Below are 56438 nucleotides of genomic sequence, written 5' to 3' on the forward strand. Positions count from 1 at the left end.
TCTGGTCAATGGCGCGCGACCAGCCGGGTGAAGAAGGCTATGTTGGCCCGGAGAACAGTGGACTACCTGCCGCGAAGGCCCCTTTGTACGCTTTTAGCGACGTCTTTTCACCCTTCACGGTAACAAGCGGCGCCAATACCGGTGGCGGCGGAAGTAGCGGTGGCGGTAGCCAACCAACGCCAACACCAGAGCCGGAACCGACGCCGTCCAATACCCCGCCGGTGGCTAACGCAGGCGTCAGCCAGACCGTTCAGGGTACGCAAACCGTTAACCTGGACGGCTCCGGCTCAACCGACGCGGACGGCAACGCCCTGACCTACCAGTGGACGCAAACCGCAGGACCGAGCGCCACGCTCGCCAATGCGAATCAGGCGCGCGCCACTGTTACCCTGCCGTCGGCCTCCCGCGCCACCTACACTTTCCGTCTGACGGTAAGCGATGGCCAAAGCAGCGCGTATGCCGATACCTCAGTGACGGTGCTGGAAGCCGCGCAGCCAGTGAAACCGACCATTACCCTTGCTCCGACCTTCCAGACACAAAGCGGTAGCCCGGTTGTGATCACCGCGACCGCCACCGATCCTGACAGCACCAGTGCGCAGTTGAACTGGAACTGGACGCTTCCGTCAGGCATCGGCCAGGTCACGGGCCAGACCACCAACACCCTGACCATCACGGCTCCGTCGGTCACGGCTATCCAGTCGTATCCGTTGACGGTACGGGTGACTGACCAGAGCGGGCTTAGCGACACGGCGGCCACCGTGCTTCAGGTCAGTCCGGTGGCAGCACCTTCCGGTGGTGACTTCCAGTACGTCTATCCGCAAAACATCAGCCAGTACAAAGGCGGTACCCGCGTAAAAGCCAAAGATGGCGGCATTTACGAGTGTAAACCGTTCCCTTATGCAGGGTGGTGTAAAGGCGCAGCCTGGGCTTATGCCCCGGGTGAAGGCCTGAACTGGAAAGACGCCTGGATCAAACGTTAATTTGTCAGCCATAACGGCGTCATCGCAAGATGATGCCGTTATTTTCAGGCCGGAGGCAGACGATGAAAGCCTTATTCGCATTACCGCTTTTTGCCGTCAGTATGATGGCCCAGGCGACGTGCTGGGATGAAGCCGCGCGTTATTTTGACCTCGATCCCAGGCTGCTCACCGCGATTGCGCAAGTGGAATCGGGCATGAACCCTGAGGCGATTAACGTGAACACGAACGGCAGCTACGATGTCGGGCTGATGCAGATAAACAGTACGCATTTAGCGCGTCTGCGTAAACTTGGGGTGGATGAGATCGTACTGATGCGCGATCCCTGCGTTTCTGTGCTGGTCGGCGCATCCATTCTCTACGAGATGGTGCAGATGTATGGGTATAACTGGGAAGCCATTGGCGCTTATAATGCTGGCACCCGCGCCAGCCGCCACGACTTACGCATGCGCTATGCCAAAAAAGTGTGGCAACGTTACCAGCGGCTCAGGGGTTTTTAATGATCCGCGAGAAAGACACAAGCGACGTCGTTACTCTTTATTATTTGGCAGCATGTCAATGAAATAAACACGCGATGCGATTAAACCTTTATTCGCATCGCTTTGCTCATTGCGCACTCGCTACAATTCCTTATCTAGCCTGGCTCATCGAATGTTAGCAAGGTTTATCAGGCGTGAGCATAATCCGGCGCAGGTAAATTTACATCTTGCACGACGCCGCGATAATCCACTTTAATATGATCTTTACTAATCCCTACTACACGCGCATCCGGATAACCCTGCAATGTTTCACCCACATGATAAACCACCTGATCGGCACCTTGTTTAATTACGGTGGCAGACAAATCGGCGTCATCGCTAAATATAATACCGCTAATGTCTAAAGCGAGTTTTGGCGCGCTGGCCTGCGCAAGGGGAGCGGCTTCTGCCACGTTATACAGCGCCAGCGTGACTGGCGGGGTTCCCTGGACCACAGGAGCCTGTTGAGCAACGTTAATCGCTTCGCGGGTTTGCGACCAGTTTTGTAAACCCAATGCGGACTGGCCAATACCGGCCAGGGCAATCACGCCCAACAGCCCAGGGAAGATAAATTTTTTTACTGATGAATTAATCATAACTTTCACGCTTTCACTTTAAGAGACATACGAAGGCCAATTAATTTAATGAATGAATTAAGGCCGTTCATTGAGGTAAATGATTTTACCAATCAATTATCCGAATCTCTAGTTTCAGTTTGCCAGCGTGGCACGTCGCTTTATCTGTTTTTGCCTTATATTAAAACCACTTAGTTAAATTTCACTGATTAAGCAGAGAAGAATTCGTTATTTAATGAAATTTAAAGCGCGAGATAAAAACAACATTGCTCAGTCATTAATAACAAATAACGCCATTAATAACGGAGCAATTTACCGGATGATAAAAAGTGACAACACGATTTAATACCGTATTAACCGTGCGATGGCGTTAAGGCCTGAAGCACTTTTTCCATGGCTTCTTCGGTTAACGCGCTACGTTTGATTTTGTGGTTAGCAAGCGAGGTTCTCACCACACCGGCAATCACCACATGTTTGGGCTCCTGGCCCAGATCGCGCATTTCCAGCACCACTTTACCCACTACCCGGCACATCTCCTGATACAGCTCTTCGTCTTTGGTCTTATTGCTCATGTGTATCCACGTTAATTGGTCCAGCGCTAACAACGCCTCTGGAAAATGAGGGCCACCTGACGCCAGGCGGCCTGATTGCGATTAATTTTTCAGGGTGTAATCCAGGGTGATTTCCGCGTTCAGCACTTTAGAAACCGGACAGCCCGCTTTAGCTTTCTGGATAATCTCGTCGAATTCATTTTTATCGACGCCTGGCACGGAAACTTCACTGGTCAGCGCTACTTTGGTGATTTCGAACCCTTCACCGGCTTTATCCAGCGATACGACAGCTTTGGTATCAATGGATTGCGCCTTATGCCCCGCCTCGCCCAACATTAACGAAAGCGCCATTGAGAAACAAGACGCATGGGCCGCGCCAATAAGTTCTTCAGGGTTGGTGCCTTTTGCGCCTTCGAAACGGGTGTTAAAGCCGTAAGGCTGTTGGCTTAGCACTCCGCTCTCGGTAGAAACGGTGCCTTTACCGCTTTTGATGTCGCCTTCCCAGTGTGCCTGACCGCTTTTTTGAATCGTCATTATTACTCTCCTGTTTCGGGAACAAAGCTTAAGTATAGGAAAAAATAGTAAACCTGCCGGAGAGAGCGGGATGACGGCGCGGCGATTAAATGCGGAACAGTTTACATGATATCGTCAGTTTTTCTTCCGTATTTCAGGCGCTAAAGTAACTGCGTCCGAGTGAGGAGAAACATAATGATTGAACACTATCTGCAAAGCCTGAAACAGGCCTGGGCGAATGAACCCCGTCGCCAGACACCCTCGCCTTTTTATTTAACGCCCGAACAACGAATCCACATTCTGCGAGAATTGCTGTGCCCGGTGTCAAAGGTCAAATAATCCGCGACTAAGACGCATCTCGCGAGGTGCGTCTTTAAAACGTGCGTAAACCTCGTTATTTCGGCCTTCGCTCATGTTGATAATGGGCGATCGATCACACTCTGATTAACAAAATTTATTCAAACGCAACGCAGTGATAACAGCCACTTGTGAAACTGCCTGAAAATTTTATGAAACAGCGTTTTCATTTTCCTTCCTGTTGCGTTTGCCTTATACTACCGCCGTTTCTAACTTGAATGGTTTCAGCATATTGGACGGCCTTAAATCTTATAATGACTTTGCCTGCCTTTTCCCGGCTGAAACTTCAGCATACATTCCTCTGCACGCTTTTTTGATGTCACCTATTCTTATACGGTGCCACCAGCGCTTTAAGACACCTGTTTCCGCCCAGGGCACACAATGCCATGGGGTAAAAATCCCTTATCCTTCTCAACGTTAAGATTAAAACTGTCATGAAAAAGACCAAAATTGTTTGCACCATCGGCCCGAAAACCGAATCTGAAGAGATGCTCTCCAAAATGCTCGACGCGGGCATGAACGTAATGCGTCTTAACTTCTCTCACGGTGACTACGACGAGCATGGCCAGCGCATCCAGAACCTGCGCAACGTGATGGCTAAAAGCGGTAAGAAAGCAGCCATCCTGCTGGATACCAAAGGACCGGAAATCCGCACCATCAAACTGGAAGGCGGCAACGACGTTTCTCTGAAAGCGGGCCAGACCTTCACCTTCACTACCGACAAAACCATCGTGGGTAACAACGAAATCGTTGCGGTTACCTATGAAGGCTTCACCAGCGACCTGAGCGTCGGCAATACCGTGCTGGTAGACGATGGTCTGATCGGCATGGAAGTGACCGCCATTGAAGGCAACAAGGTTATCTGTAAAGTGCTGAACAACGGCGACCTGGGCGAAAACAAAGGCGTTAACCTGCCTGGCGTTTCCATCGCCCTGCCAGCGCTGGCGGAGAAAGATAAAAAAGACCTGATCTTCGGTTGCGAGCAAGGCGTTGATTTCGTTGCGGCGTCCTTTATCCGTAAGCGTTCCGACGTAGAAGAAATTCGTGCGCACCTGAAAGCTAACGGCGGCGAATCTATCCAGATCATCTCCAAAATCGAAAACCAGGAAGGCCTGAACAACTTCGACGAAATCCTCGAAGCCTCTGACGGTATCATGGTTGCCCGTGGCGACCTGGGCGTTGAAATCCCGGTTGAAGAAGTGATCTTCGCTCAGAAGATGATGATCGAAAAATGCGTGCGCGCCCGTAAAGTGGTGATCACCGCGACCCAGATGCTGGATTCCATGATTAAGAACCCGCGTCCGACCCGCGCAGAAGCCGGTGACGTAGCGAACGCTATCATCGACGGCACCGACGCCGTGATGCTGTCCGGTGAATCCGCAAAAGGGAAATACCCGCTGGAAGCCGTCACCATCATGGCAACCATCTGCGAGCGTACCGACCGCGTGATGCAAAGCCGTCTGGAAAACCACAACGGCAACCGCAAACTGCGCATCACTGAAGCCGTATGCCGTGGTGCGGTTGAAACCGCTGAGAACCTGGAAGCCAACCTGATTGTGGTTGCTACCCAGGGCGGTAAATCCGCTAAAGCGGTGCGTAAATACTTCCCGAACGCCACTATCCTGGCGCTGACCACTAACGAAGTGACTGCGCGCCAACTGGTGCTGAGCAAAGGCGTGGTACCGCAGCTGGTGAAAGAGATCGCCTCTACCGATGACTTCTACCGTCTGGGTAAAGAAGCGGCGCTGGAAAGCGGCCTCGCAAATAAAGGCGACGTGGTGATAATGGTATCCGGCGCGCTGGTTCCGAGCGGCACAACCAATACGGCTTCCGTTCACGTTCTTTAATTAAGAAACGTTAATTAATTCGCTAAAAAAGCACCCTCGGGTGCTTTTTTTATTTCTGCCGTTAGCCAAAGCAAATAAAAAATCAAATCGAAATTTGCTATTTAACAGAGGAAAAATCTAAGATGAATCCGATGAAAAAAGACTGTTTTAACACACTTTTTTTAACCAAATGGCTAAATTCGATGGTTCTTTGAGCGAACGATCAAAATTAAGTGGATTCTCATCAAAAAAATATTCTCAACATAAAAAACTTTGTGTAATACTTGTAACGCTACATGGAGATTAACTCAATCTAGAGGGTATTAATAATGAATCGTACTAAACTGGTACTGGGCGCGGTAATCCTGGGTTCTACTCTGCTGGCTGGTTGCTCCAGCAACGCTAAAATCGATCAGCTGTCTTCTGACGTTCAGACTCTGAACGCTAAAGTTGACCAGCTGAGCAACGACGTGAACGCAATGCGTTCCGACGTTCAGGCTGCTAAAGACGACGCAGCTCGCGCTAACCAGCGTCTGGACAACCAGGCTACTAAATACCGTAAGTAATAGTACCTGTGTTAAGAATGGCGCACATTGTGCGCCATTTTTTTTGCCCTTCGTTCAACCCCGCTTACTGCATCACCACGCCGTTTTGCCCGCTCACCAAGGAAATGTCCTGCTGAGGCTTCGCCGCGCCCTGTGGCTGTGCTTTGACGCTCTGAATTGGCGCTACCGGCGTCAGGCCTGAAGGCTGGCTCTGCATTCCGCTAACATCCACCGGATAACCCGCCCGCCGGGTGATGGCGTTATCTACCGCCATACTGTCGGTACGCCCATCGTCGATGAACTGCCCAAAGGCGGCGTTGATAGCAATAGGCAGCGTTTGCGGATTATCCCAGTCGTTTTTCGACAGCGGCTGGTGCACTTCGACATAGCGCTTGCCGTCCGGCTCGACACTGTATTTTACGGGCTCATCAATAATCTGCACCCGTGTACCCCACGCCGCCTGGCTGAACAGCGCTTTAATGTCCGGCGCGCGCATGCGGATACAGCCAGAACTGACCCGCATCCCGATGCTGCTGCGTACATTAGTGCCGTGGATCAAATACTCACCGCCGCCCTGTTCCAGACGCAGCGCAAAGCGCCCCAGCGGGTTATTCGGCCCGGCAGGTATCACCGCGGGCAGTTTAATACCCTGCGCCAGCGAGCGCGCCCGGATATTGGCCGTCGGCGTCCACGTCGGATTGGGGATTTTCTGGCTGATACGGGTCACCATGACCGGCGTTTCACGCCCTAACTGACCAATCCCCAGCGGATACACCTCTACCCGGTTTTGCCCTGGCGGGTAGTAGTACAACCGCAGCTCTGCCAGGTTAATCACAATCCCCTCGCGTGGCGTATCCGGCAGGATCATCTGCGACGGGATGATGAGCGGCGTACCCGGTTTCGGCAGATACGGGTCGACGGTATTATTGGCCTCAATCAGCGACAGCACGCCGGTTTCAAACTTCTCGGCGATATATTCGAGGCTTTTGCCGTCATTGGGCACCACATAAGTGTGATTTTCACCAATGATACGGCTGCCTGGCGGCGGCAGAAGATAATCCACGGCATACGCCGCCTGTGAGGCACCCAGGAGTATTGATAGTGTTATTGGAGTTAAAGAGACCGCGCGTTTCATATAATTATTTCCTGTGTTCACCGACAGAACGCCGGAAAGCTGAAAGAACACGAGGCGATAAATCGCCTCGCATAACAGGATGAAAGCAATCTCTTTGAGTTTAGCTAAGTTCTGCGGCCCTGGCGCGAATTGCGCGGATCATCGCTTCAAGACCTTGCGAGCGGGACGGGGTGAGGTGTTGGGTCAATGCCATTTGTTCAAACCAGGGGCGCACGTCGAAGGCGACAATGTCCTGGGCGGTCATCTGTTGATACAGCGCGAACACAACGGCGATCAGCCCTTTGACGATGGCAGCGTCGCTGTCGCCCTGTAATTCAATCACGCCATCGTCACGCTGGTTAAGCACAATCCACACCTGGCTTTGGCAGCCCTGGATTTTATTTTCTGCACGATGGGCCTCATCACTCAGGGCCGGCAGCCGCTGCCCCAGCTCAATGATATAGAGATATTTCTCTTCCCAGTTGGCGCAGCGATTGAAGTTGCGCAGTAGTTTTTCGCGTTCCGGCAAGGTTGCCATCAGAATCTCCCTGTTAGCCCAACAGACGGTGGATGCGGATTAGCCCCGCCACCAGCCTGTCGACCTCTTCTTCGGTGTTGTACATCGCCAGCGACGCGCGGCACATCGCCGGTACGCCGTAAAAATTCATCAGCGGCATGGCGCAGTGGTGACCGGTGCGTACCGCGATGCCGTAGTTATCCAGAAAGCTGCCGACGTCATAGGCGTGATGTTTACCCAGGTTGAAGGCAATCACCCCGAGGCGCGACGCGGGACCATACAGCGTTAAATCCGGCACCTTAGCGAGCTCGTTAAGGGCGTAGCGCATCAGCGTCTGCTCATACTCGCCAATGTTATCCAGGCCGATTTGCTCAACATACTGGATGGCCGCGCCCAGGCCGATGATCCCGGCGGTGTTGGGCGTACCGGCTTCGAAACGCCACGGGGCCGCTGTCCAGGTGGTGCCTTCGGTCAGGCTGACGGTAGCAATCATCGCCCCGCCGCCTTCCCACGGCGGCATCGCCTGCAAAATCTCTTCTTTGACGTACAGTACGCCAATGCCGGTCGGGCCATAGAGTTTATGCCCGGAAAAGACATAGAAATCGCAGTCCAGCGCCGTCACGTCAATAGTGTGGTGCATCACCGCCTGGGCACCGTCAATCAGCACTTTAACGCCTGACTGATGCGCCAGCTTAATCATTTCAGCTACCGGATTTTCGGTGCCCAGTACATTGGAGACGTGGGCGATCGCCAGCAGTTTGGTATTGCTGTCGATAAGCCCCGGCAGCAGTTCAAGCTTGAGCGTACCGTCCTGATTAAGCGGGATCACCCGCAGCTCTGCCCCGGTGCGTTTACACAGCATCTGCCACGGCACGATATTAGCGTGGTGCTCCATAGTGGAAATAATGATGTTATCCCCGGCGGATACCGCGCTCATGCCCCAACTGTTCGCCACCAGATTAATGCCCTCGGTGGTGCCACGTACAAACACGATCTCTTCCGGGGATTTTGCACCAATAAAGCGCGCCACCTGGCTGCGCACATTTTCCATCCGCTCGGTGGCTTCAGCACTCAGGGTATGGATGCCGCGATGGACCGCCGCGTAGCCGTGGCGATAGAGTTCCGACTGGGCATCGATCACCGCATTGGGTTTCTGGGCGCTGGCGGCGCTGTCGAGATAGGCCAGCGGTTGCCCGTTGACTTCGCGGGTCAGCACCGGAAAGTCGGCGCGGACCTGTTCAACGTTATAACTCATGCCTCACCTCCCAGGCGCGCCTCGATTCGGGCCAACACCTGCTGTTTTAACGCCGCATCGATTACCGACTCGGTCAGCTCGGCGGCAAAGGCGTAAATAATCATCTTCTGAGCCGATAGCTGGTCGATCCCCCGCGAACGCAGATAGAACATCTGTTCGTCGTCAATGCGCCCTACCGTGGCGCCGTGGCTGCATTTGACGTCGTCGGCGTAAATCTCCAGTTGCGGCTTGGTATCCACTTCTGACAAACGCCCCAACAATAGGTTGTTGTTGGTCATCTGTCCGTCAGTCTTCAGCGCATGTTTCGCCACTTTAATCAGCCCGTTAAACACCGCTTTACCGCGATCGCGCGCGATAACTTTATGCAACTGGCGGCTGTTGCAGTAGCCTTTGTTATGCTCCAGCCAGGTGCGGCTGTCACACACTTCGTTATTCACCGGCAGCGCCAGGCTGTTGAGACGCAGAGTAATATTTTCGCCGTTGAGCTGGGTACTGGTGTTGTGCCGCAGCACCGCGCCGCCCAGCAGGAAACTGCTGCTCAGCACCGATGCATCCTGCTCAAGCAGCAGATCGTTATGGGCGAAGTGATGGCATACCGGGTTTTCAAACGCCAGCTTATAGTGATGAAGTTGGCTATTGGCCCCGCCTTCGATGGTCAGACGCGAACCGGTGAAATGGCGCAGCGCGTCGAGGCTGACGTAGTGCTCATACACCGTAGCCTGTGCCCCGCTTTCCAGTACCAGATGGTGACGGTAGTGGGCAGTGCTGATTTCATCGCCATCACGCCCGCTGCTCAGGTGCATTAACAGCAGCGGTTTATCCGGTTGCTGGTTGCGCTTGACGCGAATATGGGTCACCGACTGCGCCAGGCTTTCAGTGAGATGCAAAAACACCTCCGGCTGAACGGCAGGGGGCAGGCTGTCGCGCTGGTCGTTGATGGTTATCTCGAATCCGCTCTTGCTCAGGTCATCGCTGAGCGATGCGTCATATTCGCCATCGATAAACACCAACCTGAACGCTTCCACAGGCAGCGCCAGGCGTGCAACATGCGCGGCATCCACTGGCTGGCGGGCCGGGGCAACAAAATTGCGCTCCAGCAGGCCATTAAGCGGGGTGTATTTCCAGTTCTCATGCTTACGGCCCGGCAAGCCTTCGCGCAGCAGGTGTTGCAGGTGCTCTTGCGCCTGGGGAGACCGCGTTTGGCCCTGCTCTTCAAACAGGCGGTGCCATTGTTGCAGTGCGTTAGCGCTGTTCGGTAAGCCAGCCATAGCCTTGCTCCTCCAGTTGTTTCACCAGGGTAAAATCGCCGGATTTCACGATGCGCCCCTGATAAAGCACGTGCACATAATCAGGCTTGATGTAATCGAGGATGCGCTGGTAGTGGGTAACGATAATAAAAGAGCGGTTGCCGTCGCGCAGGGCGTTGACGCCGTCCGCCACAATCTTCAGGGCGTCGATATCCAGCCCGGAGTCAGATTCATCCAGAATGCACAGATCCGGCTCCAGTACCGCCATTTGCAGGATGTCATTACGTTTTTTCTCACCCCCGGAGAAACCGACGTTAACCGAACGGGTCAGCAAATCTTCCGGCATCTTCAGCAGTTTGATTTTTTCTTCCATCAAATCCTGGAAGTCGAAGCGGTCAAGCTCTTCCTGGCCGCGATATTTACGTACCGCATTCAGGGCCGTTTGCAGGAAAAACTGATTGCTGACGCCGGGGATCTCTACCGGGTACTGAAACGCCATAAAAATGCCTTCCCCGGCGCGATCTTCCGGGTCTAACTCCAGCAGGTCCTTGCCCTTAAAATGCACCTCGCCGCCGGTCACTTCATAATCTTCGCGCCCGGCCAGGGTCGCCGACAGAGTACTTTTACCGGAACCGTTCGGCCCCATGATGGCGTGCACCTCTCCCGGACGCACCTCGAGCGATAAACCACGCAGGATCTGCTTATCTTCAACGCTGACTTCGAGATCTTTAATACTTAACATTTCGTATCCTTATGGCTTAACCGACGCTGTGCTCAAGGCTGATGGCTAATAATTTTTGGGCTTCCACCGCGAACTCCAGCGGCAGTTCGGAGAATACATCCTTACAGAAGCCGTTGACGATCATCGAAATGGCGTCGTCTTCGCTGATGCCGCGTTGCAGGCAGTAGAACAACTGGTCTTCGCCGATGCGCGAGGTGGTGGCTTCATGCTCCAACTGTGCCGAGTTATTGCGGCACTCCACGTACGGGAAAGTATGCGCCCCGCAGTCCGGGCCGATCAGCATCGAGTCGCACTGGGTGAAGTTACGCGCGTTGGTGGCGGTTGGCATGATTTTTACCAGCCCGCGATAGCTGTTCTGGCTGTGCCCCGCTGAAATCCCTTTCGAGATAATTGTCGATTTGGTGTTTTTACCGATGTGGATCATCTTGGTGCCGGTATCGGCCTGCTGATGCCCGCTGGTCAGCGCCACCGAGAAGAATTCGCCGATGGAGTTATCACCGCGCAGAATGCAGCTCGGGTACTTCCAGGTAATGGCAGAGCCGGTCTCGGACTGGGTCCAGGACATCTTGCTGTTCTCGCCCTCACACAGCGCGCGCTTGGTGACGAAGTTCAAAATCCCGCCGGTGTTGTTATCGCCAGGGAACCAGTTCTGCACCGTGGAATATTTCACTTCAGCGTCTTTATGGATAATCACTTCCACCACCGCCGCATGCAGCTGGTAGCTGTCGCGTACCGGGGCGGAGCAGCCTTCGATATAACTGACGTAGCTGCCTTCATCGGCAATCAGAATGGTGCGTTCGAACTGGCCGGTTTTTTCCGCGTTGATGCGGAAATAGGTCGACAGCTCCATCGGGCAGCGCACCCCTTTCGGGATGTAGATAAAAGTCCCATCAGACGCCACCGCCGCGTTGAGCGCCGCGAAGAAATTATCGTTAGACGGCACTACGGTGCCCAGGTACTGGCGAACCAGCTCGGGGAACTCATGAATTGCCTCACCGAAGGAACAAAAGATAATTCCCTGGTCGGCCAGCTTTTCACGATAGGTCGTGGCAACCGACACCGAGTCAAAAATGGCGTCTACCGCCACCTCTTTGCCTTCACGCACCGGCACGCCGAGCTGCTCGAAGGCTTTTTCCACTTCATCGGTTAAATAGCTGTTGCTGCCGGTCTGCTGCACCGCACCCGGCTGGGATTCACAGCTATCATCACAGTTGCCGCACGATGGCGCAGAGTAATAGCTGTAATCCTGATAGTTCAGCTTATCGTAATGGGCTTTGAGCCAGTGCGGCTCTTCCATCTCCAGCCACGCGTGATACGCGTTGAGACGGAATTCCAGCATCCAGTCGGGTTCATTACGGCGCGCAGAAATCGCCCGTACCACCTCTTCGTTGATGCCTTTCGCCAGCTCATCGGTCTGTAACCGGGTGAAGAAACCCTCTTTATAGTTGAGGTGCCCGGTCCAGGTTTTGACATCGTCAGTTGCTTCAATATTACGAGACATAGAGTTATTCCGCCTGGACCCCAAAGCTTTCGCCACAGCCACATTCGTTCTGGGCTTTCGGGTTATTGAATTTGAACAGTTGGTTTAATCCTTCACGTACATAATCGACTTCCGTGCCATCGATAAACGGCATTGCCGACAGCGGCACGTACAGCCGCGCCCCGTCCTGCTCAAACAGCAGATCGTCCTGGCGTGGCTCTTTCACGGTATCCAGCACATAGCCAAAGCCCGCGCAGCCGGTTTGTTTGATGCCGAGGCGTATGCCTGACATGCCTTCCTGCGCCGACGTCAGCTTGCGAACGTGTTCCGCCGCCGCAGGCGTCAGCGTCAGCCCCTGCCAGGCGAAATCTTTCGGATCGAAGTTATCAGTTTGCACATCCATCATTCACCTCATTGATTCAAAGCCCACAGGCCGATAGCCCTATGTTAGTGATAACAATTCTCAATACAACATTCTGGCAACATGGGTATTGGTGGAATGCTGCTTTTTTGGGCGTCTTTATTAAGGATAGACCCTCACAGAAGAGTTGCAGATGGCGAAGCGTGCGGTTTAGTTAATTGAAATCAAAGGTATTTTGCTAGTCAGAATGGGCATGTCGTGGCAGAAGAAAAAGATGTATAGATAATACCTATTTATGTGATTAGGTAAGAGGTTAGCAGGCGCAGAGAGACAGCTTTCCGGTGGTGCGTCACTCAGGCAAAAGTATGAGACCTGTATAATTATGTACATTTTCACTCATAAAAGAATAATTATTACCGCTACGCTTCACTCTGAGGAATAAAATTTATAGGCGACTGATTTTATTAATGAAAATATTTTTCACATTTTCCTGGAATATCGCTAATACTTATCTCCGGCCAACGTAAAACCTTTTAAACATTGTCGTAGAGGTGCAATAGATGCAGTTTGTGAGTGAAAGTAGCGTAATGTCTGAACAAAACTTTGATTTTCTTGCATTTAGTTTCGCCGGGATGCAATTACGCGGCAGGGATGTGAATCTGGATAATATTACTGGCCTGATGGAGCACGAAAGCAAAATCTGGTTTCAGAAACGGTATGATTTTTACCTTAATCAGTTCAGAAATGGGTTCGCAACTCACAACTAATTAAGCCTCAACCGGGTAGCGTTCGCTACCCGGCCTGCCTGGCGTTACTGCTCGCCGCTAACAGCGTTTCTCACCTTACAATGGCCTGACGGGCCTGTCTGGATCGTCTATATCCGGGACATCGGGATCGATGTCATCTTCCGGAAGCCGATCGGGATCTTCAATATCAGGAATATCCGGGTCTAAAGGATCGTAATCATCAGGCGGCAAACGTTCAGGGTCATCTGTAATCGGTCTGTCAGATGGAATCGGATCATAATCAGGTCGCTCAGACATATTACCTCCGGCTAATCGACAAGGCGTTACTGTTCGCTATTTCCTGTTTTCCCTGGTTCGTCTTCCTTCCAGATCAAACCATTTATCGGGATCTTTCGGTGGTTCTTTAATCATGCTTAAAACGAGGCATTTCATGGCCGGCTCCGCAGGATAAGCAGTACGTGCTGCGACTGAAGTATAGGCACGGCGCGGCATTCCGGCGAGCGGAGCGGGATCGGATTTGTCTCTATTCGGGCCAGTTTATTGACCCGAACAGGGGTATTACACCACCGACGTGGTTAGACGGGAGGTACAGCAGAGTTTGTTCTGTTCATCGAAAATATCGATTTGCCACACCTGATGGCGGCGGCCAACGTGTACCGCGCGGCAAACGCCGCGCACGATGCCTGCCCGGGCGGAACGCAGATGGTTGGCGTTGACTTCCAGCCCCACCACCCGCTGTTCGCCTTCGGTGCACAGATACCCTGCCACCGAACCGAGGGTTTCCGCCAGTACCACTGACGCACCGCCATGCAGCAGCCCAAACGGCTGGCGGGTGCGGCTGTCCACCGGCATGGTGGCTTCCAGCGAATCGTCGCCGATATGGCTGAAGGTAATATCCAACAGCCCCACCATATTGTCGTGCCCCATCGTGTTCAGGGCCTCCAGCGTCGCGCTGCGTTTCCAGATCATCCCAGTATCTCCAGCATTGCCTGTAAGGGGTGACGCACGCCGTTGCCTTCGATGCGCTTCACCTGGCTGCGGCACGAGTAGCCGGTCGCCAGGCAGCGATTGCGCGGCAGACGCTGCATCGCCTGATGCCACGACAGCTCGTAAATCCCCAGCGAGTTGGCGTGGTTGTTAATTTCGTGGCCGTAGGTGCCCGCCATGCCGCAACAACCGACGCTGACGTTTTCCAGCTTCGCGCCGAGATGGGCGAACAGCGCTGCCCACTGCCCGGTCGCGCCGGGCAGTGTGGTGACTTCGGTACAGTGGCCAAACAGATACCAGGATTCCCCGACCACCGGCTCCGCCACGTTATTTTCAAACACCCGCAGCAGCCATTCATGCACCAGCAGCACGTTGAAATCGCCGCGTTCTTCGCCGATTGCCTGGCGGTATTCGTCGCGATAGCACAGCACCAGCGCCGGATCGACGCCCACCATCGGCATGCCCAGTTGCGCTACGCGGTTAAGAAATTCGGAGGTTTTGCGCGCGGTACGGGCGAAGCGATCCAGGAAGCCTTTAATATGCTGCGCCTTGCCGTTAGGCGAGAACGGCAGCACCACCGGATTAAAGCCCAGCTTCTCAATCAGCCGGACAAAATCCGCCACCACCTGCGCATCGTAGTAGCTGGTGAACGGGTCCTGCACCACCAGTACGGTACGGTCGCGCTCGGCAAAGCTCAGCCCTTCGAGATCTTCCAGCGTCATGTTGGCGCTGCGGTGGCCCACCAACTGCTGTTGCAGCGTCGGCGTGGAAAGCAGCGGCAAATCGACCATGCCGATATGCTTCGCCGACAGGTCTTTCACCCACGGCTGGCTCATAAAGAAGTTAAAGACTTTCGGCGCGCGGGCCATCAGCGGCGCGTAGCTTTCCACGGTTGCCACAAAATGGTCACGCACCGGGCGCAGATAGCGGGTGTGGTACAGCTGTAAAAAGCGCGAGCGGAACTCCGGCACATCGATTTTAATCGGGCACTGGGTTGAACAGGCTTTACAGGCCAGGCAGCCGGACATCGCCTCTTTCACTTCATGTGAAAAGTCATACTCGCCTTTCTGCGCATGCCAGGTGTTACGGGTGCGCTCAATCAGGGTGCGCAGGCTGGCGCGTTTTTCCGGCAGGCTTTTTTCCAGCTTGATCGGGTCAACGCCGCGATCTTCCAGCAGCCGCAGCCATTCACGCACCAGCGTGGCGCGCCCTTTCGGGGAGTGGATGCGGTTGCTGGTGATTTTCATCGACGGGCACATCGGGCTTTTCACGTCGAAGTTAAAGCACAGGCCGTTGCCGTTGCACTCCATCGCCCCGCGCCAGGCGCTGCGTACCGCGATGGGAATTTGCCGGTCGAAGGTGCCGCGCTTGACGTCATCGACCTTTTTCATCGGCGCGTCAATGCCCGCAGGCGGGCAGATTTTGCCCGGATTAAGGCGGTTGTTCGGGTCAAAGACCGCTTTGATGACGCGCAGTTCGTGATACAACTCGTCGCCGAAAAATGCCGGGCTGTACTCGGCGCGGAAGCCTTTCCCGTGTTCACCCCACAGCAGGCCGCCGTATTTCGCGGTCAGCGCCACCACTTCGTCGGAGATGCGTTTCATCAGCACTTCCTGGTGCGGGTCGCACATGTCCAGCGCCGGGCGCACGTGCAGCACGCCCGCGTCCACATGCCCGAACATGCCGTAGCTCAGACCGTGGCTGTCCAGCAGGGCGCGAAACTCAACAATGTAATCCGCCAGGTTTTCCGGCGGTACACAGGTGTCTTCGGCAAACGGGATCGGCTTTGCCAGCCCCTTTGCGTTACCCAGCAGCCCCACCGCTTTTTTACGCATCGCGTAGATTCGTTCTACGCCCACTAAATCGGCGCACACCTGCCAGCCAATCACCCCGCCCTCGCCGCGCGCCATCAGTTCATCCAGACGCGCGCACAGCCCTGCCACCTGGCTTTCGATCAGGGCTTCATCTTCCCCGGCGAATTCAACCATGTTCAGGCCGAGCAGATCTTTATCCGGCACATCGGTGATCAGCTCTTTCACCGAATGCCAGACGATATCTTCCCGCGCCAGGTTAAGCACTTTGGAGTCGACTGTTTCTACCGACAGCGCTTGAGCCTGTACCATAAACGGCGCGTTACGCAGCGCGGAGTCGAACGAGTCATATTTGACGTTTACCAACTGGCGCACTTTGGGCAGCGGCGTGATATCCAACCGCGCCTCGGTAATAAACGCCAGGGTGCCTTCTGAACCGGTGAGAATGCGCGTCAGGTTGAAGCGGCTCATATCATCGCTATAGACGTTTTTCAGGTCATAGCCGGTCAGGAAGCGGTTGAGTTTCGGGAATTTGGCCAGGATCAGCGGGCGCTGTTCGCGGCAGCGCTCCACCACGGTTTTATAGATGCGGCCAATGGGCCCCGGCTCGCGGCCCATCTCTTCCGCCAGGGTAGAGGACATCTCATGGGTGTCGAGAATGTCGCCGCCCAGCAGCACCGCGCGCACGCCTAAAACGTGATCGGACGTTTTACCGTACACCAGCGACCCCTGGCCGGAGGCATCGGTATTGATCATGCCGCCCAGAGTGGCACGGTTACTGGTGGAGAGTTCCGGTGCGAAGAAATAGCCGTAGGGTTTGAGGTACTGGTTAAGCTGGTCTTTAATGACGCCCGCTTCCACCCGCACCCAGCCTTCTTGCGGGTTAATCTCCATGATGCGGTTCATATAGCGCGACATATCAACGATGATGCCGCTATTCAGCGCCTGGCCGTTGGTGCCGGTGCCGCCGCCGCGCGGGGTAAACACCAGCGACGCAAAACGCGCTTCATCCGCCAATCGGGCAATCAGCGCCACATCCGCCGTGGATCGCGGGAAGATCACCGCATCGGGCAAAAGCTGGTAAATACTGTTGTCAGTCGCCATCGTTAACCGATCGGCGTAGCTTGTGGCGGTATCGCCGGTAAACCCGTGTTGCTCCAGTGCCTGCAAAAAGTTGACGACCAGTTGAACCAGCCCTGGCGCCTGAGAAATTTGTGGGATCATTAGCCTTAAACCTGCCAGATCGAGAAGTTGTGAGTTGCGAGCCTGCTAAATCAAGCCTCGTTGTCATCATTGGAAGTTATCGTTTGCGTGATGACACCACGTTTGTATCACACTTTTTCGGACTCGCCCACGAGATTTAACGGCGGTTTTGGGCTCGTAAAACCGCCTGAAATCACTCATCATTTATCAGCATCAAATGAATGCAACTTTTCGCGCCGTCGGTTTGGCGCATCACATTGTGAAGGTCAATATGATTAATTCTCGTCAACCCATGGACGTGCCGCAAACGCTGCTGTCCGTGCTGTTTTTGTCGGTCATGATTATTGCCTGCCTGTGGATTGTTCAGCCGTTTATTCTGGGCTTCGCCTGGGCAGGAACGGTAGTGATCGCCACCTGGCCGGTGTTGATTCGTCTCCAGCGTATTCTTTGGGGCCGCCGCTCGCTGGCAGTGCTGGTGATGACCCTGCTGCTGATCCTGCTGTTTGTTATTCCCATCGCATTGCTGGTCAACAGCCTGGTGGACAACAGCGGTCCGCTGGTTGACTGGGTCTCAAAAGGCCAGACCGGAATGCCGGAACTTAACTGGCTGAACAGCATTCCCCTGATCGGTACAAAGCTGTATGCCGGCTGGCACAATCTGCTGGAGAGCGGCGGTAGCGCCATCATGGCGAAGGTACGGCCTTATATCGGCAGTACCACCACCTGGTTTATCGGCCAGGCGGCGCACGTCGGGCGGTTGGTGATGCACTGCGCGCTCATGCTGCTGTTCAGCGCCCTGCTGTACTGGCGCGGTGAACAGGTGGCGTATGGCATTCGCCATTTCGCGATTCGGCTGGCGGCAAAACGCGGCGATGCGGCGGTGCTGCTTGCGGGCCAGGCAATCCGCGCGGTGGCGCTGGGCGTCGTGGTCACGGCGCTGGTGCAGGCGGTGTTAGGCGGCATTGGCCTTGCGATCACCGGCGTTCCCTACGCCGCCGTATTAACGGTGGTGATGGTGCTGAGTTGCCTGGTGCAGTTGGGGCCGTTGGTGGTGCTGATCCCATCGATTATCTGGCTCTACTGGACCGGTGACACCACCTGGGGCACGGTGCTGCTGGTGTGGAGTTGCGTGGTGGGGCTGATGGATAACGTGATCCGCCCGATGTTGATTCGCATGGGCGCAGACTTGCCGATGATTTTGATTCTCTCCGGCGTGATCGGCGGGCTTATCGCGTTCGGCATGATCGGCCTGTTTATCGGCCCGGTGCTGCTGGCAGTTTCCTGGCGGCTGTTCTCGGTCTGGGTTCAGGAAGCGCCCGCGCCGCAGCAGTCCACCCGCGAAGCGATAAATTCGCTGGAACAGCAAACTGACCCTCTTGATAAATAACCCTGTCGGGCGAAGCCATTCGCCCGATACTTTAGTGAATCTAATCATTTCCCGCTGCGTTTTTACTGATAAATGCCTTTAGCCCTGATGCCGCTTAACATTCTGTGTCGCAAATAATTTACCTTTGGTTAACGATTGGGACGAATCTGATCGACGCTGGAAGTGGGTCTACCTACAATCAAATCACGGTTATGAATCAACGCGTTGATTTATAAGCATGGAAATCCCCTGAGTGAAACAATGAATTGCTGTGTGTAGTCTTTGCCCTTCTCCCACGAAGGGCTTTTTTTTGCGTAAAATTTGAGTATTCAGGGGTGTAATTAATTAAGGAATTCAACCGAAAACCCAGACGGCAGTAAAACGCAGGGACAAAAAAGGCGGCTGACTCAGCCGCCTGTGAGATTTTCCGGGGGTTATTTACGCAGTTCAGCCAGGCTGAGCCAGGTCTGCACCACCGTATCCGGGTTCAGGGACAGGCTATCGATCCCCTCTTCCATCAGCCAGGCAGCAAAGTCTTCATGGTCAGACGGGCCCTGACCGCAAATACCCACGTACTTGCCCTGTTTCTTCGCGGCGCGGATCGCCATAGACAGCAGCGCTTTCACCGCCTCGTTACGCTCGTCGAACAGTTCGGACACCACACCGGAATCGCGGTCCAGGCCGAGCGCCAACTGAGTCATATCGTTTGAGCCGATGGAGAAGCCGTCGAAGTACTCGAGGAACTGCTCCGCCAGCAGGGCGTTGGACGGGATCTCGCACATCATGATGACTTTCAGCCCGTTCTCGCCGCGCTTCAGTCCCTGACGTTCCAGCTCTTCCACCACCGCTTTAGCCTGGTCAACGGTACGCACGAACGGCACCATCACTTCCACGTTGGTCAGACCCATCTCGTTACGCACGCGCTTAACGGCTTCACACTCCAGCGCGAAACAGTCGCGGAAGCTGTCGGAGACATAACGTCCGGCACCGCGGAAGCCGAGCATCGGGTTCTCTTCGTGCGGCTCATAGCGTTCACCACCCACAAGGTTGGCGTATTCGTTGGATTTAAAGTCGGACATCCGCACGATCACGCGTTTCGGGTAGAATGCTGCGCCCAGCGTCGCGATACCTTCGGTCAAACGACCGATGTAAAACTCTACCGGCGAATCGTAACCCTTCATCATCTCCTTGATCTCTTTTTGCAGCGCAGGCTCCTGCTGGTCAAACTCCAGCAGCGCGCGCGGGTGCACACCGATCATGCGGTTGATGATAAATTCGAGACGCGCCAGGCCGACGCCTTCGTTTGGCAGGCAGGCGAAGTCAAACGCGCGGTCCGGGTTGCCAACGTTCATCATCACTTTCAGCGGCAGGTCCGGCATGGTGTCGACGCTGGAACTCTTCACGCTGAAGTCCAGCAGCTCGGCGTAAACGTAGCCGGTATCCCCTTCGGCGCAGGAAACAGTCACGTTCTGATCGTCTTTCATGCGCTCGGTAGCGTCACCGCAGCCAACGACCGCCGGGATGCCCAGTTCACGGGCGATAATCGCCGCGTGGCAGGTGCGCCCGCCACGGTTGGTCACAATGGCCGCCGCCTTTTTCATGATCGGTTCCCAGTCCGGGTCGGTCATGTCGGTGACCAGCACATCGCCAGGCTGGATACGGTTCATTTCGCTGATGTCGTGGATCACTTTCACTGCGCCAGAACCGATACGGTGGCCGATAGCGCGGCCCTCGGCAATGATATTGCCGTGGGCGTTCAAGGTATACCGTTCCATCACCTGGCCACGGGAACGCACGGTCTCCGGGCGCGCCTGGACGATAAACAGCTTGCCGGTGTGCCCGTCTTTGGCCCATTCGATATCCATCGGACGGCCATAGTGTTTCTCAATCAGCACCGCCTGTTTCGCCAGCTCCTGCACCTCGTCATTGGTGATACAGAAACGGTCGCGCTGCTCCTGCGGCACGTCTTCAATTTGAACCTGCTTGCCATGCTCCTGGGTCGCGGCATAGGTCATGCGGATTTTTTTCGAGCCCATGGTACGGCGCACAATCGCCGGGCGGCCCGCTTCCAGGGTCGGTTTGTGAACATAGAATTCATCCGGGTTCACCGCACCCTGCACCACCATTTCACCGAGGCCCCAGGCCCCGGTGATAAATACCACCTGGTCAAAGCCAGATTCAGTGTCGATAGAGAACAACACGCCTGACGCAGCCAGGTCGGAACGCACCATGCGCTGAACCCCCGCCGAGAGCGCCACGCCGCGATGGTCGTAACCCTGGTGCACGCGATAGGAAATGGCACGGTCGTTAAACAGCGAGGCGAAAACGTGCTTCACCGCCACCATCACCGCATCAATGCCCTGCACGTTCAGGAAGGTTTCCTGCTGACCGGCAAATGAGGCGTCCGGCATGTCTTCCGCCGTGGCGGAGGAGCGCACGGCGAAGGACGCGTCGGCGTCATCCGCGGAAAGCTGGTTATAAGCATCACAAATCGCCTGCTCAAGTTCAGGCTGGAAGGGGGTATCAATCACCCATTGACGGATCTGCGCGCCAGCTTTGGCCAGTTCGGATACATCATCGATGTCGGTTTTATCCAGCAGCTCATAAATGCGCTGATTGACGCCGCTTTGGTCGAGGAACTGATTAAACGCATCAGCGGTAGTAGCAAACCCGTTTGGCACGGAAACACCCACGCCGGACAGGTTGGTAATCATTTCACCCAGGGAGGCATTTTTGCCCCCAACTCTGTCTACATCATTCATGCCGAGTTGGTTATACCAAAGCACTAGCGGTGACGAGCCATTGTTGGACATCGAAACAATCCTTTTGTGATATTTGATAGGGGTAAATAAATATCTGACGACGCATTAAGCCTGGCATATTTAGCCGGTCGGGAAAAACGGTGAATCGTTCAAGCAAAATAAAAAATGTTCAATGCAATGTGCAAACGCTCAAAAATCTAACTTATTGATTAGAAACAGGTCATTAATATACCCATGGTTTAAAAGGAAATATCGAAAAATGAAATCCACTTTTCATAATAAATAAAAACACCATTTCATTTTAAAAAAATGAGAGGATCGCTATGTCTGACTGGCGAGATTTAAATTATCCTTTAAGGATATTCCCAATTTCATCAGGACGTTATTTATGGACAGCAGTGTCGATCGCCACGTTTTTTATATTTCAGACGGAACGGCAATTACCGCCGAAGTGCTGGGCCATGCGGTGATGTCGCAGTTCCCGGTGTCCATTAACAGCATCACCCTGCCGTTTGTCGAAAATGAAAGCCGTGCTAAAGCGGTGAAAGAGCAGATCGACGCGATATATCAGCAAACCGGCGTGCGTCCGCTGGTGTTTTATTCGATTGTGATGCCGGATATTCGCGCCATTATTTTGCAAAGCGAAGGCTTTTGCCAGGATATTGTCCAGGCGCTGGTGGCCCCATTGCAGCAGGAAATGAAGCTCGACCCAACGCCGATCGCCCACCGAACACACGGGCTCAACGCCGCTAACCTGAATAAATACGATGCGCGTATCGCGGCAATTGATTACACCCTCGCCCATGACGATGGCATTTCGATGCGCAACCTCGATCAGGCGCAGGTGATTCTGCTGGGCGTATCGCGCTGCGGCAAAACCCCTACCAGCCTTTATCTGGCGATGCAGTTCGGCATCCGCGCCGCCAACTACCCCTTTATTGCCGACGATATGGATAACCTGAATCTTCCCGTGGCGTTAAAGCCGCTCCAGCACAAGCTGTTTGGCCTGACGATTAACCCGGAACGCCTGGCCGCCATTCGCGAGGAGCGCCGCGAAAATAGCCGCTACGCCTCGATGCGCCAGTGCCGAATGGAGGTCGCGGAAGTGGAAGCGTTGTACCGTAAGCATCAGATCCCGTATCTCAACAGTACTAACTATTCCGTGGAAGAGCTGGCGACAAAACTGTTGGATATCATGGGGCTCAATCGCCGCATGTACTAACTTACTAGTACAACTGTGCGTTTTTCTGTGTTAGGGTGTCGCGCATTGTGGTCCATCGCAGCCGCTTATCTTGAAATCACTCAGGATTGGTTTATTGTGATGCCCATCACTTCCCGGTACTGAAGCCGTTGAAGCACAAAATTTTGAGACACCCATGAATAAAACTGACGAACTCCGCACGGCGCGGATCGATTCGCTGGTGACGCCAGCCGAACTCGCTCAGCGCTACCCTGTATCTGCCGGCGTCGCTGAACACGTTACTGCCGCACGCCGTCGCATTGAGAAAATTTTAAACGGCGATGATAAGCGCCTGTTGGTGATTATTGGCCCCTGCTCAATCCACGATGTTGATGCCGCTATGGATTACGCGGCGCGATTGCAGGAACTGCGTGAAAAATACCACGCGCGGCTGGAAATCGTGATGCGGACTTATTTCGAAAAGCCGCGCACCGTGGTGGGCTGGAAGGGCCTGATTTCTGACCCCGATCTCAACGGCAGCTATCGCGTTAATCACGGTATTGAGCAGGCGCGCCGCCTGCTGCTGCGCGTGAACGAGCTGGGCGTCCCTACCGCTACCGAGTTTCTTGATATGGTGATCGGCCAGTTTATTGCCGATGTAATCAGTTGGGGCGCAATTGGCGCACGCACTACCGAAAGCCAGATCCACCGTGAAATGGCCTCGGCGCTCTCCTGCCCGGTCGGTTTCAAAAACGGCACCGATGGCAATACCCGCATCGCGGTGGATGCCATTCGCGCTGCCCGCGCCAGCCATATGTTCCTGTCGCCGGATAAACATGGCCAGATGACCATCTACCAGACCAGCGGTAACCCTTACGGTCATATCATTATGCGCGGCGGGAAACAGCCTAACTATCACGCCGACGATCTGAATGCCGCCTGCGACGCGCTGCGCCAGTTCGACCTGCCGGAGCATCTGGTGGTGGACTTCAGCCACGGCAACTGCCAGAAGCAGCACCGCCGCCAACTGGACGTCTGCGAAGAGATTTGTGCTCAAATCCGCGGAGGTTCACGCGCCATCGCTGGCGTGATGGTGGAAAGTTTTATCGAGGAAGGCAACCAGCCGATAACAACCGGTAAGCCGCTGGTTTACGGCCAGTCGATTACTGACCCGTGCCTGGGCTGGGACGACAGTGAAACCCTGCTGGCGATGCTTAACGACGCGGTGGAAAGCCGCTTCTGATGACGTTAAATGCCCTCGCCCGAGGGCATTTTTTAACCCGTATTTTCGGCAAGAACTTGATTTGTTCGCCATTTCCTCATAAATAGCCCTTGCCGCTCCGCTGCTGATTACTGATAATGATTCTTATTGTTACTTTTTTGTCATTTTTAAACAGCATGATGCAGATTGATAAAGCCCCTGGCTTCGGCGAGTCGCCGAAAAACGCCGCTGACAACACCACTGCGCCACGTCAGATCGACAGCAAAACCCTGCTAGGATCGGACGGGCGCATCGTGATCGTGCATGATGGCCAACACTATCTGTTGCGACAAACTCAGGCCGGAAAACTCCTTCTGACCAAATAACACGCAATGCACGCCATTCAGGTTATCCCAGGCAGGTGCTAAAAGAAGATACCCTGCGCTGTAGGCGTTTCTGCACCCGCGATTAGCTGGAGCAGCTCACCTCCAGCCGTTTCCCCCAGTCTGGGGGGCGACGGCTGTACTCGTCATTGCGATCGGCGAACGGCTGGCGCAGCGCGTCACTCAGGCGCTGCATTTCGCTGGCGTCACCCTGCTCTGCGGCGTCGATTGCGCGCTGCGCCAGGTAGTTGCGCAACACAATCGCCGGGTTGACCGCTTTCATCGCTGCCTGACGCACGTCATCAGCCACCGCTTCCTGGTGCAGGCGTTCACGATAGCGGCCAAACCAGCTATCAAACGCGGCGCGATCGATAAATTCATCGCGCAACGGCGAGGCGGCGGAAAGCTGTTCAGTGTCACTCAACATGCGGAAGGTGCGGGTGAAATCGCTGCCTTCACGCTGCATCAGATCCAGTAGCGCGTTCAACAGTTCATTATCACCGCGCTGCTGGGTCATCAGCCCCAGTTTCGCGCGCATCAGCGCCCCGTACTCGCGCAGCAGTACCTCCTGATAATTGTCCAGCAGCGCGTTTAACCGTTCGGCGCTGACGAACGGCGCGAAAGTTTGCGCAAGCCGTTGCAGGTTCCACAGGCCAACGGCCGGTTGGTTATCGAAGGCGTAGCGCCCCTGGTAATCGGAATGATTGCAGATAAAGCGCGGCTGCCAGTCATCCATAAAGCCATACGGACCGTAATCGATGGTCAGGCCGAGGATCGACATGTTGTCAGTGTTCATGACGCCGTGGCTAAAGCCTACCGCCTGCCAGCGCGCAATCAGCGACGCGGTGCGGGTTATTACCTGTTCGAGGAACAGCGCCAACCGATCAGGCTCGTCAACCAGTTCCGGGAAATGATGTTGAATGACGTACTCCGCCAGTTGCTGCACCCGTTCCGGCTCGCGGCGGTAATAGAAATGTTCGAAATGACCAAAGCGCACGTGGCTTTCGGCGATGCGCATCAGCATAGCGCCGCGTTCGGCGGTTTCCCGGTAGACCGGCGTATCACTGGTGACGATGCTTAACGCACGGGTGGTGGGGATACCGAGATAGTGCATGGCTTCACTGGCCAGGCACTCGCGCAGCGTGGAGCGGATCACCGCCCGCCCATCGCCCATACGGGAATACGGCGTCAGACCCGCGCCTTTAAGATGCCAGTCGACGCGCCGCCCATCGCTAAGCTGCTGCTCGCCGAGCAAAATGCCGCGCCCGTCGCCCAGTTGCCCCGCCCAGACGCCGAACTGGTGGCCGCTGTAAACCTGCGCCAGTGGCGACATGCCGGGCAGCAGGGTTTCTCCGCCCCACACGCCTGCACTGCCCTGGTAATCGAACAGGGTGTCGGGCAGTTCCAGCGATTGCGCCAGCGGCGGGTTATGCCAGAACAGGCGCGCATTGGTGAGTGGCGTCGGTGAGAGTTCGCTGTAAAAACCGGGCAACTCGTCACGCCAGGTAGTAATAAATTTTGGATTTTTCATCAGACCTCCTGCTACCAGTGTAGTGCCTGACGAAAAGTTTAAACACGGGTTAACCTGAGGGTTATTGGTGATTGCGCAACAGAAACAGCAGTGCCTGAGGCTCCATCACTGGCCACAGATTGCCCTGCATGGCGTGGAAGCGCAGCGCAATCGCTTTCTGGCGCGCGCTATCGGTGTCGATGCCGGCAATTATCATGGTGTGACAAAACGGCGACACCTGATCGACGATCGCTTTCATAAATGGCTCAAAGGATCGCTCGCCAATGCGTTTATGAATAAAAAACCTATCCATGATGATGCGTTTGAAAAGGCGGTCGAATATAGAACGGGTGGTCGCCGCGCCTGCGCCAAAATTTGCCAGTACCAGAGCATAGCGGCGAGAAAACGCCAGTAAAGAAAGATTATCTTTCCCGTCATTTAACGCGGGATAATTCTCACTGATAGTGAATTCTAGAAAAGGAAGCTGCGCCAGTCGCGCTGTCAGTTTTTCATTGCTCAAAATAGCCGCGACGTGAACGTGATTTATATTTATCCATGCACATAGTCCATGGTTTATAAAATGGCTGCGGAATTGTTCCAGCAGTGAGAGTTTCTCATAAAATAGTATTAACTGTTCATCGTCACTAATGCGAGGAATAACCAGATCGGTTGGAATACGGATATCGCCCTCGCGCGATGAAAAGTTAGCTATTATCTCTACCCCCAGTAACGCGCCGTTGACCTTCCTGATCGGCTGGAATAGCAGGGTTGACTGATAATCTTTATCGAGTGAAATAATCATTTTACCTGTCCCATTAACTGGGTATTAAACGGCATCCCTCCGCTCGCAGGGTTATGCTGAATACGCCTGCGCGTATTCGGATAAAAGAAACATGTTGGCTGTGTTCGTTGTTGCATTCAGTGTACTTTCAGGCACCCGTGTAACTAAGATAGCCTGGTAATCAAAATAGAGTTAACGTTGCGTAAATATATTTAATTTAACGTTACGGCGTATACATAACTATAACTACCATTATTTGTATCTTGATAATAGATGGCGGCAAACTCACCCGTTTGCGATATGGATTAATCTGATTTGTCTGCTAACCACCATAAAATAAGCGTTAATGCTTATTTCCTGCTTCACGACTAGATGCGTCTGGCTTGCCAGAATTTCTTATTCCAGTACACATTATCCAGCGATGATTTAATCACGCCCTGGCTGGTGGAAGCATGGATAAATTGATTGTCTGTATCATAGATGCCGACATGTAAGCCATTTTCACCGGAGCCGGTTTTGAAGAACACCAGATCGCCTGGCAACAGTTCGTCTTTATCGATGCGGGTGCCCACTTCGGCCTGCTCACTGGTTTGGCGGGGTAAACGTAGTGCAAAACGGTCGCGGAAGGTGACTAAGACAAAGGCGGAGCAATCCACACCGTGGCGGTTCATTCCGCCATAGCGGTATGGGGTACCGTGCCATGTACGGAGCTGATCGTTAAGTTCGGCAATCACGGTAATGGAATCCGAAAGCCGCGCGTTTGGCGGCGGTGCAGAGTGATGCCCACAGCCCGCCAGTAGTAATGTTGCGATTACAATGATCCACATCCGCATTTTTCAGGCACATCCTCTAGCCTTTATTCCCGGAAGGTAATTTAGCGTGAGCCGCCAGCCGTGGCAAGACGCGTTCCGCTAACTCAGGGGCAGATCAGCATGGTATGCCCGTCAATCTCTAAGCGACGGAAATCAATACCATAAACGCGATTAAGGTGCCCAGGCGTCATGACATCGCCGCTCACGCCCTGGGCAATCATTTTTCCATTTTGCAGCAACCAGACGCGATGGGCGCGTCGCAGGGTGTGATTCAGGTCGTGACTGCTCATGACTACGCTGACGCCCTGCTCGCACAGCTGCTGCAATAATTTATCCAGCGCCGCCTGCTGCGCCACGTCCAGGCTGTTCATGGGTTCGTCCAGCAGCAATAGTGCACCATGCGGGTTAGTGCGCGGGTGAATTTGTAATATCACGGCCGCCAGGCGTACGCGCTGCCACTCACCGCCGGAGAGCTGGTTGACGGGCCGGGTAAGCTTACTGGTCAGCCACAGGGCATCGGTGATCTCGTTGAGCAACGCGTCGTCGGTCGCACCGTGGCGGTGGAGCGCCAGATAGTGCCACACCGGCATGGCGAAAGGCGGCGTTTGCTGCTGGGTAAGCCAGGCGCGGTGTCTCGCCAGCGCCTCGCCCTGCCACTGGTTTAGCGGCGTTCCCAGAAAAGAGATGGCCCCGGCAGGCTGGCGCATCCCTGCCAGCCCGGCGAGCAGCGTGCTTTTTCCGGCACCGTTCGGGCCGACCAGGTGTAGCCATTCCCCTTTACGGATTTCAGCGGTAACCGGGCCAATTCTGCCCGGCTCCTGCACCGCCTCCAGCGACATCAGTACGGTCATTACTTCGCCAGCGCCAGTTTGATCGCTTCCATCACAATAGGATCTTCCGGCGTCATATCCGGCGAAAAACGCTGGACAACCTGGCCGTCACGTCCCACCAGGAATTTTTCAAAATTCCACAGGATATCGTCCGGGTATAGCGGCGCGCGGCCTTTGCTCGCCATGCGCTCATAAAAGCCGCTGGCTTCCGGGGCAACGGCGGTCGGTGCGGCGTCGATCAGTTTCTGGTACAGCGGATGACGGTTTTCGCCGTTAACGTCGATTTTGCTGAACATCGGGAAGGTCACGCCGTAAGTGGTGCTACAGAACGTTTTGATCTCCTCTTCGCTGCCAGGCTCCTGGCCGAGGAACTGATTACAAGGGAAACCGAGCACCGAGAAGCCCTGGTCGCGCCAGGCCTTGTGGATGTTCTCCAGTTGCTCGTATTGCGTCGTCAGGCCGCATTTAGAGGCGACGTTGACGATCAGCAGCACGTTACCGCGCCATGGCTCGAGTGTGGTGGACACGCCGTCAATGGTAATCACGTCAGTGTTTAAAATGTCGTTATGCATAGCAACCTCATTATAATGGTGTGATGTTTTTTACCGGGCTTTTAATAATAGCCAGATAAATACCGGTGCGCCGAGAGAAGCGGTAACGACGCCGATGGGCAGCTCCGCCGACGACAGCGCCAGCCGCGCGATAACGTCCGCCAGTAACAGCACCGCCGCCCCGGCAGCCATGCAGGCGGGCAACAACACCCGGTAATCCGTCAGGCCGCAAAGCCGCAGCACATGCGGGATAACCAGACCGATAAAACCAATCGACCCCGCCAGCGCGACGCTGATCCCCACCAGCCAACCGGTGGCGAGAACCAACAGGTTGCGCCACAGCCAGACCGGCAGACCCAACTGCCGGGCAGACATTTCCCCCAGCGCCAACACGTTGAGCGGATGCGACTGGCGGCAAACCCATACCATCACCGGGATCAGCGCCAGCATCAGCCAGCCCTGACGCCAGTCAACGCCGCCGAAACCGCCCATCATCCAGTACATCAACTGGCGTAAATCGAGGCTGGTGCTGAAATAAACCGCCCAGGTCATCAGGGCGCTACAGATGATGCCCAGCGCCACGCCCGCCAGTAGCAACCGGCTGTTGGACAGATGGCGTCTGGCGAAGCGCAGCAGGATAAGCGTGATCAACAGTGCGCCCGCGATAGCGCACAGGCTTAGCACCCAACCTGGCAGTACGCCCTGCCCCAATAAAATCGCGGCGATAAGCCCGACACCCGCGCCATTCGAAACGCCGAGCAGGCCCGGTTCCGCCAGCGGGTTTTCAAACAATGCCTGAAGGATAGCGCCGCACAGCGCCAGCGACCCCCCCACCGCCATTACCGCCAGGGTGCGCGGCAGGCGAATTTGCCACACGAACAGTTGACCCGTTGGTGAAAACCAGTCGCCGGGGCCGATCCACATGTCGCCTGCGCACAGGCTTATCAGCGCTCCCGCCAGCAGCAGCAGCGTCAGCGTGGTTAACCAGGTCCGTTCCCGTCGGCGTTGTGCCTGTATCAATGAATGCATAAATGAAATGAATGGCTTACAGAGAGGGTTGATTCTACGGTGACCTGACGGGCAGGCAAAGAAAAAAGGCCGCGCAATGCGGCCTTTTTAATTACGTCAGATTACTCTTCTTTCGGCGAGGCGTTTTCAACCCGGCTTTTCAACTTTTGACCGGGTCTGAAGGTCACCACACGACGAGCCGTAATGGGAATATCCTCACCAGTTTTTGGGTTACGCCCGGGACGCTGGTTTTTATCGCGCAGATCGAAATTCCCGAACCCGGAAAGTTTAACCTGTTCGCCATTTTCCAGAGCACGACGGATCTCTTCGAAAAACAGTTCAACCAGTTCTTTGGCATCCCGTTTGCTAAGTCCAAGCTTATCAAACAGATATTCTGACATTTCAGCTTTAGTAAGCGCCATAGGTTCAATCCCTCAATGATGCCTGGAATCGCTCTTTTAGTGCCTCTACGCATCTGGCAACGGTAGCGGCAATCTCCTCTTCTTCGAGTGTACGGCTGGTATCCTGAAGGATCAGGCTGATGGCAAGGCTCTTAAAGCCCTGTTCAACACCCTTGCCACGGTACACGTCAAATAAGTTTACGCCAACTATCTGATTTGCGCCAACTTTCTTACATTCGGCTAAAATTTCCGCTGCGGGAACGTTTTCTGCCACCACAACTGCGATGTCACGGCGGTTCGCCGGGAAGCGTGAAATTTCCTGAGCTTGCGGCACTACACGGTCAGAAACCTTGTCCCACAGCAGCTCAAACACCAGCGTACGACCATTGAGATCGAACTTACGTTCCAGTTCCGGGTGAATAACGCCAATGAAACCAATGCGTTCGTTCTTTAAATATATAGCAGCACTTTGGCCAGGATGCAGTGCCGGGTTGGCTTCTGCTTTAAATTCAATTTCAGAAAGTTTACCGGTAAGTTCCAGAACGGATTCCAAATCGCCTTTAATGTCGTAGAAATCGACGCCGGTTTTCGCCTGATCCCAGTGCTCTTCCACGCGGTTGCCGCAGATCGCGCCTGCCAGCATCACATCCTGACGAATGCCCAGCGGAGCCTGGGTATCCGGCACAAAACGCAGACCGGTTTCGAAGATACGTACGCGGCTTTGTTGGCGGTTCTGGTTGTACACCACGGTGCCCAGCAGACCGGTCCACAGCGACAGGCGCATTGCCGACATATCGCTGGCGATCGGGTTCGGCAGGATCAGCGCTTCTTCGCCCGGATGCACTCTCTGTTGCAGTTTCGGGTCAACGAAGCTGTAGGTGATCACTTCCTGATAGCCTTTGTCGTTAAGCAGGGTTTTTACGCGCTTGAGAGACAGGTTGGCCTCACGGTGGTGACCCATCACCAGACCCGCCTGCACCGGCTCGTCAGGGATGTTGTCGTAGCCGTAAATACGCGCCACTTCTTCCACCAGGTCCTCTTCGATTTCCATATCGAAACGCCAGCTCGGCGCAACCGCTTTCCACTGGCCCTCGCCTTCGGTCACATCGCAGCCCAGGCGGCGCAGGATATCGCTTACCTGCTCATTAGGGATGTGATGACCAATCAGGCGGTCCAGCTTACTGCGGCGCAGCGTGATGGTGGCGCGCGCCGGCAGGTGAGATGCGTTGGTGACATCAATCACCGGGCCCGCTTCGCCGCCGCAGATATCAATCAGCAGACGGGTTGCGCGCTCGATGGCTTTGTGTTGCAACGCCGGATCAACGCCACGCTCATAGCGGTGGGATGCATCGGTGTGCAAGCCGTGACGGCGCGCGCGGCCGGTAATCGACAGCGGACTAAAGAATGCGCATTCCAGCAGCACGTTCTGGGTTTCGTCGTTAACGCCGGAGTGCTCGCCGCCAAAGATGCCGCCCATCGCCAGCGCTTTGTGATGATCGGCAATCACTACCGTGTCTTCATCGAGCGTCGCTTCGCTGCCGTCCAGCAGCACCAGGGTTTCGCCCGGCTTCGCCATACGCACCACGATGCCGCCTTCAATGCGATCTTTATCGAACGCATGCATCGGCTGACCCAGTTCGAGCAGCACGTAGTTGGTGACGTCCACTACCGCATCAATGGAACGGATGCCGCAGCGGCGCAGTTTCTCTTTCATCCATAGCGGGGTCGGCGCTTTAACGTTGATACCTTTGACCACGCGGCCCAGGTAGCGCGGGCACGCCTGCGGCGCGTCAACGGTAATCGGCAGCGTATCGTTGATGGTTGCGGCGACTGGCGCGATTTCCGGCTCATTAAGCGGCGCTTTGTTGAGTACCGCCACGTCGCGGGCGACGCCGATAATCCCCAGGCAGTCGGCGCGGTTAGGCGTGACGCTGATTTCGATGGTGTTATCGTCAAGCTTCAGGTAGGCGCGGATATCGGTGCCAATCGGCGCATCCGCAGGCAGTTCGATAATGCCACTGTGATCGTCGGAAATGCCCAGCTCGGAGAATGAGCACAGCATGCCCTCTGACGGCTCACCGCGCAGTTTTGCCGCTTTGATTTTGAAATCGCCCGGCAGCACTGCGCCCACGGTTGCTACGGCCACTTTCAGGCCCTGACGGCAGTTTGGCGCACCGCAGACGATATCCAGCAGGCGCTCGCCGCCCACGTTGACTTTCGTCACGCGCAGTTTGTCGGCGTTAGGGTGCTGGTCGCATTCCACCACTTCACCCACCACTACGCCGTTAAACGCGCCGGCAACCGCCTCTACGCCGTCTACTTCGAGGCCAGCCATAGTGATTTGCCCGGACAGCGCGTCGCTATCAATGGCGGGATTTACCCATTCACGTAACCAGAGTTCACTGAATTTCATTGGATAGTCCTGCCCTTATTTAAACTGTTTGAGGAAACGTAAATCGTTTTCGAAGAAGGCGCGCAAATCGGTGACGCCGTAACGCAACATGGTCAGACGCTCCATGCCCATACCGAAGGCGAAGCCAGAATAGACTTCCGGGTCGATGCCGACGTTACGCAGTACGTTCGGGTGCACCATGCCGCAGCCCAGCACTTCCAGCCACTTACCGTTTTTACCCATCACATCCACTTCAGCGGACGGTTCGGTAAACGGGAAATAGGATGGACGGAAGCGGATCTGCAAATCTTCTTCGAAGAAGTTTTCCAGGAAATTGTGCAGCGTACCCTTCAGGTTGGTGAAGCTGATATTTTTATCAACGATCAGGCCTTCCATCTGATGGAACATCGGGGTGTGGGTCTGGTCGTAATCGTTACGGTAGACGCGGCCCGGCGCGATGATGCGGATAGGCGGCTGCTGGTTTTCCATGGTGCGGATCTGCACGCCGGAGGTCTGGGTACGCAGCAGACGGGTGGCGTCAAACCAGAAAGTATCGTGATCGGCGCGCGCCGGGTGGTGGCCCGGAATATTCAGCGCGTCGAAATTATGGTAATCGTCTTCGATTTCCGGGCCCGTTGCCACGGTAAAGCCCAGTTCGCCGAAGAAACTTTCAATACGATCGATAGTGCGGGTCACCGGATGCAGGCCGCCATTCTCAATGCGACGGCCCGGCAGAGAAACATCAATGGTTTCTTCGGCGAGGCGGGCATTTAGCGCGGCACTTTCGAGATCGGATTTACGGGCGTTCAGCGCTTGCTGGACCTGCTCTTTGGCTTCGTTAATCACCGCGCCTGCTGCCGGACGCTCTTCTGGCGGCAGTTCACGCAGGGTGGTCATTTGAAGGGTCAGGTGCCCTTTCTTGCCCAGATATTCGACGCGTACGTTATCTAACGCGGCAACATCAGAGGCCTGGTCTATAGCTGCCTTTGCACTGGCAACCAGCTCTGCGAGATGTGGCATGGTTTTCCTCATAATAGTGGCGCATACGCCTGAGTAGTGATTGTTCTGTCGACCAAAAAAAAAGCCTCCACGATGGAGGCTTTTGGCGTTTATTTTCCGTTTCTTTCTTACGCGCAAGCCCCCTGAGATCAGGTGCTAAAGTAAAAAAAGAAGCGGAAAATAGCAGCGTTCATGCTTGCAGTTACCTTATTTCTTGAAGCTAATTCGTCTATTGAAAGGCTATCAGGTTGAAATGTCAATAAAACGAAGGCCAGAAAGCAAAAGAGGGAGCAAGCTCCCTCCTTCAAACTGGCTTATGCCAGAGCTGCTTTCGCTTTTTCAACCAGGGCAGAGAATGCCACTTTGTCGAATACGGCGATGTCAGCCAGAATCTTACGGTCGATTTCAACAGAGGCTTTTTTCAGGCCGTTGATGAATTTGCTGTAAGAGATACCGTTCTGACGTGCTGCTGCGTTGATACGCGCAATCCACAGTTGACGGAACTGACGCTTACGTTGACGACGGTCACGGTAAGCATACTGACCAGCTTTGATAACAGCCTGGAAGGCAACGCGGTATACGCGTGAACGCGCACCGTAGTAGCCTTTAGCTTGTTTCAAAATTTTCTTGTGACGTGCGCGTGCAATTACACCACGTTTTACGCGAGCCATAGTGCTCTCCTGTTTCTATTCTGTAAAAAAGTTAAAAGATAAACGGCTTATGCGTACGGCAGGCACGCGATGACCAGACCCAGATCGCCTTTGGAAACCATGGCTTTCGGGCGCAGGTGACGTTTACGCTTGGTAGCTTTTTTGGTCAGAATATGACGCAGGTTAGCGTGCTTGTGCTTAAAACCACCTTTACCGGTTTTTTTGAAGCGCTTAGCAGCACCGCGTACGGTCTTAATTTTTGGCATTTTAATAACTTCCACTTCGCATTGTTGATTAAACGAAACGTAGGGCGAACAAAATCTGTGAAGCCCTAAGGCTCCACAGACGTTGCTACTTGAAGGCCTTACTGTTTCTTCTTAGGAGCGAGCACCATAATCATCTGGCGGCCTTCGATCTTCGTTGGGAAGGATTCGACTACGGCCAGTTCATTCAGATCTTCTTTCACGCGATTAAGCACTTCCATACCGATCTGTTGGTGGGCCATCTCACGACCGCGGAAACGCAGCGTGATTTTGGCCTTATCGCCTTCTTCGAGAAAGCGAATCAGGCTGCGGAGTTTTACCTGATAGTCGCCTTCGTCAGTACCAGGACGGAATTTAATTTCCTTAACCTGGATAACTTTCTGCTTTTTCTTCTGTTCCTTAGAAGATTTACTCTTTTCATAAAGGAACTTGCCGTAGTCCATAATACGACAAACTGGCGGTTCGGCGTTAGGGCTGATTTCAACTAAATCTACTCCAGCTTCTTCAGCTTTTTCGATCGCTTCTCTCAGACTCACAATACCCAGTGGCTCACCTTCCAGACCGGTTAAGCGAACTTCCTGGGCGCGAATCTCGCCATTGATACGATTCGGACGTGCCGTTTGAACTCGTTTTCCGCCTTTAATACCTTATTCCTCCAGTTGTTGAAGACTGCGGCTGCGAATCTCGTGTTGCAGCTTCTCAATCACTTCACTTACGTCCAGGCTTCCCAGGTCTTTCCCGCGGCGAGTGCGAACGGCAACTTTGCCTGCTTCCACTTCTTTATCACCACAGACCAACATATACGGGACACGACGTAAAGTGTGCTCGCGGATTTTAAAGCCAATCTTCTCGTTTCTCAAGTCCGCTTTTACTCGAATGCCCGCATTTTGTAGTTTACGGGTCAATTCGTTAACGTATTCGGACTGCGAATCGGTGATATTCATCACCACCACCTGCACCGGAGCCAGCCATGTCGGGAAGAAACCGGCGAACTCTTCAGTCAGAATACCGATGAAGCGTTCCATGGAACCCAGAATCGCACGGTGGATCATCACCGGCACCTGACGGTCGTTGTTTTCAGCAACATACGACGCGCCAAGACGCTGTGGCAGCGAGAAGTCTAGCTGAACTGTACCACATTGCCAGGCGCGGTCGAGGCAATCGTACAGCGTAAACTCGATTTTCGGGCCGTAAAACGCGCCTTCGCCGAGCTGATATTCAAACGGAATACCGTTTTCTTCCAGCGCTACCGCCAGGTCCGCCTCAGCGCGATCCCACATCTCATCGCTACCGATACGTTTTTCTGGACGCGTCGACAATTTAACCACAATTTTCTCGAAACCGAAGGTGCTGTACATGTCGTAAACCAGGCGAATACAGCCGTTGACTTCGTCACGCACCTGCTCTTCAGTACAGAAAATGTGGGCATCGTCCTGGGTAAAGCCGCGTACGCGCATCAGTCCATGCAGCGCGCCTGATGGCTCGTTACGGTGGCAGCTACCGAACTCCGCCATACGCAGCGGCAGATCGCGGTAGGATTTCAGGCCCTGGTTGAAGATTTGAATGTGGCCCGGGCAGTTCATCGGCTTGATGCAGTATTCACGGTTCTCGGAAGAGGTGGTGAACATTGCATCCTTGTAGTTTTCCCAGTGGCCCGTTTTTTCCCACAGGACACGATCCATCATGAACGGACCTTTTACTTCCTGGTACTGGTACTCTTTCAGTTTGGAACGAACAAACACTTCCAGTTCACGGAAGATAGTCCAGCCGTCGTTGTGCCAGAACACCATGCCCGGCGCTTCTTCCTGCATGTGATACAGGTCGAGCTGCTTGCCGATTTTACGGTGATCGCGCTTCGCGGCTTCTTCTAAACGCTGCAAATAGGCGTTCAGGGCTTTTTTATCTGCCCAGGCGGTGCCGTAGATACGCTGCAACATCTTGTTGTTGCTGTCGCCGCGCCAGTAGGCCCCTGCCGTTTTCATTAATTTGAAATGATGGCAGAAACGCATGTTCGGCACGTGCGGGCCACGGCACATATCTACATATTCTTCATGATGATACAAGCCAGGCTTATCATCATGGGCAATGTTTTCGTCAAGAATGGAAACCTTGTAGCTTTCGCCTCGGTTCACAAAGGTTTCACGGGCTTCATGCCAGCTGACCTTTTTCTTGATGACGTCGTAATTTTTCTCTGCCAGCGCGTGCATACGTTTTTCGAGGGCGTCGAGATCTTCCTGGGTCAGGGTGTTTTCCAGATCAACGTCATAGTAGAAGCCATTATCCACCACCGGACCGATTGCCATTTTGGTATTCGGCCAGAGTTGCTTAATGGCATGACCCAGTAAGTGCGCGCAGGAGTGGCGGATAATCTCCAGTCCTTCGTCATCCTTTGCGGTGATAATAGCCAGTTGCGAATCCTGTTCAATCAGGTCGCTGGCATCGACTAATTCACCATTAACGCGGCCTGCGATACAGGCTTTTGCGAGACCCGGACCAATGTCCAGGGCAACATCCATGGGGCTTACAGCGTGGTCATAATGGCGTTGACTGCCATCAGGAAGAGTAATAACGGGCATTTTTTGTCCTTATTCGCAGTGGTGACCCACACGAAAGATCACATACGAAACAGTAATATTTAATCATTATCAACAGGTTATGGGCTGATTCCCGCTGCACTCTGCGAAATATGGTCCTTACGGCGTACGAAACGCTGCAAACACCTCGGCCCGCCAGTTGATAACACCGCTTGCAATATTACACATCATCTGCAAGGGGTTAAAGGCTCTATCGATTCAAGCCGCAAGAATAAGCCATAACCACGACGGTTAATCACAAAAAAACGGCGTCGGTCAGGACTATTTTGACCAGATTGAATACGGGAAGGGGGAAAGAAAACAGGCCGGCGCAAACCGGCCTGGATAATCACATTTTATAGCCCAGCGTGACAGAAGTGCGGGTATCGGTGTGATCGGGTGCGGTTGACGGCGGATTGGAGTTCCAGGTGACGTTGTAAGCCACTTTTAATCCAAAGTGTTCGTTAATCGCAACGTTCAGTGCGGTTTCAGAGTTCACGGTGGTATCGTCCGCGCCGAACACGGAAACACCCTGGGTGAATTTCGCGTTGTCGGTGAACTGCCATGCATACGCGCCAGAGGCATAGCCCAGCGCCTGAGTTTTGTCAGTGCCATCGGTGTATTCGTCGTAACGCACACCCGGACCGAATTCAAAACGCAGGCTGTGTACCGGCCCGTTCAGGAACTGGCGACCATAACCGGCGGTGACCACATCACGCTCGTGATAACCGTTGTAACGGTCCGTCAACCAGCTGCCCTGACCAAACAAATAGTCGGCGTCGGTCATGTTATAACGGCTACGACCACCGAGCGCGTATTTCTCAGAAGAACGCTCGTCGTTGGAAGAGTTGTTGCTGGCATTCCCCCACAAAGACCACGCGGTGGTGCTGCCGTACCAGGTCAGCGCGCTATCGGCGGTCAGAGAGGAGCTGGTGGTATTACCAGACTGCGCCAGATAACCACCGTTGAGATAGCCTTCGAAAGGCTTTTTCGCACTGGAAGGATCATCCATGACAGTAAAAACGGAATCATCAGCGGTTGCAAAATGACTGAACAACGCGCTCCCCGCCAGCATAACCACTGCGGGTACTGTCTTTAAAAGCTTCATTTAATTTTTAAGGTCCGCACAACAAAAAAAGAGACCATCACGGTCCCGGAAACTCTCCACGGGATCAACGAACCGGTCCGCTGGAAAGGTAACAAATTATAAAAAGCCACGAATGACATAGCAATGAGTTCCTGAATCATTTTTTGTATAAGAGAGATCTGAAAATCGCTTTTAATTCATAAGGATAAAGTGTCAGCCTTCAGTGCTATTCATATTAAAAATCATAGTGTTAATTGACACTTCCTCACGCCATGAGTGCTACGCTTAGGTCAGCCCATTCAAAAGGAGGTCATATGGTTCCGGTATTTACCCTGACGCTCGCCCCGTCGCTGGACAGCGCGACGGTCACGCCGCAAATCTACCCTGAAGGGAAATTACGCTGCACCACCCCGGTATTTGAACCTGGCGGCGGCGGAATTAATGTCGCCCGCGCAATCAGCCATTTAGGCGGCAACGCCACGGCATTATTCCCTGCCGGCGGTGCGACCGGCGAGCATCTCACTGCCCTGCTTGAGGAAGAAAACGTCAACGTCGATACCATCCCGTCACAGGACTGGACGCGCCAGAATCTGCACGTGCACGTCGAAGCCAGCGGTGAGCAATACCGGTTTGTGATGCCCGGCGCGCATTTGTCTCAGGATGAATTCCGCCAGCTTGAGGAAAAAGTGCTGGCGCTGGAATCCGGTTCGCTGCTGGTAATCAGCGGCAGCCTTCCGCCGGGCGTCGATCTCGCTGACTTTACGCAGTTGATAAAGCGCGCCCAGCAAAACGGCCTGCGCTGCATCATCGACAGCTCCGGCGAAGCGCTGGCCGCTGCGCTGGATATCGGCGGCATTGAACTGGTGAAACCCAACCAAAAAGAGCTGGCAGCGCTGGTCGGGCGGGATTTAACGCAACCTGATGATGTGCGCCAGGCGGCGCAAGAGCTGGTGCGCAGCGGTAAAGCCAGGCGTGTGGTGGTGTCTCTCGGCCCGCAGGGCGCACTGGGTGTGGATGAAACGGATTACGTCCAGGTGGTGCCGCCGCCGGTTAAAAGCCAGAGTACCGTGGGCGCGGGCGACAGCATGGTCGGCGCAATGACGCTCAAGCTGGCTCAACAGGCGTCGTTGCTGGATATGGTGCGCTACGGCGTTGCTGCCGGGAGTGCCGCCACGCTGAATCAGGGAACCCGGCTCTGTTCCCATGAGAATACCGAAAAGATTTATCAGTATTTGCAAGGTTAGTCTCAGCACGGTCATTTTTTGCGCAGTCACATAGCGCATCGGCTATGCTGAATTCTTCAGCTATTACAAAGAGGTGACTAATGGCTAGCGGAGATATAAAGCGTTACGTTGTCACGTTCCGTTTTCATGAGGAAAACCTGACGGACATCAATGAGCTCAATAATCACCTGACCCGTGGCGGTTTTACGCTCACCATGAGCGATGACGACGGCAAAGTCCATGAGCTTGGCATCAATACCTTTGGCCTGATCACCGCGCAAGATGAGCAGGACGTCAGAGAGTTGGCGGAAGGATTAGGCGAATCGGCCCTTGGCCAGAAACCGGAAGTGGATATCACCACCTGGGAAGCCTGGCTGGCGGATGATTCCTGATATAAAGGCAGGTTGTCGCGTCGGGATGTGCGCCAGTTCCTGTTTTTAACCGGTAGTAATGCGCTAAGGTAATGAAATATCAGGCAACCTGGGGAGAGACATTATGTGGCAAGCCATCAGTCGTCTGTTAGCAGAGCAGTTCGGCGAGCAGGAACTCACGCAGCGCACTGAATTACCCGGCGGAGAAATCCACGCCGCGTGGCGGGTGCGCTACGGTACACATAACGTGTTCGTTAAGTGTGACGATCGCGAGCTATTGCCGATTTTCACCGCAGAGGCTGACCAACTCGCCCTGCTTGCCCGTAGTCAAACCGTCCGCGTACCTGACGTGTGGGGTGTCGGCAGCGACAGGGATTACAGCTTTGTTTTGCTGGAATACCTCGAAACCCGCCCGCTAGACGCGCATAATGCCTTCCTGCTGGGCCAGCAGTTGGCGCGTCTCCACCAGTGGAGCGACCAACCGCAGTTCGGCCTTGATTTTGACAACGACCTGTCCACGACGCCACAACCTAACGCCTGGCAGCGCAAATGGTCGACGTTTTTCGCCGAGCAGCGCATTGGCTGGCAGTTGGAGCTGGCGGCGGAGAAAGGACTGGAGTTTGGCGATATCGATCTGATTGTCGACGTGGTAGCCGCACAGTTAGCCTCCCACCAGCCTCAGCCGTCGTTATTACACGGAGACTTGTGGTCCGGGAACTGCGCGCTGGGGCCGGACGGGCCTTATATCTTCGACCCGGCCTGCTACTGGGGCGACCGCGAATGCGATCTGGCGATGCTGCCGCTGCACCCTGACCAGCCGCCGCAAATTTACGATGGCTACCAGTCTGTTTCCCCCTTACCCGCAGGCTTTCTCCAGCGCCAGCCGCTGTACCAGCTCTATACCTTGTTAAACCGCGCCATTTTGTTTGGCGGTAATCATCTGGTGGCGGCGCAAAAAGCGCTGGAAAGGATACTGGCGGCTTAACGACAACGCTCCCGGCCGGGAGCGTTTTTTTACATAAAGCCCAACAGCTTAAAGAAGAAATACCCGGCAATAATCACAATGACCGGCAGGATATACAGCGGGAATATCTGAAGAAAAATAGTATGGCGAGGCACAACGATGCGATCTTCTAGCTGCGCTTTGGTCAGGCCGTCAGCCCCTTTCGCCTGTTCCAGAATCAACTGGTCCTGAATGCCCTCGCGCAGGAAACGCGCCTGGCGGCTCATCCGCGCGCCGGACGCCTGTAGCGCCAGCCCGACGAAAATGAATATAAAAATAATCCAGAACGTGACATTCGCCTGATGCGGGAAGTCAGGCAGCGGCGAGTTGTACCAGAAAAAATTCAGGAACGGCGTATTAAAGCGCATCATATCAATCATGATATGGGCGAAATCCAGCATCACGGCATTGATGCCCGGCTGCTTTTCGCTGTGCTCATACATAAATTTCAGTACTGAAATCAGCGTTGAAATAACGGCGGGTATAAAAATAATCCACCCGGCAAGGCGTTTTATAACAGCAATGCGTCCAGCTTGTTGGTACGTCATTCTTTCCCCTTTTAAGACGCTACATTCTCGAAACAAGTCTACCTGCTCAACAGATTCTCCGCCTGAAGTTTACTGCGAAATTCACAAAGCGGTAGCGATAAGCTGATTTTCAGGCTATTGATAACACGACATGTTAACCACAGGAGTGATTACCGATGCCTGATTCGCGCCCGATCCTCGCCGCGATTTTCGATATGGATGGCCTGCTGATTGATTCAGAACCGCTATGGGATAAAGCGGAACTGGAGATCATGGCGACACTTGGCGTGGACGTTTCCCGCCGCCATGAACTGCCTGATACATTAGGTTTACGCATCGACCTGGTGGTAGATCTCTGGTTTATCCACCAGCCCTGGAATGGCCCTTCAAAGGCGGAAGTGACCGATCGCATCATCACCCGGGCGATTACCCTGATTGAAGAGCAACGCCCTGCACTGCCTGGCGTACCCGAGGCGGTGGCGCTATGCAAAGCGCAGGGGCTAAAAGTGGGCCTGGCGTCGGCATCTCCGCTGCGAATGCTGGAAAGCGTGCTGTCGATGCTTGGCTTGCGTGACCAGTTTGACGCGGTCTCATCGGCGGAAAATTTACCGTATAGTAAACCGCACCCGCAGGTTTATCTGGACGCCGCCGCCAAACTGGGCGTCGATCCGCTGTGCTGCGTCACCCTGGAAGACTCCGTTAACGGGATGATTGCCACCAAAGCCGCGCGGATGCGTTCAATTGTGGTGCCCGCTCCAGAAAATCGTGCCGACCCGCGCTGGGTCCTCGCTGACGGTAAACTCGACTCACTGGAACAGCTCACCCTCACCCATCTTCTGGGGTAACTACCCACCATGAAGACGGCTCAGGCCGTCTTTTTAATACCCCCATCATATTTTTGAAACATTGTTTTACTTTAACTTGGTTATTTTATTTTCCCTGCCTATGATTCTGTTGCCAGGCGTGCGGGCGCATGTCGATTACATCCAATGGATAATGAGGTCGTTATGATTCTTGATGCATTTAACCTTGCGGGTAAAGTCGCGATTGTGACGGGTTGTGACACCGGGCTGGGTCAGGGAATGACGCTAGGGCTTGCCCAGGCGGGCTGCGATATCGTTGGCGTCAACCGCAAAATCCCGCACGATACCGAGCAAAAAGTCACGGCGCTGGGACGGCGTTTTACCGCCATTCAGGCTGACTTAAGCCGTCAGGATGATATCAATGCCATTGTAGAGACCGCTGTAGAACGCATGGGCCGGGTGGATATTCTGGTCAACAACGCCGGTACTATCCGCCGGGAAGACGCGCTGAATTTCACCGAGCAAGACTGGGACGACGTCATGAACCTGAATCTTAAATCGGTCTTCTTTTTATCGCAGGCCGTGGCCCGGCAGTTTATCGCCCAGGGCGACGGCGGAAAAATCATTAATATCGCCTCGATGCTCTCCTTCCAGGGCGGCATCCGCGTTCCCTCTTATACCGCCTCGAAAAGCGGCGTGTTAGGGTTAACCCGGCTGCTGGCCAATGAGTGGGCGCCGCACAACATCAATGTCAACGCCATCGCACCGGGTTATATGGCGACCAACAATACCCAACAGCTGCGAGAAGACGCTGCCCGCAACCAGGAAATCCTCGATCGCATCCCCGCCGCGCGCTGGGGCGAACCGGCAGATTTGCAGGGCCCGGCGGTATTTTTAGCCTCCGACGCCTCGGCCTATATCAATGGCTACACTATCGCTGTGGATGGGGGCTGGCTGGCACGCTAACGCGATGAAAATTCAGTGACAAAGAGTTACACCGTCACCGCTTCCGTCTACTGTATAAAAACCCTATACTGGATGAATTGACAGTCAGCTTTTTTCTGGGTTTTTAACATGACGGCGGAAGGCCACCTTTTTTTCTCCATTGCGTGTGCGGTGTTTGCCAAAAACGCCGAACTCACCCCTGTGCTGGCGCAGGGGGACTGGTGGCATATTGTTCCGTCGGCAATTTTGACCTGTCTGCTGCCGGATATCGATCACCCCAAGTCGCTGCTCGGCCAGCGGCTAAAGTGGATTTCTAAACCCGTCGCCCGAGCCTTTGGCCACCGGGGCTTTACCCACAGCCTGCTGGCGGTGTTTATCGCCCTGACGCTGTTCTATCTCAAAGTGCCTGATAGCTGGATTATTCCGGCGGACGCCATTCAGGGTATGGTGTTGGGTTATCTGAGCCATATTCTTGCGGATATGTTGACCCCGGCGGGCGTTCCGCTGCTGTGGCCCTGTCGCTGGCGTTTCCGTCTGCCGATCCTGATGCCGCAAAAAGGCAACCAGCTTGAGCGGGTGCTGTGCATGGCGTTCTTTGTTTATGCCGTGTGGATGCCCCAGGGCCTGCCAGAGAATAGCGCTATCCGCTGGTCATCCCAGATGATCAATTCACTGCAAAACCAGTTCGATCGCTTTATTCATCACCAGACCGAGCGTTAAACCAGCAGAAAACCACTTTTGGATATAATCAATTCCATTTGATTATAAGAACCCCCCGCGTCTTCTGTTACCCTTTGCGCCATAAAGACGGGCCACTTCGAGCCTGTCAGTGAAACAGGAGAACGGGGATGAATTTTCCATTAATAGCGAACATTGTGGTGTTCGTTATCCTCTTGCTGTTGCTGGCGCAAACTCGCCACCGGCAGTGGAGTCTGGCAAAAAAAGTATTAGTGGGTCTGGTAATCGGCGTGGTCTTCGGCTGCGTTCTGCATGCGATTTACGGCGCAGATAGCCCAGTCCTGAAAACCTCTATCCAGTGGTTTAACGTGGTCGGCAACGGTTATGTACAACTGTTGCAAATGATTGTGATGCCGCTGGTGTTCGCCTCGATTCTGAGTGCGGTCGCCCGCCTGCATAACGCCTCCCAGCTCGGTAAAATCAGTCTGTTGACTATCGGCACGCTGCTGTTCACCACGCTTATCGCGGCGCTGGTGGGGGTGCTGGTGACCAACCTGTTCGGCCTGACCGCAGAAGGACTGGTGCAGGGCACGGCGGAAACCGCCCGTCTGAGCGCCATTGAAACTAACTACGCCGGTAAAGTGGCCGATCTGAGCGTGCCGCAACTGCTGCTGTCGTTTATTCCGAAAAACCCGTTTGCCGATCTCACCGGCGCGAACCCGACCTCCATTATCAGCGTGGTCATTTTCGCGGCCTTCCTCGGCGTGGCGGCACTGAAACTGCTGAAAGACGATGCGCCGAAAGGCGAGCGCGTGCTGACCGCTATCGATACCCTGCAAAGCTGGGTGATGAAGCTGGTTCGCCTGGTAATGCAGTTAACCCCTTACGGCGTAATGGCGCTGATGACCAAAGTGGTTGCCAGCTCCAACCTACAGGACATCGTCAAGCTGGGCAGCTTCGTGGTCGCCTCATACCTGGGTCTGGGCATCATGTTTGTGGTGCACGGTCTGCTGCTGGCAGTGAACGGCGTGAGCCCGCTGAAGTACTTCCGCAAAGTCTGGCCGGTGCTGACCTTCGCCTTCACCAGCCGTTCCAGCGCCGCATCTATTCCGCTGAACGTCGAAGCGCAAACCCGTCGTCTCGGCGTGCCGGAATCTATCGCCAGCTTCGCGGCCTCCTTTGGCGCGACTATCGGCCAGAACGGTTGTGCGGGTCTCTACCCGGCGATGCTGGCGGTAATGGTGGCGCCGACCGTGGGTATTAACCCGCTGGACCCGATGTGGATTGCCACTCTGGTAGGCATTGTAACCGTAAGCTCCGCTGGCGTAGCGGGTGTGGGCGGCGGCGCAACCTTCGCCGCGCTGATCGTGCTGCCCGCAATGGGCCTGCCGGTGACCCTGGTGGCGCTGCTGATTTCCGTTGAGCCGCTGATCGACATGGGCCGTACCGCGCTGAACGTGAGCGGTTCCATGACTGCCGGTACGCTGACCAGCCAGTGGCTGAAGCAAACTGATAAAGCGATCCTGAACAGCGACGAAGAAGCCGAACTCGCGCACCGTTAATCGCCCTTCAAAAGCAAAAAAACCGCATTTCTCAATGCGGTTTTTTTTTATTTCAGAAATAGCCAGAAGCTAAACGAGATCTTGCTTAATCTGTGACGCCCAGCGCTGCGCAGACTCCGGTATCGTGAAGGTCGGGGAGCGCAAAAAGCCGTCATTCACCAGCACGAAGGCGACATATTTTCCCCGCAGCATCCAGACGTCTTTGAATCCCTCCATGCGTACCGCGTGTTCCGGCGGCGCAGGTTCAATGCGTGGCGTATACGTGATAACACGACGATTTTGTTGGCGTAAAGGTTTCATCAGCAGCAATCAATATCAAACAATCAGATTCGTGCCTCTATGATAACGGATCTCACGCCTCCCTGCAGCCCGACCTCTGGCCCTAAAAAGCAGCGCGTCGGCATTGTTCTATAGTTAGAAGGGTTTTTACCTAACAACGACCCAATTTTCAGCAATGAAATCAGGAGACGAGTTAAATGTCGCATAACGATAAGCCCTCACACCAGGCGCCGATCCACGACGCCAGTGAATCACAACCCGGAATGGATTCTTTGGCTCCCGAAGACGGTTCGCATCGCCCGGCCCCGCACCCCAGCGCACCCGGCGAATACCCTACCGCTCCCGGCAGCCTGAAAGCCCCGGACACCTCGAATGAAAAACTCAGCGCGCTCGATAATTTCCGTAAAGGCAGCGAAGATTTCCCGCTCACCACCAATCAGGGTGTGCGTATTGCCAACGATCAAAACTCGCTGCGCGCCGGCACGCGTGGCCCGACGCTGCTAGAAGACTTTATCCTGCGCGAAAAGATCACCCACTTCGACCATGAGCGTATACCGGAGCGTATCGTCCACGCGCGCGGCTCGGCGGCTCACGGCTATTTCCAGCCCTATAAGAGCCTGAAAGATCTCACCAAAGCCGATTTTCTGAGCGACCCGGAGAAAATCACCCCGGTGTTTGTGCGCTTCTCAACCGTGCAAGGCGGCGCAGGCTCGGGGGATACGGTGCGTGATATCCGTGGTTTCGCCACCAAGTTTTACACCGAAGAAGGCATTTTCGATCTGGTGGGCAATAACACGCCGGTGTTCTTTATTCAGGACGCCCACAAATTCCCGGACTTTGTGCATGCGGTCAAACCCGAGCCGCACTGGGCTATTCCGCAGGGTGCCAGTGCCCACGACACCTTCTGGGACTACGTTTCCCTGCAACCAGAAACCCTGCATAACGTGATCTGGGCGATGTCGGATCGCGGTATCCCGCGCAGCTATCGCACCATGGAAGGCTTCGGTATCCATACCTTCCGGCTGATCAACGCCGAAGACAAAGCCACCTTTGTACGCTTCCACTGGAAGCCGGTCGCCGGTAAAGCCTCGCTGGTGTGGGATGAGTCGCAGAAGCTGATTGGCCGTGACGGCGATTTCCACCGCCGCGAGCTGTGGGAAGCGATTGAAGCGGGCGATTTCCCGGAATATGAGCTGGGCCTGCAATTGATCCCGGAAGAAGACGAATTTAAATTCGATTTCGACCTGCTCGATCCGACCAAACTCATTCCCGAAGAGCTGGTGCCGGTGCAACTGGTGGGCAAGATGGTGCTCAACCGCAACCCGGACAACTTCTTCGCCGAGAACGAACAGGCGGCGTTCCATCCGGGGCATATCGTCCCCGGTCTGGACTTCACTAACGACCCGCTGTTGCAGGGGCGTCTGTTCTCCTACACCGATACCCAAATCAGCCGCCTCGGCGGGCCAAACTTCCACGAAATTCCGATTAACCGCCCGGTTTGCCCGTACCACAACTTCCAGCGCGACGGCATGCACCGCATGGATATCGACACCAACCCGGCGAACTACGAGCCGAACTCCATCAACGACAATTGGCCGCGCGAGACGCCTCCCGGTCCGAAACGCGGGGGATTTGAATCCTGGCAGGAGCGCGTCGAGGGCCATAAAATCCGCGAGCGCAGCCCGTCGTTCGGCGAATATTATTCCCATCCGCGCCTGTTCTGGCAAAGCCAGACGCCGGTTGAACAGCAGCATATTATCGATGCCTTCAGCTTCGAACTGGGCAAGGTCGCCCGCGCCTACATTCGCGAACGGGTGGTGGACCAGCTTTGCCATATCGATGTCTCACTCGCCAGCGCGGTGGCGGAGAACCTGGGGATCACCCTCACCGACGAGCAGATCCACACCGCCCCGCCGAAAGACGTCAACGGCCTGAAGAAAGACGCGGCGCTCAGCCTGTACGCGGTGCCGAGTGGCAGCGTGAAAGGCCGCGTGGTGGCGATCCTGCTTAACGACCGGGTGCGCGCTGCGGACTTACTGGCGATCATGCAGGGCCTGAAGCGCCAGGGTGTGCACAGCAAACTGCTCTATTCGCGCATGGGTGAAGTCACGGCGGATGACGGTTCGCAAATCACCGTAATGGGCACCTTCGAGGGCGTGCCGTCGCTGACGGTCGACGCGGTCATCGTCCCCGGTGGCGCGGTCAGCGGCCTGCTCGATCGCGGCGATGTACGCTACTACCTGCTCGAAGCGTATAAACACCTGAAGCCGATTACGCTGTTGGGTGATGCCCGCCAGTTTAAATCGGTGTTGGGGGTGGATGCCCAGGGCGAAGAAGGAATTATTGAAGGCGATGATGCGCAGGGCTATGCGGTGGAGACGCTGCTGACGCTGTTACAGAAGCATCGGGTGTGGTCTCGGACCAACAAAATCCCGGCTATTCCGGCATAAATACGGCGCCACGGCGTGAGCGCCGTGGCGTTTATTGCTGGTGTAGAGACATAAAAAAACCTGCCGAAGCAGGTTTTTTTATGCGGGACGCAAAACTTACTGTTTCGCTTTCGGTGCCTGTGGATCGGTATCGTATTCGGCACAGGTCTGGTAGCCAGAGTTGATCACGTGGCCGGTGTCATCCAGCGCCACAAAGTAGGTTTCCGCTTTGCCGTCGCGCTGACCCAGAATGTAGGTCTGGCAAGTACCGCGAGCGTGGATCATGCTCACTTCAGAAGATGGCTGGCCGGCAAGCTGGCGAACCTGTTCACGGCTCATGCCTTTCTTGACGTCTTTTACAACGGGCTGAGTAATTTGGTCTTTGGTACGGTCATACGCCGTACAACCTGCCAGCATTGTCATGACAGCCGCCGCACCCAGTAATCCTGCAAACTTGTTATTCATTATGTCTTCCTCTTGTTTCTGCGTGTGAAGTAAGCCTGGAAGAGAAATTAACCTTTTTCAAGTCGTTAGAGCGTAACGGCATTTTTTAGGACGATTCTCCTTTAGCGGCAAATCGCCTTAATTTGCGCCACTCGGGCGAGGAAACCGCCGCGCGCCTTGTTGTTTCCGGCACATCAGGTTAGTTTTAAGGATTAAACTTTACCGATATGAATTCAAATCAGACAGGCTGTGATCGGAGGGGTAAATGGCTCTACAACAAGACATTATTCAGGCACTCGGCGTAAAACCGCACATTGACGTTCAGCAGGAAATTCGCCGCAGCGTGGATTTCCTTAAAGCGTATCTACAGGCGCATCCGTTTATCAAATCCCTGGTATTGGGCATCAGCGGCGGTCAGGACTCCACCCTGGCCGGGAAGCTCAGCCAGCTTGCCATTACCGAACTGCGCGACGAAACCGGCGATGCCAGCTATCAGTTTATCGCCGTCCGTCTGCCTTACGGCGTACAGTTCGACGAGCAGGATTGCCAGGACGCGTTGGCGTTTATCCAGCCGGATCAAGTATTAACCGTGAACATTAAAGCGGCCGTGTTGGCCAGCGAACAGGCGTTGCGCGATGCGGGCATTGAGCTAAGCGACTTTGTACGCGGTAACGAAAAAGCACGCGAGCGTATGAAAGCGCAGTACAGCATCGCCGGGATGAGCAAAGGTGTGGTTATTGGCACCGACCATGCGGCGGAAGCAGTGACCGGCTTCTTCACCAAATACGGCGACGGCGGCACCGACATTAACCCGCTGTTCCGCCTCAATAAACGCCAGGGCAAACTGCTGTTGCGCGAACTGGGTTGCCCGGAGCATCTCTATACCAAACTGCCAACGGCGGATCTGGAAGACGATCGCCCTTCTCTGCCGGATGAAGTGGCATTGGGCGTCACCTACGAAAACATTGATGACTATCTGGAAGGTAAAACCCTCGATGAGAGCATCAGCAAAACCATCGAAGGCTGGTATCTTAAAACCGAGCACAAGCGTCGCCCGCCGATTACCGTGTTTGACGACTTCTGGAAAAAATAACGCCAGCCATGGTGCGTAAGGTTCACCTTTTATCAGGCGGCGCTGCCGCCTTTTTCACGGATTGACTATGCAAACCCCCGTAGCACGCGCCACGCTGATTGGCCTGATCGCGATTTTACTCTGGAGCACTTCCGTCGGCCTGTTTCGCAGCATCGCCGAACATTTCGGTGCGGTGGGCGGTCCTGCCCTGATTTACACCCTCAGCGCCTGCTGTTTGTGGCTGGCCCAGGGACGCCCGCGCCTCGAAGGTTTACCGCTGCGCTATATGCTGGTCGGTGGTGGGCTGTTTGTGGCGTATGAAATGTGCCTGGCGCTGTCTATCGGTTTTGCCCATAACCGCAGCCAGTCGCTGGAACTGGGGATGATTAACTACCTGTGGCCGAGCTTAACGGTGCTGTTCGCGCTGTGGTTGAATAACCAGCGCAGCACCTGGCTTATCTGGCCCGGCCTGCTGTTAGCCATCGGCGGCGTGGCGCAGGTGATGAAGGGCAACGGCGACTGGTCGCCAGTGATGATGTGGCGCAACATTCTCGATAACCCGCTGGCCTATAGTCTGGCGTTTGCGGCGGCGATCACCTGGGCGCTGTACTGCAATCTTACCCGCCGCTGGAGCAATGGGAAAAGCGGCGTCACGCTGTTTTTCTGCGCCACCGCGCTGGCGCTGTGGGTCCACTATGCGTTGTCCAGCGAAGGGCCGATCGCCTTTACCCTTTCCGGTACTCTGCAACTCTGTTTTATGGGGCTGTCTACCGCCGTGGCCTATTCGGCCTGGAACCACGGAATTTCTCATGGAAACATGACGTTGCTGGCTACTGCGTCGTACTTCACGCCAGTCTCTTCCGCGCTGCTGGCCAGCCTCTGGCTGGGCCTGACGCCGGGTATCAGTTTCTGGCAAGGGGTGGCGATGGTGGTGGCCGGATCGCTGCTTTGTTGGCTCGCCACGCGGCGCTAAGGTAAATTGCTGCTTTTTCAACCCATAATCCCTTGTTATACTGGACAGGCAACCAGTATCAGGAGTTATATGTGGTCCGACGCAGCATGAGCCCGCGCCTCGACTTTGAAGCCGAAGCGATTTATCAGTATCCCGAACATTTACGCCCGTCGCTGGCTGAATTGCCCCGCGCGCCTGGCGTGTATATTTTTCATGGCGAAAGCGAGACCCTGCCGCTGTATATCGGCAAAAGCATCAACCTGCGCGCCAGGGTGATGTCGCATCTGCGTACCCCCGGCGAAGCGGCGATGCTGCGCCAGGCGCGGCACATCACTTTTACCCGCACGGCGGGCGAACTGGGAGCGCTGTTGCTCGAAGCGCAGATGATCAAAGCTCAGCAACCGCTGTTTAATAAGCGGCTGCGGCGCAATCGTCAGCTCTGTTCCCTGCTGCTCAGCGGTTCCCGCCCTGACGTGGTGTACGCCAAAGAAGTTGATTTTTCCCATACCCCGCACCTGTATGGTCTGTTCGCCAATCGCCGGGCAGCGCTGGAAAAGCTAAAAAGCATCGCCGATGAGCAGCGGCTGTGTCACGGTCTGCTGGGGCTGGAAAAGCTCAGCGCAGGGCGCGCCTGTTTCCGCGCGGCGCTGAAACGCTGCGCCGGTGCCTGCTGCGGGCTGGAACCAGTGGACGATCATAATGCCCGCCTGCTGGAATCGCTGTCCCACCTCCAGGTGGTATGCTGGCCGTGGCGCGGGCCGGTGGCAGTGAAAGAGCAAACTGATGAGATGATCCAGTATCTGATTATCGATAATTGGGTGTGGCTGGGTACGGTGGATAATCTTGACGATGCGGCACGCTTAACCCGGGCATCGCCGGGCTTCGACCACGACGGCTACAAGATTTTGTGCCGTCCGCTGATCCGCGCCGAACATGACATTATCGATCTGTTAGATCATAAATAGGTAATTTCGCTGAACAGTAAGCGCCCTTCCGCTTTTAATAACCGTAGCGTGTGGGGTCCGGCTTCCCACCACGCGCCCTGATCGCTGGTAAGCAGCTTATCGCCCAGTTGCCACGCGCCGCTCAGCACGTAAATAATGCCGCCGCGCGGCGCAAACGTCGTGAAGGTGCGATCGGCAACGCGCACCTGGGCACGGCAGCGATCGCGGTGGGTAATAATATTGAAGTCCATCGACATACGTCCGTCGCTCAGCTCGGCGCGGACCGACTGCTCGCCAGAAAAACTGAACGGTTGGTAATGCTTCAGGGTATGGCGAAAGGCATTGCCGCCATCTAAAGTCAGCTCGCCGCCTTCCAGCAGCGTGACGGTGCGTTCCACCTGAGGGATTTGGCTAAATTCGCCGTTAGCGGAGAGTGAAGCGATACTGGCGCGCCAGTTAAAATCCCGGGTCGCGGGCGGAAAGCAGCAAATTTCCCGGGTTTCCCCTGCGCCGTTTCGCCAGAGATTGACCTGCATTTTCTGTAAATCGAAATACTCCATCATCACTCCTGAGCGAGCTAAAAGACCGAACGTCACGCACGCAAAAAAATGTCACCCCCTTGTTATCGGCAATAAACGCGCGGGCTTCAGGCCTGCACGTTCACGTTATAAGGATATTGGGGTAACGTTCTGATTAGACGTGTGAAGTTATCACTACGCGCGGTCGGAAGGAAGAGGATCGAAGGGAAGTCGTGACGGGAAAAGTAAAACCGCCGGTACTGTCCAGAGCAACGCAATTGCGCTATGGACAACACCGGCGGTCTTGTGTGGATTGGCTACGTTATTATTCAGCAGCCTCTGGCATCTTACCCGCTTTGGCCGGACGTTCTGTCAGACGCTTCTCAAAATTGGCATTAAACTGTTTTTTCTGTTCCGGCGTCAGGATGTTGTAGATTTTGTTCTGGGTTTCCATACGCGACAGCATCATCTCTTTATGCTGTTCCGCCATCTTGTTCACCGCCTCTTCCGCTTTGGCGCGGTCAAAGGTGTCGGAGGCAATCAGCGAATGCATGGCGCGGCGGTCGTCAAGCGACGGGCGTTTCATTTTATCGCGCTGCGCTTTCATGATTTCGCGGATTTGCTGTTTCTGCGCATCAGTCAGGTTGAGATCTTTAAACATCATGTCATGGTGCGGACCACGGACGCCTTTATGGTGCGGCTGTAGGGTGGTTGCATCCGGCGCGGTAGCAGTGGTTGCGGTTTCTGCCGCATGCGCCAGATTCGCTGCGCCCAGCGCCAGAGTGGTAGCCATTACAATCGCAGTTAATTTACGCATATCACTATCCTTTATTTCAGTTTATTTTTCGGCACGTTTGCCGTGTTGACGAGAATAAGTGTACGTGTTGCAACGTCAAGTATTCAGAGTCTGGGTAAAGCATTGAAAGTGTAAAAAACAATAATCGATCAATTATGGAGGAAATATGAAAAAAACAAGGAAAGTGGCAAGAAAATAATACAACTCTATGATAAAGCAGTAAATGTGCAGAGAGTATACGTATTGCCCGCCGATAAATAAAGCGCTTACCAGGATAAATCTGGATAAATTGATGAGCCGTTGATAATTATAAAATGCTTAAGGCTGAACCGGTGCGCAGCAGGTATTCGCACCGGCAGAAATAATCCCGTCAGGTTATTTCTTTGAGCATTAACCCGGCCCGCAGGCCGAGCGCCACGTTGGGATTCGGGAACAGGACATATTCGGTGTCGTTTTCCACTTTGTATACCGTCGCGCCATCCTCCGCCAGCACGGTGCCTTGCGCAAAGGCGGTAAAGTTCTGGGTCTGGGCTGACATATGCAGCACAAACGCCTCGCTTTTCCGGGTGATCTGCTGGGCTACTTCATAGCGCAGCGGCTCGGCGTTGAGGTGTTCGGTCGGTTCACCCGCCAGTAACGCCCGCAAGGCGGCTTTGGTAACATCAAACTGGGTAAGATCGTTTTGCCCAAACGGCTGCGCTTTGCCCAACTCCAGCGTGCAGCTTTGCGCGTCAAAATGATCGCTGCTGAAATGGGTGAAGGTCCCGCCGGGGGTGCGATGAAAAACCAGCGCCTGCAATCCGGCGTCGGCCATCCAGTCTAAAAAATGTTTATCGTAAGGCGTTTTACGGGCCGGAAAAACGCCGAAGCGCGGGTGGTATGAACTGCGGATGGCGGTATGCATATCCAGATGCCAGGCGGGTCCGGCGCAGGTCAGAAAGCGCTCCACGCAGTGCTCAAGCACGCAGGCGCGGCGGGTTTCGCCGCTTTCCGGGAAATGCTGCCAGCGGCCGCTGAACATGCGGTTCATATCGTCCGTGAGATAGCGCTTACCCGCGCGTAAGGCTGCCGGATTACCTAAAATCACCAGCAGCGGGCGCGCAAGGGCGATATCGCCGTGATGCAACTCTTCCATCAGGGCATCGAGCATTTCCACCGGGGCGGTTTCATTGCCGTGAATGCCCGCCGACAGCACCAGCGCCGGTAACGTTGCCTGAAGCGGCACCAGCTCTACGACCCCTTCGTCCCACCACCTCCAGCGAAAGCGAGCCGTTTCTCCACCCCGCCTGGCAGGCGTTTCCCCTGCCAGCGTAAACGCCAAAAACTCCTGCATAACTTCACCTTAACGCTGGAACGGATACACCGGCCCCAGCTTTAATATCTGCGTTAATTCATCGAGCGCCTCGCGCCCTTCGCGTAACAGTTGCGGATCGATAAGGTCGCTCTGGGTTAACCGGTCGCGATAATGTTTGTCGACCCACTGGTTAAGGGTAGTAAAAAGCGCGTCATTCAGCATTACGCCGGGGTTGACCGCTGCCCGCTCTGCGTCGGTGAGCACGACCCGCAGACGCAGGCAAGCCGGGCCGCCGCCGTTGGCCATACTTTCCCGCAGGTCGAAAACCTTGAGTTCGTTGATGGGGTTATCTGGCGATCCCACCAGTTCGGTCAGATAGTGCCAGACGCCCGCATGCTCGCGGGACTCCTGGGGCAGCACCAGCAGCATATCGCCCTGCTCGCGGCTGAGCAGTTGGCTGTTGAACAGATAGGTTTCCACCGCGTCCGCCACGCTGACGCGATCGGCAGGCACTTCGATGGCCTGAAACCCGTCCAGCTTCTGCGCCAGAGTCTGGTATAAACCCGCCTGATTAACAAACGCCGACTGATGGGCGAACAGCACCTGGCGGTTGGTGACCGCAATCACGTCGTTATGAAATACCCCCTGGTCGATCACTGCCGGGTTTTGCTGGGCAAACACCACCTGCTCCGGGTTGACCTGGTTGAGGCGCGCCACGGCCTGAGACGCCTGCAACGTCTGGCGCGCCGGATAGCGCTCGGGCGTTTGCCCGCCGATGGCATTGCGGCCATAGACGAAAAGCTGAACGCCCGGATCGCCGTCATCATGGGATAAACGGTTGTGGTTCGCCGCGCCCTCATCGCCCAGCATCGCCACCTGCGGCAGCGCATCGTGCACGCTGAAGCGGCGCGGGTCATTGAAAATCGCCTTCAGTACCCGTTCGGTGGTCACCGCTTCGCTGGCGCGATGGAGTTTGTTATTCAGGTTGGCAACGGTGAGATGCACCCGCCCGTCCAGCGCATCCGCAGATGGGCACACCGTCGCGGCGTTGGCGACCCACATTGACGAGGCGGAACAGGCGGCGGACAGCAGATCCGGGGCCAGCTTCCAGGCCTTTTCCACCACCTGCTGGTCGGTACCGTCAAAGCCAAGCTGGCGCAGCAAGCCGATATTCGGGCGTTCCTGGGGCGGGATGACGCCCTGCGGATAGCCCATATCCGCCAGCGCTTTCATCTTTAACAGCCCCTGCTTCGCCGCCAGTTTCGGGTTAGAAACCTGAAAACGGTGTTTGGTGGAGGCTTCGTTACCAAACGATAGCCCGGCGTAATGGTGGGTCAGGCCCACCAGTCCGTCGAAATTAACCTCGCGTGCGTTCATGCCTGCTCCTCACGACCAAAATCCAGCCCCGGACTGAGCGTGTCCGGCAGGGAAAATGTCGGGCTTTCCAGCGTTGCCATCGGCCACGCGCAGTAATCCGCCGCATACCAGGCGCTGGGGCGATGGTTGCCCGATGCCCCCACGCCGCCGAACGGCGCGGTGCTGGCGGCCCCGGTCAGCGGTTTATTCCAGTTGACGATCCCGGCGCGCGCTTCCAGCAGTAGCTGGTCAAAATGCTCGCGCTGCGGAGATATCAGCCCGCTCGCCAGCCCGTAGCGGGTGCGGTTAGCCAGCGCGATAGCCTCGTCGAAATCGTCGTAGCGATACACGCACAACAGCGGGCCAAACACCTCTTCATCCGGCACATCCGCCACGCCGGTTAGCTCGACGATACCCGGCGTCAGTAGCGAGGTGCCGGGCCGTAGCAGTTCAGGCGTGAGCAGCGCTTTACCGCCGCGCGCCAGGTGCGCTTGCCAGGCAGTTAATACCCGCTCTGCCGCCTGGGGTGAAATCAGCCCACCCATAAACGGCTGCGGTTCGGCATCCCATTCTGCCGGACGAATACGCGATGCCACTTCTGTTAAGCGGGCCAGGAATGCATCGCCCTGTTCGCCGCGTTTGACCAACAGACGGCGAGCGCAGGTGCAGCGCTGCCCGGCGGTGACAAACGCCGACTGAATGGTTAAATGCACCGCCCCGTCGATATCCGCCGGATCTTCCACAATCAGCGGGTTATTGCCGCCCATCTCCAGCGCCAGAATTTTTTCCGGCTGTCCGGCAAGCTGGCGGTGCAACTGATAGCCAGTGTGTGCGCTGCCGGTAAACAGCAGCCCGTCAATATCCGGGGATGCCGCCAGCGCCTGGCCGGTTTCCCGCGCCCCCTGCACCAGGTTGAGTACGCCCCTGGGCAATCCCGCTTCCTGCCAAAGCTGGACCACCCGCTCGGCAATCATTGGCGTCAGCTCGCTGGGCTTGAAGACCAGGGTATTACCCGCCAGCAGCCCCGGTACGATATGTCCATTCGGCAGATGTCCGGGGAAGTTATACGGACCGAATACCGCCAGCACGCCGTGCGGGCGATGGCGCAGCGAGGCCGCGCCGTCCGCCATTGGCGTCACCTGCTCGCCAGTACGTAAGTGGTACGCTT

Annotated in this window: 58 protein-coding genes, 1 other RNA gene and 1 other annotated feature (2 of these 60 cut by a window edge); of the genes, 22 read left to right on the plus strand and 37 right to left on the minus strand. The window is 55.1% G+C overall.

Annotated elements, in window-relative coordinates; all coding sequences use genetic code 11:
* Together RT120_RS10435 and iagB are read left to right on the plus strand one after the other, a co-directional pair.
* Positions 1 to 980, plus strand: the 3' portion of a protein-coding gene (locus tag RT120_RS10435; RefSeq protein ID WP_312982427.1) for a PKD domain-containing protein. It extends 1627 nt beyond the left edge of the window; 980 of the gene's 2607 nt are visible here — the last part of the coding sequence; the start codon falls outside the window, past its left edge; it ends in the stop codon at positions 978 to 980.
* A gap of 62 nt (positions 981 to 1042) precedes the next feature.
* Positions 1043 to 1477, plus strand: coding sequence for a type III secretion system invasion protein IagB (gene iagB / locus RT120_RS10440; protein ID WP_312982428.1), 435 nt, complete (start codon positions 1043 to 1045; stop codon positions 1475 to 1477).
* Between the two features lie 167 nt (positions 1478 to 1644).
* On the opposite strand, the gene RT120_RS10445 is transcribed toward iagB, so the two are convergent.
* The 3 genes from RT120_RS10445 to RT120_RS10455 all read right to left on the minus strand — a co-directional run bounded on the left by RT120_RS10445 (position 1645) and on the right by RT120_RS10455 (position 3155).
* Positions 1645 to 2091, minus strand: coding sequence for a type II secretion system protein N (locus RT120_RS10445; RefSeq protein WP_312982429.1), 447 nt, complete (start codon positions 2089 to 2091; stop codon positions 1645 to 1647).
* A gap of 332 nt (positions 2092 to 2423) precedes the next feature.
* Positions 2424 to 2642 carry a fumarate hydratase FumD gene (gene fumD / locus RT120_RS10450; protein ID WP_312982430.1) on the minus strand — a complete coding sequence of 73 codons (219 nt, stop codon included), beginning with the start codon at positions 2640 to 2642 and terminating at the stop codon, positions 2424 to 2426.
* Positions 2643 to 2723: 81 nt separating this feature from the next.
* A complete protein-coding gene (locus RT120_RS10455) occupies positions 2724 to 3155 on the minus strand; it encodes an OsmC family protein (protein ID WP_312982432.1) in 432 nt (143 codons plus the stop codon).
* Between the two features lie 174 nt (positions 3156 to 3329).
* Between RT120_RS10455 and RT120_RS10460 the strand changes: the two genes are divergently transcribed.
* The 3 genes from RT120_RS10460 (at position 3330) to lpp (ending at position 5883) form a co-directional block, all read left to right on the plus strand.
* On the plus strand, positions 3330 to 3473 hold the full coding sequence (locus tag RT120_RS10460) for a hypothetical protein (protein ID WP_312982433.1): 144 nt from the start codon (positions 3330 to 3332) through the stop codon (positions 3471 to 3473).
* A gap of 452 nt (positions 3474 to 3925) precedes the next feature.
* Complete coding sequence (pykF, locus tag RT120_RS10465) at positions 3926 to 5338, plus strand: pyruvate kinase PykF (RefSeq protein WP_312982435.1); 1413 nt, start codon at positions 3926 to 3928, stop codon at positions 5336 to 5338.
* Positions 5339 to 5646: 308 nt separating this feature from the next.
* Positions 5647 to 5883: a murein lipoprotein Lpp gene (gene lpp / locus RT120_RS10470; RefSeq protein WP_001082307.1), complete on the plus strand. Its 237-nt coding sequence runs from the start codon at positions 5647 to 5649 to the stop codon at positions 5881 to 5883.
* A gap of 64 nt (positions 5884 to 5947) precedes the next feature.
* On the opposite strand, the gene RT120_RS10475 is transcribed toward lpp, so the two are convergent.
* From RT120_RS10475 to sufA, 7 genes are all read right to left on the minus strand, one after another.
* Positions 5948 to 6997 carry a L,D-transpeptidase family protein gene (locus RT120_RS10475; RefSeq protein WP_312982436.1) on the minus strand — a complete coding sequence of 350 codons (1050 nt, stop codon included), beginning with the start codon at positions 6995 to 6997 and terminating at the stop codon, positions 5948 to 5950.
* A gap of 100 nt (positions 6998 to 7097) precedes the next feature.
* A complete protein-coding gene (gene sufE, locus RT120_RS10480; protein WP_144132268.1) occupies positions 7098 to 7514 on the minus strand; it encodes a cysteine desulfuration protein SufE in 417 nt (138 codons plus the stop codon).
* Positions 7515 to 7527: 13 nt separating this feature from the next.
* Positions 7528 to 8748, minus strand: a complete 1221-nt coding sequence (sufS, locus tag RT120_RS10485) for a cysteine desulfurase SufS (RefSeq protein ID WP_312982437.1) — start codon at positions 8746 to 8748, stop codon at positions 7528 to 7530.
* The gene (gene sufD / locus RT120_RS10490; protein WP_312982439.1) at positions 8745 to 10016 is read right to left on the minus strand and encodes a Fe-S cluster assembly protein SufD; all 1272 of its coding nucleotides are present in this window, start codon (positions 10014 to 10016) and stop codon (positions 8745 to 8747) included. Before sufD ends, sufS begins: the two co-directional genes overlap by 4 nt.
* Positions 9991 to 10737, minus strand: a complete 747-nt coding sequence (gene sufC, locus RT120_RS10495; protein ID WP_312982441.1) for a Fe-S cluster assembly ATPase SufC — start codon at positions 10735 to 10737, stop codon at positions 9991 to 9993. The genes sufD and sufC overlap by 26 nt, the downstream gene beginning before the upstream one ends.
* Positions 10738 to 10753: 16 nt before the next feature.
* Complete coding sequence (gene sufB / locus RT120_RS10500) at positions 10754 to 12238, minus strand: Fe-S cluster assembly protein SufB (RefSeq protein WP_312982443.1); 1485 nt, start codon at positions 12236 to 12238, stop codon at positions 10754 to 10756.
* A 4-nt stretch (positions 12239 to 12242) separates the two neighbouring features.
* A complete protein-coding gene (sufA, locus tag RT120_RS10505) occupies positions 12243 to 12620 on the minus strand; it encodes a Fe-S cluster assembly scaffold SufA (RefSeq protein WP_312982573.1) in 378 nt (125 codons plus the stop codon).
* Between the two features lie 545 nt (positions 12621 to 13165).
* Here sufA and RT120_RS10510 point away from each other — a divergent pair.
* Positions 13166 to 13345 carry a glycogen synthesis protein GlgS gene (locus RT120_RS10510; RefSeq protein WP_409515042.1) on the plus strand — a complete coding sequence of 60 codons (180 nt, stop codon included), beginning with the start codon at positions 13166 to 13168 and terminating at the stop codon, positions 13343 to 13345.
* 75 nt (positions 13346 to 13420) lie between these two features.
* On the opposite strand, the gene RT120_RS10515 is transcribed toward RT120_RS10510, so the two are convergent.
* The 3 genes from RT120_RS10515 to RT120_RS10525 all read right to left on the minus strand — a co-directional run bounded on the left by RT120_RS10515 (position 13421) and on the right by RT120_RS10525 (position 17346).
* Positions 13421 to 13621, minus strand: a complete 201-nt coding sequence (locus RT120_RS10515; protein ID WP_312982448.1) for a hypothetical protein — start codon at positions 13619 to 13621, stop codon at positions 13421 to 13423.
* Between the two features lie 261 nt (positions 13622 to 13882).
* A complete protein-coding gene (gene menI / locus RT120_RS10520) occupies positions 13883 to 14293 on the minus strand; it encodes a 1,4-dihydroxy-2-naphthoyl-CoA hydrolase (protein WP_312982449.1) in 411 nt (136 codons plus the stop codon).
* A complete protein-coding gene (locus RT120_RS10525; RefSeq protein WP_312982450.1) occupies positions 14290 to 17346 on the minus strand; it encodes an FAD-binding and (Fe-S)-binding domain-containing protein in 3057 nt (1018 codons plus the stop codon). Before RT120_RS10525 ends, menI begins: the two co-directional genes overlap by 4 nt.
* Before the next feature lie 250 nt (positions 17347 to 17596).
* Here RT120_RS10525 and ydiK point away from each other — a divergent pair, with 250 nt between their 5' ends.
* Together ydiK and rprA are read left to right on the plus strand one after the other, a co-directional pair.
* Complete coding sequence (gene ydiK, locus RT120_RS10530; RefSeq protein ID WP_312982452.1) at positions 17597 to 18712, plus strand: AI-2E family transporter YdiK; 1116 nt, start codon at positions 17597 to 17599, stop codon at positions 18710 to 18712.
* 185 nt (positions 18713 to 18897) lie between these two features.
* An RNA gene (gene rprA, locus RT120_RS10535) (antisense sRNA RprA) lies at positions 18898 to 19005 on the plus strand.
* Positions 19006 to 19125: 120 nt separating this feature from the next.
* On the opposite strand, the gene ppsA is transcribed toward rprA, so the two are convergent.
* Positions 19126 to 21504, minus strand: coding sequence for a phosphoenolpyruvate synthase (gene ppsA, locus RT120_RS10540; protein WP_312982453.1), 2379 nt, complete (start codon positions 21502 to 21504; stop codon positions 19126 to 19128).
* A gap of 337 nt (positions 21505 to 21841) precedes the next feature.
* On the opposite strand from ppsA, the gene RT120_RS10545 reads away from it, so the two are divergent.
* The 3 genes from RT120_RS10545 to hemP all read left to right on the plus strand — a co-directional run bounded on the left by RT120_RS10545 (position 21842) and on the right by hemP (position 24220).
* Positions 21842 to 22675, plus strand: a complete 834-nt coding sequence (locus tag RT120_RS10545) for a pyruvate, water dikinase regulatory protein (protein ID WP_312982455.1) — start codon at positions 21842 to 21844, stop codon at positions 22673 to 22675.
* 154 nt (positions 22676 to 22829) lie between these two features.
* The gene (locus RT120_RS10550) at positions 22830 to 23876 is read left to right on the plus strand and encodes a 3-deoxy-7-phosphoheptulonate synthase (RefSeq protein ID WP_312982457.1); all 1047 of its coding nucleotides are present in this window, start codon (positions 22830 to 22832) and stop codon (positions 23874 to 23876) included.
* A 137-nt stretch (positions 23877 to 24013) separates the two neighbouring features.
* Positions 24014 to 24220 (plus strand): hemin uptake protein HemP, encoded by a 207-nt coding sequence (gene hemP / locus RT120_RS10555; RefSeq protein ID WP_409515039.1) that lies wholly within the window; start codon positions 24014 to 24016, stop codon positions 24218 to 24220.
* A gap of 82 nt (positions 24221 to 24302) precedes the next feature.
* Here hemP and selO read toward each other — a convergent pair whose 3' ends face one another.
* From selO to RT120_RS10630, 15 genes are all read right to left on the minus strand, one after another.
* Positions 24303 to 25748: a protein adenylyltransferase SelO gene (selO, locus tag RT120_RS10560; RefSeq protein WP_312982461.1), complete on the minus strand. Its 1446-nt coding sequence runs from the start codon at positions 25746 to 25748 to the stop codon at positions 24303 to 24305.
* A gap of 61 nt (positions 25749 to 25809) precedes the next feature.
* On the minus strand, positions 25810 to 26529 hold the full coding sequence (locus RT120_RS10565; protein WP_312982463.1) for an EAL domain-containing protein: 720 nt from the start codon (positions 26527 to 26529) through the stop codon (positions 25810 to 25812).
* Between the two features lie 347 nt (positions 26530 to 26876).
* Positions 26877 to 27341, minus strand: a complete 465-nt coding sequence (locus RT120_RS10570) for an NlpC/P60 family protein (protein ID WP_312982464.1) — start codon at positions 27339 to 27341, stop codon at positions 26877 to 26879.
* An 83-nt stretch (positions 27342 to 27424) separates the two neighbouring features.
* Entirely contained in the window at positions 27425 to 28171 is a 747-nt protein-coding gene (gene btuD, locus RT120_RS10575; protein ID WP_312982466.1) for a vitamin B12 ABC transporter ATP-binding protein BtuD, read from the minus strand.
* The gene (locus RT120_RS10580) at positions 28171 to 28722 is read right to left on the minus strand and encodes a glutathione peroxidase (protein WP_312982468.1); all 552 of its coding nucleotides are present in this window, start codon (positions 28720 to 28722) and stop codon (positions 28171 to 28173) included. Before RT120_RS10580 ends, btuD begins: the two co-directional genes overlap by 1 nt.
* 30 nt (positions 28723 to 28752) lie before the next feature.
* Positions 28753 to 29730 carry a vitamin B12 ABC transporter permease BtuC gene (btuC, locus tag RT120_RS10585; RefSeq protein WP_312982469.1) on the minus strand — a complete coding sequence of 326 codons (978 nt, stop codon included), beginning with the start codon at positions 29728 to 29730 and terminating at the stop codon, positions 28753 to 28755.
* 101 nt (positions 29731 to 29831) lie between these two features.
* The gene (gene ihfA / locus RT120_RS10590) at positions 29832 to 30131 is read right to left on the minus strand and encodes an integration host factor subunit alpha (protein ID WP_001229266.1); all 300 of its coding nucleotides are present in this window, start codon (positions 30129 to 30131) and stop codon (positions 29832 to 29834) included.
* 4 nt (positions 30132 to 30135) lie between these two features.
* Complete coding sequence (pheT, locus tag RT120_RS10595; protein ID WP_312982471.1) at positions 30136 to 32523, minus strand: phenylalanine--tRNA ligase subunit beta; 2388 nt, start codon at positions 32521 to 32523, stop codon at positions 30136 to 30138.
* A gap of 15 nt (positions 32524 to 32538) precedes the next feature.
* The gene (gene pheS / locus RT120_RS10600; RefSeq protein ID WP_312982473.1) at positions 32539 to 33522 is read right to left on the minus strand and encodes a phenylalanine--tRNA ligase subunit alpha; all 984 of its coding nucleotides are present in this window, start codon (positions 33520 to 33522) and stop codon (positions 32539 to 32541) included.
* Positions 33523 to 33576: 54 nt separating this feature from the next.
* Positions 33577 to 33700 (minus strand) — a sequence feature (Phe leader region).
* Entirely contained in the window at positions 33651 to 33695 is a 45-nt protein-coding gene (gene pheM / locus RT120_RS10605; protein ID WP_001386830.1) for a pheST operon leader peptide PheM, read from the minus strand. It overlaps the preceding feature by 45 nt.
* A gap of 115 nt (positions 33701 to 33815) precedes the next feature.
* Positions 33816 to 34172: a 50S ribosomal protein L20 gene (gene rplT / locus RT120_RS10610; RefSeq protein ID WP_000124849.1), complete on the minus strand. Its 357-nt coding sequence runs from the start codon at positions 34170 to 34172 to the stop codon at positions 33816 to 33818.
* 47 nt (positions 34173 to 34219) lie between these two features.
* Entirely contained in the window at positions 34220 to 34417 is a 198-nt protein-coding gene (gene rpmI, locus RT120_RS10615; RefSeq protein ID WP_001124225.1) for a 50S ribosomal protein L35, read from the minus strand.
* 98 nt (positions 34418 to 34515) lie between these two features.
* Positions 34516 to 35058, minus strand: coding sequence for a translation initiation factor IF-3 (gene infC, locus RT120_RS10620; RefSeq protein ID WP_312982575.1), 543 nt, complete (start codon positions 35056 to 35058; stop codon positions 34516 to 34518).
* A gap of 3 nt (positions 35059 to 35061) precedes the next feature.
* Positions 35062 to 36990 (minus strand): threonine--tRNA ligase, encoded by a 1929-nt coding sequence (gene thrS, locus RT120_RS10625; RefSeq protein WP_312982474.1) that lies wholly within the window; start codon positions 36988 to 36990, stop codon positions 35062 to 35064.
* Positions 36991 to 37336: 346 nt separating this feature from the next.
* The gene (locus tag RT120_RS10630; RefSeq protein ID WP_312982475.1) at positions 37337 to 38095 is read right to left on the minus strand and encodes a YdiY family protein; all 759 of its coding nucleotides are present in this window, start codon (positions 38093 to 38095) and stop codon (positions 37337 to 37339) included.
* 293 nt (positions 38096 to 38388) lie between these two features.
* Between RT120_RS10630 and pfkB the strand changes: the two genes are divergently transcribed.
* From pfkB to RT120_RS10645, 3 genes are all read left to right on the plus strand, one after another.
* On the plus strand, positions 38389 to 39318 hold the full coding sequence (gene pfkB / locus RT120_RS10635; protein WP_312982477.1) for a 6-phosphofructokinase II: 930 nt from the start codon (positions 38389 to 38391) through the stop codon (positions 39316 to 39318).
* A gap of 80 nt (positions 39319 to 39398) precedes the next feature.
* Positions 39399 to 39689 carry a type V toxin-antitoxin system endoribonuclease antitoxin GhoS gene (ghoS, locus tag RT120_RS10640; RefSeq protein WP_312982479.1) on the plus strand — a complete coding sequence of 97 codons (291 nt, stop codon included), beginning with the start codon at positions 39399 to 39401 and terminating at the stop codon, positions 39687 to 39689.
* A gap of 103 nt (positions 39690 to 39792) precedes the next feature.
* Entirely contained in the window at positions 39793 to 40653 is an 861-nt protein-coding gene (locus tag RT120_RS10645) for a fructosamine kinase family protein (protein ID WP_312982481.1), read from the plus strand.
* Positions 40654 to 40682: 29 nt separating this feature from the next.
* Here the strand turns inward: RT120_RS10645 and RT120_RS10650 are convergent, their stop codons facing one another.
* Positions 40683 to 41219 carry a YniB family protein gene (locus RT120_RS10650; protein ID WP_312982482.1) on the minus strand — a complete coding sequence of 179 codons (537 nt, stop codon included), beginning with the start codon at positions 41217 to 41219 and terminating at the stop codon, positions 40683 to 40685.
* A 155-nt stretch (positions 41220 to 41374) separates the two neighbouring features.
* Here RT120_RS10650 and hxpB point away from each other — a divergent pair, with 155 nt between their 5' ends.
* The 4 genes from hxpB to RT120_RS10670 all read left to right on the plus strand — a co-directional run bounded on the left by hxpB (position 41375) and on the right by RT120_RS10670 (position 45186).
* On the plus strand, positions 41375 to 42043 hold the full coding sequence (gene hxpB, locus RT120_RS10655) for a hexitol phosphatase HxpB (RefSeq protein WP_312982484.1): 669 nt from the start codon (positions 41375 to 41377) through the stop codon (positions 42041 to 42043).
* A 162-nt stretch (positions 42044 to 42205) separates the two neighbouring features.
* Positions 42206 to 42967 (plus strand): 2-dehydro-3-deoxy-D-gluconate 5-dehydrogenase KduD, encoded by a 762-nt coding sequence (kduD, locus tag RT120_RS10660; RefSeq protein WP_312982486.1) that lies wholly within the window; start codon positions 42206 to 42208, stop codon positions 42965 to 42967.
* A gap of 108 nt (positions 42968 to 43075) precedes the next feature.
* A complete protein-coding gene (locus RT120_RS10665; RefSeq protein WP_183168752.1) occupies positions 43076 to 43666 on the plus strand; it encodes a metal-dependent hydrolase in 591 nt (196 codons plus the stop codon).
* Positions 43667 to 43794: 128 nt separating this feature from the next.
* Complete coding sequence (locus RT120_RS10670) at positions 43795 to 45186, plus strand: L-cystine transporter (protein ID WP_312982487.1); 1392 nt, start codon at positions 43795 to 43797, stop codon at positions 45184 to 45186.
* 69 nt (positions 45187 to 45255) lie between these two features.
* Here the strand turns inward: RT120_RS10670 and cedA are convergent, their stop codons facing one another.
* Positions 45256 to 45486, minus strand: coding sequence for a cell division activator CedA (gene cedA, locus RT120_RS10675; protein WP_312982489.1), 231 nt, complete (start codon positions 45484 to 45486; stop codon positions 45256 to 45258).
* A gap of 176 nt (positions 45487 to 45662) precedes the next feature.
* On the opposite strand from cedA, the gene katE reads away from it, so the two are divergent.
* On the plus strand, positions 45663 to 47915 hold the full coding sequence (gene katE, locus RT120_RS10680; protein ID WP_312982490.1) for a catalase HPII: 2253 nt from the start codon (positions 45663 to 45665) through the stop codon (positions 47913 to 47915).
* Positions 47916 to 48011: 96 nt separating this feature from the next.
* Here katE and osmE read toward each other — a convergent pair whose 3' ends face one another.
* Positions 48012 to 48359, minus strand: coding sequence for an osmotically-inducible lipoprotein OsmE (gene osmE / locus RT120_RS10685; protein WP_312982492.1), 348 nt, complete (start codon positions 48357 to 48359; stop codon positions 48012 to 48014).
* Positions 48360 to 48603: 244 nt separating this feature from the next.
* Here osmE and nadE point away from each other — a divergent pair, with 244 nt between their 5' ends.
* The 3 genes from nadE (at position 48604) to cho (ending at position 51327) form a co-directional block, all read left to right on the plus strand.
* Complete coding sequence (nadE, locus tag RT120_RS10690; RefSeq protein WP_312982494.1) at positions 48604 to 49431, plus strand: ammonia-dependent NAD(+) synthetase; 828 nt, start codon at positions 48604 to 48606, stop codon at positions 49429 to 49431.
* Between the two features lie 67 nt (positions 49432 to 49498).
* Entirely contained in the window at positions 49499 to 50383 is an 885-nt protein-coding gene (gene yddG, locus RT120_RS10695; RefSeq protein ID WP_312982496.1) for an aromatic amino acid DMT transporter YddG, read from the plus strand.
* A 71-nt stretch (positions 50384 to 50454) separates the two neighbouring features.
* Positions 50455 to 51327: an excinuclease Cho gene (gene cho, locus RT120_RS10700; RefSeq protein WP_312982498.1), complete on the plus strand. Its 873-nt coding sequence runs from the start codon at positions 50455 to 50457 to the stop codon at positions 51325 to 51327.
* Here the strand turns inward: cho and ves are convergent.
* The 5 genes from ves to astD all read right to left on the minus strand — a co-directional run.
* Complete coding sequence (gene ves, locus RT120_RS10705; protein WP_312982499.1) at positions 51318 to 51866, minus strand: environmental stress-induced protein Ves; 549 nt, start codon at positions 51864 to 51866, stop codon at positions 51318 to 51320. The genes cho and ves overlap by 10 nt on opposite strands.
* A gap of 283 nt (positions 51867 to 52149) precedes the next feature.
* On the minus strand, positions 52150 to 52641 hold the full coding sequence (gene spy, locus RT120_RS10710) for an ATP-independent periplasmic protein-refolding chaperone Spy (protein ID WP_312982501.1): 492 nt from the start codon (positions 52639 to 52641) through the stop codon (positions 52150 to 52152).
* 349 nt (positions 52642 to 52990) lie between these two features.
* Positions 52991 to 53953, minus strand: coding sequence for a succinylglutamate desuccinylase (astE, locus tag RT120_RS10715; RefSeq protein WP_312982503.1), 963 nt, complete (start codon positions 53951 to 53953; stop codon positions 52991 to 52993).
* A gap of 9 nt (positions 53954 to 53962) precedes the next feature.
* Entirely contained in the window at positions 53963 to 55291 is a 1329-nt protein-coding gene (astB, locus tag RT120_RS10720) for an N-succinylarginine dihydrolase (RefSeq protein ID WP_312982505.1), read from the minus strand.
* On the minus strand, positions 55288 to 56438 hold the 3' portion of the coding sequence (gene astD, locus RT120_RS10725; RefSeq protein ID WP_312982576.1) for a succinylglutamate-semialdehyde dehydrogenase. It continues 328 nt past the right edge of the window; the window shows 1151 of its 1479 coding nt (coding positions 329–1479); its start codon lies beyond the right edge, outside the window — the gene reads right to left on this strand; the stop codon is at positions 55288 to 55290. The genes astB and astD overlap by 4 nt, the downstream gene beginning before the upstream one ends.

The sequence above is a fragment of the Atlantibacter sp. genome (genome assembly GCF_032062175.1).
GTDB lineage: Bacteria > Pseudomonadota > Gammaproteobacteria > Enterobacterales > Enterobacteriaceae > Atlantibacter.

Excerpts from the sequence above, each read along its gene's own strand:
- iagB (WP_312982428.1), top strand. The coding sequence starts at position 1,043 with ATGAAAGCCTTATTCGCATTACCGCTTTTTGCCGTCAGTATGATGGCC.
- RT120_RS10445 (WP_312982429.1), bottom strand. The coding sequence starts at position 2,091 with ATGATTAATTCATCAGTAAAAAAATTTATCTTCCCTGGGCTGTTGGGC.
- fumD (WP_312982430.1), bottom strand. The coding sequence starts at position 2,642 with ATGAGCAATAAGACCAAAGACGAAGAGCTGTATCAGGAGATGTGCCGG.
- RT120_RS10455 (WP_312982432.1), bottom strand. The coding sequence starts at position 3,155 with ATGACGATTCAAAAAAGCGGTCAGGCACACTGGGAAGGCGACATCAAA.
- RT120_RS10460 (WP_312982433.1), top strand. The coding sequence starts at position 3,330 with ATGATTGAACACTATCTGCAAAGCCTGAAACAGGCCTGGGCGAATGAA.
- pykF (WP_312982435.1), top strand. The coding sequence starts at position 3,926 with ATGAAAAAGACCAAAATTGTTTGCACCATCGGCCCGAAAACCGAATCT.
- lpp (WP_001082307.1), top strand. The coding sequence starts at position 5,647 with ATGAATCGTACTAAACTGGTACTGGGCGCGGTAATCCTGGGTTCTACT.
- RT120_RS10475 (WP_312982436.1), bottom strand. The coding sequence starts at position 6,997 with ATGAAACGCGCGGTCTCTTTAACTCCAATAACACTATCAATACTCCTG.
- sufE (WP_144132268.1), bottom strand. The coding sequence starts at position 7,514 with ATGGCAACCTTGCCGGAACGCGAAAAACTACTGCGCAACTTCAATCGC.
- sufS (WP_312982437.1), bottom strand. The coding sequence starts at position 8,748 with ATGAGTTATAACGTTGAACAGGTCCGCGCCGACTTTCCGGTGCTGACC.
- sufD (WP_312982439.1), bottom strand. The coding sequence starts at position 10,016 with ATGGCTGGCTTACCGAACAGCGCTAACGCACTGCAACAATGGCACCGC.
- sufC (WP_312982441.1), bottom strand. The coding sequence starts at position 10,737 with ATGTTAAGTATTAAAGATCTCGAAGTCAGCGTTGAAGATAAGCAGATC.
- sufB (WP_312982443.1), bottom strand. The coding sequence starts at position 12,238 with ATGTCTCGTAATATTGAAGCAACTGACGATGTCAAAACCTGGACCGGG.
- sufA (WP_312982573.1), bottom strand. The coding sequence starts at position 12,620 with ATGGATGTGCAAACTGATAACTTCGATCCGAAAGATTTCGCCTGGCAG.
- RT120_RS10510 (WP_409515042.1), top strand. The coding sequence starts at position 13,166 with ATGTCTGAACAAAACTTTGATTTTCTTGCATTTAGTTTCGCCGGGATG.
- RT120_RS10515 (WP_312982448.1), bottom strand. The coding sequence starts at position 13,621 with ATGTCTGAGCGACCTGATTATGATCCGATTCCATCTGACAGACCGATT.
- menI (WP_312982449.1), bottom strand. The coding sequence starts at position 14,293 with ATGATCTGGAAACGCAGCGCGACGCTGGAGGCCCTGAACACGATGGGG.
- RT120_RS10525 (WP_312982450.1), bottom strand. The coding sequence starts at position 17,346 with ATGATCCCACAAATTTCTCAGGCGCCAGGGCTGGTTCAACTGGTCGTC.
- ydiK (WP_312982452.1), top strand. The coding sequence starts at position 17,597 with ATGATTAATTCTCGTCAACCCATGGACGTGCCGCAAACGCTGCTGTCC.
- ppsA (WP_312982453.1), bottom strand. The coding sequence starts at position 21,504 with ATGTCCAACAATGGCTCGTCACCGCTAGTGCTTTGGTATAACCAACTC.
- RT120_RS10545 (WP_312982455.1), top strand. The coding sequence starts at position 21,842 with ATGGACAGCAGTGTCGATCGCCACGTTTTTTATATTTCAGACGGAACG.
- RT120_RS10550 (WP_312982457.1), top strand. The coding sequence starts at position 22,830 with ATGAATAAAACTGACGAACTCCGCACGGCGCGGATCGATTCGCTGGTG.
- selO (WP_312982461.1), bottom strand. The coding sequence starts at position 25,748 with ATGAAAAATCCAAAATTTATTACTACCTGGCGTGACGAGTTGCCCGGT.
- RT120_RS10565 (WP_312982463.1), bottom strand. The coding sequence starts at position 26,529 with ATGATTATTTCACTCGATAAAGATTATCAGTCAACCCTGCTATTCCAG.
- RT120_RS10570 (WP_312982464.1), bottom strand. The coding sequence starts at position 27,341 with ATGCGGATGTGGATCATTGTAATCGCAACATTACTACTGGCGGGCTGT.
- btuD (WP_312982466.1), bottom strand. The coding sequence starts at position 28,171 with ATGACCGTACTGATGTCGCTGGAGGCGGTGCAGGAGCCGGGCAGAATT.
- RT120_RS10580 (WP_312982468.1), bottom strand. The coding sequence starts at position 28,722 with ATGCATAACGACATTTTAAACACTGACGTGATTACCATTGACGGCGTG.
- btuC (WP_312982469.1), bottom strand. The coding sequence starts at position 29,730 with ATGCATTCATTGATACAGGCACAACGCCGACGGGAACGGACCTGGTTA.
- ihfA (WP_001229266.1), bottom strand. The coding sequence starts at position 30,131 with ATGGCGCTTACTAAAGCTGAAATGTCAGAATATCTGTTTGATAAGCTT.
- pheT (WP_312982471.1), bottom strand. The coding sequence starts at position 32,523 with ATGAAATTCAGTGAACTCTGGTTACGTGAATGGGTAAATCCCGCCATT.
- pheS (WP_312982473.1), bottom strand. The coding sequence starts at position 33,522 with ATGCCACATCTCGCAGAGCTGGTTGCCAGTGCAAAGGCAGCTATAGAC.
- rplT (WP_000124849.1), bottom strand. The coding sequence starts at position 34,172 with ATGGCTCGCGTAAAACGTGGTGTAATTGCACGCGCACGTCACAAGAAA.
- rpmI (WP_001124225.1), bottom strand. The coding sequence starts at position 34,417 with ATGCCAAAAATTAAGACCGTACGCGGTGCTGCTAAGCGCTTCAAAAAA.
- thrS (WP_312982474.1), bottom strand. The coding sequence starts at position 36,990 with ATGCCCGTTATTACTCTTCCTGATGGCAGTCAACGCCATTATGACCAC.
- RT120_RS10630 (WP_312982475.1), bottom strand. The coding sequence starts at position 38,095 with ATGAAGCTTTTAAAGACAGTACCCGCAGTGGTTATGCTGGCGGGGAGC.
- pfkB (WP_312982477.1), top strand. The coding sequence starts at position 38,389 with ATGGTTCCGGTATTTACCCTGACGCTCGCCCCGTCGCTGGACAGCGCG.
- ghoS (WP_312982479.1), top strand. The coding sequence starts at position 39,399 with ATGGCTAGCGGAGATATAAAGCGTTACGTTGTCACGTTCCGTTTTCAT.
- RT120_RS10645 (WP_312982481.1), top strand. The coding sequence starts at position 39,793 with ATGTGGCAAGCCATCAGTCGTCTGTTAGCAGAGCAGTTCGGCGAGCAG.
- RT120_RS10650 (WP_312982482.1), bottom strand. The coding sequence starts at position 41,219 with ATGACGTACCAACAAGCTGGACGCATTGCTGTTATAAAACGCCTTGCC.
- hxpB (WP_312982484.1), top strand. The coding sequence starts at position 41,375 with ATGCCTGATTCGCGCCCGATCCTCGCCGCGATTTTCGATATGGATGGC.
- kduD (WP_312982486.1), top strand. The coding sequence starts at position 42,206 with ATGATTCTTGATGCATTTAACCTTGCGGGTAAAGTCGCGATTGTGACG.
- RT120_RS10665 (WP_183168752.1), top strand. The coding sequence starts at position 43,076 with ATGACGGCGGAAGGCCACCTTTTTTTCTCCATTGCGTGTGCGGTGTTT.
- RT120_RS10670 (WP_312982487.1), top strand. The coding sequence starts at position 43,795 with ATGAATTTTCCATTAATAGCGAACATTGTGGTGTTCGTTATCCTCTTG.
- cedA (WP_312982489.1), bottom strand. The coding sequence starts at position 45,486 with ATGAAACCTTTACGCCAACAAAATCGTCGTGTTATCACGTATACGCCA.
- katE (WP_312982490.1), top strand. The coding sequence starts at position 45,663 with ATGTCGCATAACGATAAGCCCTCACACCAGGCGCCGATCCACGACGCC.
- osmE (WP_312982492.1), bottom strand. The coding sequence starts at position 48,359 with ATGAATAACAAGTTTGCAGGATTACTGGGTGCGGCGGCTGTCATGACA.
- nadE (WP_312982494.1), top strand. The coding sequence starts at position 48,604 with ATGGCTCTACAACAAGACATTATTCAGGCACTCGGCGTAAAACCGCAC.
- yddG (WP_312982496.1), top strand. The coding sequence starts at position 49,499 with ATGCAAACCCCCGTAGCACGCGCCACGCTGATTGGCCTGATCGCGATT.
- ves (WP_312982499.1), bottom strand. The coding sequence starts at position 51,866 with ATGGAGTATTTCGATTTACAGAAAATGCAGGTCAATCTCTGGCGAAAC.
- spy (WP_312982501.1), bottom strand. The coding sequence starts at position 52,641 with ATGCGTAAATTAACTGCGATTGTAATGGCTACCACTCTGGCGCTGGGC.
- astE (WP_312982503.1), bottom strand. The coding sequence starts at position 53,953 with ATGCAGGAGTTTTTGGCGTTTACGCTGGCAGGGGAAACGCCTGCCAGG.
- astB (WP_312982505.1), bottom strand. The coding sequence starts at position 55,291 with ATGAACGCACGCGAGGTTAATTTCGACGGACTGGTGGGCCTGACCCAC.